The sequence below is a fragment of the Paenibacillus motobuensis genome, assembly GCF_039521865.1.
Classification (GTDB): Bacteria; Bacillota; Bacilli; order Paenibacillales; family Paenibacillaceae; genus Fontibacillus; species Fontibacillus motobuensis.
On sequence record NZ_BAAACX010000015.1, the window covers coordinates 378,015 to 428,858 of the forward strand.

Below are 50,844 nucleotides of genomic sequence, written 5' to 3' on the forward strand. Positions count from 1 at the left end.
CCAGTAGTACAATATTGCCCAGCAGAAGAAGATAACTAATCATTTTGTCCATGGAAATCCTCCCGTTCCTTCAGAATCGCCACTTCTTGGGTCAACCGCAATACCTGCGAGGTGAGTCTCGTAATGACGATAGTAAGATGAAGTATAATGGCGAAGCAGAATAAGAGGCCGAACAAGAACAGAACAGCTGGAGCATATTTCACGCCTAGCCACTCTGCAATCCGTTCGACCAGACTGACATTGAAGGAGATGATCAGCAGAATAATGCTGAATAGAATCCAGAGCAGAGAATACTGCTCCTTTAGCTTTTGCCTTCTGACCAGCTCGAGGATGGAGAGAAGGAAGAGGGCTGCAATGCCGACAGATAATACGTAAATAGGCATCTATTTGCTCACCGCCGTTCGGTTAAAACGCAGTGCGCTCATTAATACGGCCAGCGTAACCTTAATCATATAGTACACCGATTTGAGCGGTGTAATCGAGGATTTACCAGCCTGGCGTTCATGCATTTCCGCTCTTACCTCTGTGATGTTACAGCCTTTTCGCTTAAGGTAGACAATCGATTCAACCTCTGGATAATCCATCGGATAATAATCAGCGTACAGATCAATCACCTTCCGGCCAGCGGCGCGAAATCCACTTGTTGTATCTGTGAAGCGCTGACGGGTAACCAGAGAGACGAGCGCCGAGAAGAACAGGATACCGGTCCGCCGCAGCAAGGGTGAGCGGTAATCTGTAGCCTCTACGTATCTGGAGCCGATCACCAGATCATATGTCTTGGCCTGCTCGATCAGCTTGGGCAGTTCGGCTGCAGGATGCTGTCCATCGGCATCCATCTGGACGGCAATATCGTAGCCCATTCTCTGGGCATATATGTAGCCGGTCTGCATGCCCCCGCCGATGCCGACATTATACGGAAGCGTCAGCACGCGGGCTCCTGCGTCTGTCGCGACGATCTCTGTTCGATCGCTTGAGCCGTCGTTAATAACGATAATGTCAACAGAAGGAGCATGCTGTTGGATATCCTTGATGACTTTGGCGATGCTGCCCTCCTCATTATACGCAGGAATAATTACAAGTGTCTTCATGTTGTAGTCAATCTCCTTTCCTCCAATTCACGCCGGTTACGGTGGATGCAGGAGTAATAGTTCTACCTCTAATAGCCTGATCAATCAGGCAAGCTCCGAATAGAATCAGCAGGGCCATGTTAGGGTAACCGTAGCGATTAAAAGCAATGAACGGAATATAAATGACCGTAAAATAACACAGCGCGAGCAGAAGCGGGAGCAGGCGGCGATGGCGGCGCTTGATCAAGGCAAATACGATGCCGGCCATGTTCAAGAGCATCAGGATGATCTGCAGAACATTCATCACAGGCCGGCTTATAGGCCAGATCGGGCGGGAATAGAAGGGATGGAAATAGAGCTCTATCCATCTTCCCAGCGTGTACCAATAAATATATTTCAGCGGCTCATGCGTGAAGCCATAAGCGATAACATCCAGGCCTTTGCGAATGGCATTGCGGTCTGAACCCTGGAACAAAGTCTCCGGCGAATATTCCGGATGGGCTTCGAAGAAGCCTGATGGCGGCAGCTGCCAATAGAACCTCGTACCGAGCAGGAACGGGCTTCCCGCAGAATTCGTGAATAGAATGAATTCGTGGAAGGTCAGCCAGTTGCGGATCCACCAAGGCGTAAGCAGAACGATGTAGACCCCGATCATGAGGCCTGTGTATTTCAGCATCAGGCGCCAAGGAATTTTATTCTTCCACCAAATAATCAGAAATACGGCCGGATAGAGGGAGGCGTGAGGCTTGAAATAAGCGGCGGCAGCGGTTAGAACCCCGATCAGGACATACCAGCGTGTTCGGTTCTGCTCCATCGCCAGGATGGTAACGCAGATGAGCAGCAGCAGAATAGTACGGAAGGTTGTCTCCGTCAGGATGACCCCGGAAGAGAAATAATCCGGAAGGTAGAAAGCGCTGATTGTAGCAGCGATCAAGCCGGTACGAACGTTAAATGTCCGCCTGCCAATCCAGAAGATTAAATATACGGACAGCACCTGCTGTAAGCACTGAAAGATCCGAAAGGCGATGACGCCGCCCTGGTCTTGACCGAATACCGCCATCAAGCCGGACAGGATGAGCGGCAGCCCGGGCATAATAAATGCAGAGGGCTTGTCTTTGGTATTGTAGGCGAGCACTCCTTCATTTAGTAGCAATCGGGAGGTTTGAATATATTTAACATCATCATTATTGGGATGAACTGGATCGCCTAGGAAGAAATAATCGTTATAGATAAGAACAATGGCACATGAGACGATCCCGACGAAGATCAGTAATCCGATCAACAGCTTTTTGGCCAATGGACTCATTGTTGATGTTGCAGACACTTCACTCACTCCTAAGTACCTTCATATATTTAAAGATTGAAAAAGATCATATTTATTGATTTTATGCCCAAAAAAAGGAATATTCAACCAACCCGACTTTAAGTTCCCTAATACTAACGTATCGCTTTGCGGTAAAGTTACATGCAACAAGTCTTATGATCACGCTGCTTTTGCAAAAAAAGCCCAGGTGCGAATGTTATTCACACCTGAGCTTTTTCATTGAAGCCATCTGCTTCTTATTGGAATGTCGTAATGATTAGCCAAATATTCAGTACAGTCAGGGCTACGGCGATCACCCAGGCTAAAATGACAACCCACATGCGGTTCTTGAACTCGCCCATCAACTTCTCATTACTAGTGAAGATTGTCAGCGGAATGATGGAGAACGGCAGGGCGACGCTTAAGAATACTTGTGTATAGATCAGAAGATGTTCAACGACTGATTCGGTGTCTCCGAATACAATAATACACACAATAACAGGAATAATGGCTATAACACGTGTGATCATTCTTCTTGCCCACAAAGGCATCCTCATTCTTATGAAGCCTTCCATTACAATCTGTCCGGTTAATGTACCTGTGATCGTCGAGTTCTGCCCGGACGCGAGCAGGGCAACTGCGAATAGAACGCTAAGCAGCGGACTGGCGATGGCACCTACAATGGCGTTATCGCTTAAGGCCCGGTAGAGCTGTCCTAAGGTATCCAGTTCACCGCTGTATCCGAAGAACAGGGAAGCACCGAGAATGAGCAGCAGGCAGTTGATGACAAAAGCGATCGAAAGCTGAATATTCGAATCAATTGTTGAGAATCTAACTGCTTCCTTAAGAGCAGCACGGTTGTCGCGATCATATTGTCGCACTTGAACGATTGAAGAATGCAAGTACAGATTATGGGGCATTACCGTAGCTCCTACAATCCCGAGTGCGAGGAACAAGGCGCCTTTGTCAGTTACGATTTCCGGTTTCGGAACGAAGCCGCCGAACATATGGGCTATATTTGGCTGAGCTATAATGACCTCGTACAGGAAGATCACTAAAATCGTAGCGATTAACGTGGCCACGATGGCCTCAATCTTCCTAAACCCGAAGCGTGCCAGAATCAATAACAGGAAGACGTCAAGCACTGTGATAATTACACCGAGAAGCAGCGGAATATTAAATAATAAATTGAGTGCAACTGCACTACCGATGACCTCGGCAATATCTGTAGCCATAATAGCTAGCTCGGTAATAATCCAGAGGACGAAGCCGAGCTTCTTGCCTGATCTCAGGCGTGTAGCCTGAGCCAGGTCCATACCCGTGACAATCCCCAGTTTGGCGGACATACTTTGCAGCAACATCGCGATGAGATTGGAGATCAGAATAACCGTTAAGAGCAGATAACCGTATTGGGCACCGCCAGCAATGGAGGTAACCCAGTTGCCGGGATCCATGTAACCAACGGCCACTAATGCGCCGGGTCCGGTATAGGCTAGAAGCTTTCTCCAGAAACCTGCATTCTGAGGAATAGGAACCGTATTATTTATTTCAGCTAGGCTTAATCCATTTTGTGTTTTACGCAAAAACTTTTCTTTTTCCATGCTGGCCCCTCCTTTTCCTATGTACAAAAAAGTTTCCCTAGGTAAACACAAGGTAATTTTACTCCTTTTGACGAGAAAAGCAAGAGGGAATTTATAATAATTTTTAAAAAGCCATGTCTCAAAAGTTAAGATTCCCATTTGAATAAAAAAAGACTTCAGGAAGAACCTGAAGCCTCTGTTAATTATTATTAGTCTTGGATTCGGATATTGCCCGAAGTTGCTCGAATCTTGATCAAATCTTGGGTCTGACCTGGAGATTCGGGAGCCCTAATGTCGCCTGAGGTTGTACGCAGATCGTATATTCCTTTGAATCCAGGATCAGCGGATAGCCGAATATTACCGGATTGGAGCGAGATATCCAGGGAATCCGAACGTTGATTCTTCAGCGTAATGTTGCCTGAGACGCTCTTGAATATTCCATCCCCTGCGAAGTTATTAAAATCGATATTGCCGCTCTGTAAAGACACATTAGCTGCGCCCTTCACATTCTCTGCTTTGATATCGCCCGAAGTTGCCTGCAACGTAGTAGCACCATCCAGATTGGTGACTTTGATCGTTCCCGAAGTTAGCTTGATTTCTGTATCCGCCTTAATGTCAGTCGTTGTAATATTGCCTGAGGTGGAGTGGATAGTGAGGTGATTTGTGTTGACGGAATTAGCTTTAATATTACCGGATGTACCGTTGATATTGACATTTCCCGCGTTCAACTCCGAGAAACTTCCGTTGTTGGATCCTAATTTGACAGCGAATTGTTCTAATCGCGCGGGATTAGCCAGTGCTACTGTAATATGCTGATTATTGGACTGGAAGTTGATCTGCATGAAGCTCCATCTGAATTTTCTCTTCAGATCAAGAGTGAAGTCTTTAGTTGATGTATCGGCATTTTTGAGCTTATCGATCGTCTCCTTCTCCATATTTCCTCTAACCTCAACGTAATCGGTGCCGTCCGAACTCTTGATAAACTTTACATCCACATCATAGTCACTGTTAATCGACAAGGAATTCAGCTCAGCAAAAGTCAGCTTCTGATTGTAGGAGGGGAGGTCATCCCCAAATTCGAACCCTTGATATGCCATCCCGGCAAAGCCGATAATAATGAGCGCTATCGCTAGAAAGGACCAGCGTTTTCCGTTTCTCATCTCTTTTCTCCTCCTTTGATCGTCTTTATGTTCCAGGCAAGGTACCTACTGCTGATTTCCAATAATCCTTTAATGGTATAGCGGGAAATGATGGTGAATAGAATGCCTACACCGATAAGGACAATGACGGCAAACCCTTTGGCTGGAAAGAATACACCATGTAGATAATAATCAAACAGAAGTGCAATTGGACTAAGGAATCCTGAGACAGCCATCAGAACGAAGCTAACGCCGAAGCCCCACAGAGAGATCAGGGACGGAACGACGATCAGATTCAAAAAGAAGAGTCCAATGTATACCATAACCGTGGCGAAGGATCCACGGGATTTGATGGCTGCCGGAGGAGAAGCAGGATGTGGTTGTTGTTGCCCAGAAGCGAACCAATATACCTGCTCTTGGGGAATTCGGCGTTCGCCGATGGCTTCCTTGGCAAGCTCTTCAGGATCGCCAAGCTCTTGGACGATCTCGGTTTCCGTCTTACCATTTTGTAGTCCGAAGGCAAAGTGTGTCTCATAATCATTCATCAGTTCATTGCGTTCTTCCGGTGGCAGAACTGACAAATGAGCGTGTAGACTCGTTAGAAATTCATTCTTGTTCATGACTTACTCCCTTTCTCAATCAAGGATGATACACTGTTGACGAAATGCTTCCACTCGACGATAAGCTCCCTCATATGGAGTTCCCCTTGAGCGGTTAACTTGTAATACTTACGAGGCGGTCCCTCCGTTGATTCCTGTAAATATGTTGTACAATATCCATCGTTCACGAGCCGCCGCAGCAGCGGATACAGTGCCCCTTCTGCCACCTCAATATGCTCCGATACGGACTGAGCCAGCTCGTATCCATATCGGTCGCGCTCATGAATAAGTACGAGTATACAGAGCTCAAGGGCGCCTTTTTTGAATTGAACATTGATATCCAAAAATTATCGCCTCATTTGCTATTAGTAGATTAAATATCATAGTACTGAATAATGATTAGTACACGGTAAATAGTAACATGCAGTACTGATTAATGCAAGATAGTGGGGGTCCATTTTTATTAAACCAATTAGCCGTATTCCCCATGTTTACACAAGGAATACGGCTAATTCGGCGTACCTATTCGTCATATATTACTTCTCTTCGCCATAATGTGGATTCAACCGGGTCAAATCCTCTGTGGCCGGGCCCTCAATAACGCTACCCTGATAATTGAATCTGGATCCATGGCAGGGGCAATCCCAAGACCGCTCGGCTTCATTCCAGTGCAACTCGCAGCCCATATGACTACAAGTGGTGTCTACTAAATGGACGACACCAGTAGAATCCTTATAGGCGCCGGCCCTCTTGCCAAGGTGCTTGACGACGGCCCCTTGATCTGCCCTCAGATCCTCGACCTTCAGATGGACGGCCTCTATTTTGCCGCTGATCAATTCCTTGGCTACCTCTGCGTTTTGAACAGTTAGGTTCTTAAGACTTGGATCAATTTTGAATCTGGAGGGGGTGAATAACTCTGTATATCGGTTCTCTTTTCCGGTAATCAAATCGGTTATCAGTAACGCCGACACTGCAGAGGTTGTCATTCCCCATTTGGCGAAGCCTGTCGCTACATAGATTCTAGGATGTCTGGAGGTCACGTTGCCGATATAAGGTACCTCATCAATCGTAATCAAGTCCTGCGTTGACCAACGATATGGAATTTGTTCTACTCCGAAGGTATCCCTGGCGAATTGCTCTAGCCTCTCATACCGCTCGATCGTGCAATCATTTTTCCCCGTCCTATGGGATTCACCCCCGACTAGAAGGACTTCGCTTCCGTTCAGCATAGCAGATCTCACAGACCGCTTTGGGTCGCCGCAATTGATATACATGCCGCCCGGATAGGGTTGCTGCGGCTTGATGGCGACAACATAGGAGCGCTCGGCATGGAGCCGGGTGAAGTAGAGGCCGCCCCCGTCAAAGAAAGGGAAGTGGGAGGCTGAGACGGCATTCTGACAAGCAATTTTGTGCCCGTCTGAGGTCTTGAGAATAATGTTGCCATCATCCTGTTCTTCGGCATAGTCTTCAAGGGTTGTATTCTCGTAGAAGCGTCCGCCCTTCTCTACAATGTAGTTGGTGAGGGAAGACAAAAATAGAAGCGGGTGGAACCGGGCTTGATTGCGCAGGACGATGGCGCCCTTCGATTCAATCTGCAACGGCAATTCATCAACCCATTCGCCCGGCAGATCAAGCTGGCGGTAAGCCTCCCACTCTTGTCTCAACTGACTAAGCTGATCCTCGGAGTCAGCATATAAATAGGCGTCATCACGTTGGAATTGGCACTCGATGTTATGCTTCTGGATCGTATCGGAGATGAAGCGGATGGCTTCTTCGTTGGCCTCCCAATAGAGGCGCGCCGCTTCCTTTCCAAAATGACTTAGCAGGCTGTTGTATATCATGCCATGCTGCGAGGTGATTTTGGCTGTCGTGAAGCAGGTCGTACTTTGCAGTATTTGACCGGCATCGATAATGGTGATCTTCAGCCCCGCTTCAAGCAATACATAGGCGGTCATAATCCCGGTGATACCGCCTCCGATAATGGCCACATCGCACTGTATGTCCTCATTCAGCGTAGGGAACGAAGGGCGGGAAGAGGTGTGGCTCCACATCGATTCGGGGAACTTGGGCAGAGATCCGGAATGAGGTGTGTTATTCATTAACTTGCTCCTCCTTAATGGTTCAGATTGGCAATTTGATTCCTTGTACAATTGTCTCCAATAATTTGCAGATGAAACAGTCTCTTCTGAGGTTCAGAAAGATTGTGCAATAGATGTTAGAAATCTAAATCTCATTACAGTGTGATATATGACGATTGACGAACAATAGAATAAGACTTATACTAATTCTAAAATCATAAAATAAGGGATGTCCTATATATGAAATCATTAAATTTAACGACTCAGCGCCAAGCTGTATACGATGTCGTTCGCAGAGCGAATGACCACCCAACGGCCGCTGAGGTGATGAACCGGCTTGTCGAGCAGGGATATAACTTTGCTTATGGAACAGTGTATAATTCACTGCGTTATTTGACCGAGAAGGAAATGATCCGCGAACTGAAGCTGGGTGAGTCCGCGAGCCGCTACGATGCCAAGCTTGATGACCACCAGCATATTCTGTGTGAGGTTTGTGGTCGAGTAGATGAAGTTATGACGAGAGTACCTGATGACTGGAGCAATGCTGTTGCCAAAGAAACCGGATATGATGTTCATCATGCTCACGTTGTATTCGGGGGGGTGTGCCCAGCATGTCAGTCAAAGAAATGAATACTGCAGAAAGAGCTTACGGCTTGACGACGCAGCCATTCAGAACCCCAGCGGAAGAGCAAGACATGAGGCTGGAAGAGATGGCTGGGGTTCCGGTCTTCTGTCCGGTAACGCAGCGGGTGATTATTGTCAGTCCGAACCCAACGGAGATTTATGAATTACTCCGGGATTTATCAGAGGGCTGCTTTGACGTGCTGGTGTTCCACCATTTGGAGCAAGGGATACGCAATGCACAGGCAGCCGACTTGCTCATCTTCGACTTTACCTTTTACCGTGAGATTGGAGATGCAGCAGCGATTCAGACCTTGATGAAGCAGACGGGTGATGTTCCTTGTCTTCTGCTCGTCAATGAATCCGTCCTTGCCGGGCTGGATCAGGGCCTGATGAACCATGAGCTTCTCGTATGGCCGGCAAGAAAGGGAGAGATCCTCTACCACGCGCAGCGCATTATTCGCAACCAAGGGGAACGCAGTACATCCTTAAGTGTGCTGAATGGAAGCTCCCCAACCGTGTATAAGGATCTGTGGATAGATCGTAAGAAGATGGCTGTATACAAAGATGGAGTACAGATTGAGCTGACCAAGACGGAATATGAACTGTTCATTCAACTCTTAGACCATGAAGGAACCGTGCTATCTCGTGAGGAGCTGCTATCAGAAATTTGGGGAACAACCTTCCTGGGCGGCAGCAACATCGTTGATGTTCATATCAAGAGTCTGCGTAAGAAGCTTGGCGACCGGGCAGTGGATTCCCTTTATATTGCCACAGTGAGAGGTGTAGGTTATCGTCTGGCGGATTAATGGCATGCGGGTATGTGTGCCTATTAATAATCAATGTTTGGATTAGGCGAGTATCGTCCAATGGGCGGCGGTACTTGCCTTTTTTATGCTTGCGGTAGCGATTAGGTGGTTCAATGGATTTAATTGTCGGACTTTTGGACTAGGAGAGGAAATCAATGGATCCATGTCGAACAGATAATAGGGTAAGTAATATTCGGGAAAGGACCATGATCTATGAAGAAACGCATACGTATTACTTTGTTGATCTCGATGATCGTTGTTGCTGCTGTGCCAAGTGTATTAAGTATGGTATTGATTCATGACGGCATGGTAAGCAGTCTAGTCATCTTGGGGATTTCATTGGTTGTCGCGTTGGTTGCAGCATGGTTTACAATCCATTTCATTGCCTCGCCATTGAGCCGTCTGGTGGAGATGACACAAACAGTTAGTATGGGGGATTTAACAAAGAGATTAGCAAGTATACAGCGGAAGGATGAGATCGGCGAACTGTCCAATCACTTCCAACACTTGGTGGATAATCTGAGCGATACGATTACAAGCGTTCGCGATACGACGGGGAATGTAGCCCGTTCTGCCGAGCAGCTTGCTTTCGGAGCTGAGCAGACAACGAAAGCCATCGAGGATGTGACCGTAGCGATTCAGGAGATGGCTGGGGCCAGCGAACAACAGAAGGATAGTGTTGAAATTGGTATTCATGAGATGGACAATATGTCAAGGCAGATCCTATCAATTACCGAGCATATCCGAGAGGTTACAGAAACAATGGAGAAGACTAACGCAACAGCTGAGGAAGGAAATGCTTCAGTATTAAGCGTTGTCGAGAAGATTGAGCATATCCAGCATACCGTGGATGACTTGGGCAACGTCATACAGACACTCGGCACGCTGTCAGAGAATATTGGCGGTATCGTTGAAGCGATTACCGGGATCGCCAAGCAGACAAGCCTACTCGCACTGAATGCCTCGATCGAAGCAGCGAGAGCTGGGGAGGAAGGGCGGGGCTTCGCGGTAGTCGCTTCCGAGGTCCGTAAGCTGGCCGAGGAATCCGAGCATTCGGCACATCAGATTGAAGATTTAATTGGAAATATTCAGAGTGAGGTCCATCTTGCTCAGCAATCGATGGAGAATGCCAAGCTTGGGGTAAATGAAGGCATCGTTGCTGTAGACACCTCTGGCCGTTCCTTCTCTAGGATTCGCAAGGCGGTTCGTGTAGCCGCATCCAAGATGGAGGAGGTATCTGGCGCTGCGCAAGAACTGCAGAACGGAGCCCAGAAGGTAACTGAGTCGATTAACGGTATCTCATCGATTTCCGAGGGTAATTTGGATAATGTACGTACCATTTCTGCTGCGGCTGAGGAACAGCTTGCCTCTATTCAGGAGGTCGCTGCGTCCTCTAATGATCTATCGAGAATGGCTCTCCAATTAGAGGAATTGGTCAAGAGGTTCAAGGTTCAGAGATTATAGGATATATGAAATTGATATATATTAAGATGCTCTTATTTTATCGCCGCCAGAATGGTTTCTGGCGGTTTTTTGCGTTGATTCTCAATAGGCAAATACATATTAATCCCCATTTGGAACATCATACATCTATACAGTTTCCTGAGTAGGAGGGAGTTTCCAGATGAAGGAGAAGCTTAGTCGCAAGCTTGCACAGAATGAGGAGGCTCTAAAAAAAATATTTCAGGACAGCTCTGATCTGGTGTACCGGACTGTTCAGTTTACCGAATCACGGAAAGGGCTTGTTGTATATATTGAAGGGATTATCGATACGAAAGGGGTCGAGCAGCATATTATATCGCCCCTGATCGAAGGCTTGGTTAAGGCAGAGGGGCCGGTAGAGCGGCTTAGCGAGCTGCCTTTCACCCGCATATCTCTAACACAGATGGCTGCTGCATCGGATTGGCCGGGTGTGATTGAAGCGATTCTGACTGCACATGTCGTTATTTTTATGGATGATTCGAATGAGGCGCTGACCTTCGATGTGAAGGGCGGATCCAGGCGTAGTGTGCAGGAGCCGTCTACGGAGACAGTAATTCGCGGGCCGCGCGAAGGCTTCACGGAATCGCTGCGGATTAATACCGCGCTGCTGCGGTTCAAGATCAAGACAGAGAAGATGAGGCTGAAGCCACTCGTGGTCGGTAAGATTACAAAGACGGATGTGGCCATTGCATACATCGATGGATTGGCTAAGCAGGATCTCGTCGATAGCGTGGTGGATCGGCTCAATCAAATCGACATGGATGGAATTCTGGAGTCAGGCTATATCGAGGAGTGGATTGAGGATAATCCTTACTCCCCCTTCCCACAAATGCAATATTCTGAGCGCCCGGACACGATTGCTGCGCAACTGCTGGAGGGGAAGGTAGCCATCTTTGTCGATGGTACACCGTTCGTGCTGGTAGCTCCAGTAACATTATGGCAGCTGCTTCAGTCCAGCGAAGACTATTATGAACGTTATTTTATCACCAATTTCATCCGCTGGATCCGCCTCTTCTTCCTGCTTGTCGCGTTAATACTGCCAGGGCTCTATATCGCCGTGACGACATATCATCAGGATATGCTTCCTTCCTCTCTCATTCTAAGCATTGCTACTGCCCGCGAGGCTATTCCGTTCCCGGCCATTATCGAGGCCTTAATTATGGAGATCTCGTTCGAGGCGCTTCAGGAAGCGGGCATCCGGTTGCCGAAGACGATCGGTCAGGCCGTGAGTATCCTTGGTGCTCTCGTTATTGGGCAAGCCGCGGTACAGGCTGGTATCGTCTCGGCCCCCATTGTGATCGTGGTGTCCATGACAGGGATCGCCTCATTCACACTGCCGCGCTTCAATCTCGCCACAACGGTGAGGCTGCTGCGCTTCTTAATCATGATTTTAGCTGCGTTATTCGGCCTATTCGGGATTGTCATAGGTACGGTCTGGATACTCGTCCACTTGACCCAACTGAAGTCCTTTGGAGTTCCTTATTTACTGGGAGTATCTCCTTATCGTCCGAGAGACTTCAAGGACATCTTCGTCCGTGTACCTATGTGGAAGATGTCTGAACGTCCCTATTCGTCCTCGCCGGATAATATAAGAAGGGCCGGAATTCGTAAGTTGAGAGGGGGAGGAGAAGAGAATGAAGGCTGGTAAGTCCAAGCTTGCATTACTCTGCTGCTGCTTGATCACCATGGGAATGCTGTGCGGATGCTGGGACAGGGTCGAGATCAACGATGTCGCCTTCGTGACCGGTTCTTCCTTCGATAAAATCAATGACAAGTTTGTATCGACTGTACAAATTGCTCTCCCCAGCCAGCTTGGAGGCACAGGGAGTGAAGGAGGCGGTGGAGGAACATCCGGCAATCAGAACTATCTTTTGATCTCTAAGAAGGCACAGACGATGTATTTGGCTACTAAAGAGATCCAGGAAAGCTTGTCGCGGATTTTGAATTTTTCTCACCGCAGACTCATGATTTTTGGGGAAGGGTTTGCCCGCGATGGCATTGGAAATAAATTAGACATTCTTGGCCGTTTTCCACAGAATAGGTTGAGCGCGTATATTGTGCTCGCTCGAGGGAGGGCCTATGATATTCTGACTGCAGAGGCCCCTATAGAGCAATTCCCGGCTGAAATGGCGCGGGAAATTGCCAAGAGTTCCATCAGAAATCCTATGAACGTCAAGCGAATGGTCAATAAATTGTTGAGCGACGGAGTGGATCTTTATCTTCCAGTCATGAGCGTTAAGGATAGTAGCAAGGAAGTCCCTAATAAATCCAAGAGTTTGATTTCCATTGATGGACTTGGTGTATTCAAGGATGATCGACTTGTCGGTTTTCTAAATGAAGAAGATGGACTAATGGCTTTATTGGGAATGGGCGAGTCATTAAATCCAAAGATCATCCTTCCTCGCGGAGGCAAGGACAAGCTAATTACCATTAATTTGAGTGAGTCGAAGACACGCTGGACCCCTAGTGTGCAAGATTCACAATTTGCGATCGCTATCCATTTTCAGGGCAAGGGGTCTATTCTTGAGAATACTTCCAACGAGGACATCGAGAATGAGAATCTTAGCGGACTAGAGGAGCAATGCAGCAATTACATCAATACGAATTTGAGTCGTGTCGTGGAGAAACTTCAGCGTGAGTATCAATCGGATATATTTGGATTCGGACAAGTGATTAGGAGCCGCTATCCGCAGGAATGGGATAAGGTCAAGGACAGATGGCATGAAGTTTATCCGACGGTGAAGGTCTCTATATATTCAACAATTCATCTGGAGAGCACCAACCAGCTAATGAATTCACTCTCTATCAAGGGAGGGCGTCAGAACAATGATTGAATCGCTAAGCCTCATGCTTCTGCTTGTTTTATATAGTTTTCGAAGGGATTGGCAGTTAATGCGAGAGGTGTCCAGAGTCAATCGCTGGATTTCCTATTTGATTATGGGCATCTCGCTGTTGATACTGGGCTACACCAATAAAAGCGGTCCTATCTTTTACCCAACAGTATGGCTTCAAAAAGTTCTTCAGCCACTGATTCCATTTCAATGAATGATCGATCTACGAGCAGGGGGGACAAAGTTGAAGACAATCACAACCAGACAGGTAGCCTTGTTAGCGGTTCTCTATCTTTTCTCGGTCAGTTACCTCGATACTGCTGCTAAATTATCGGAGTTTGCCCACCAGCATGGGTACATATCGTATCTGCTGAGTGTATTGGTTACGCTCTTGATGCTGTGGATCGTCTCCAGGTTAATCAGACGGTTCTCTGGCAGAAATGTGGTGGCTGCTATGATCGACAGGTATCCTCTGATGGGGAGAAGCATCGCGATTTTGTATATGTTCTTTCTTCTATTGCTATCAGCCGGAGAAATGCGTATTTGTGTGGACTTTACCAATTCTTCGTTATTGAATAGAACCCCTATCGTTGTTATTGGGCTAATTGTTGCGGCTACCGTTGTATTTATCGCCCAGGGAGGGATTAGAACCTTGGTCGGCATTGCCGAGATTTATGTACCGATCTGGTTCATGCTTCTTCTAATGATTGTAGTCACGACGTGGCGGGACGTGGAAATTCGCAATCTACAGCCGTTCTTCCACTTTCATTGGACAGGCATATTCCATGGTTTTTGGATTATTTTCTCCAGTGTTGGGGAGATAATCATGTTCCCGCTCATCATGTCCGGGAAGCATTATAAGAGCAAAGGCGGCTACACCGGCCTGCTGATCAGCGGCTTGTATTTGATTGTGTTTGTGCTCATGGTTCAATTGGTTGTTGGCATCCCTCTTTCTACTAAACTGATGTATCCGACTTATGAGCTTGTCCGTCAAGTCCAGGTCACCGATTTCATGGACCGGTTTGATCTGCTATTGGTTGCGCTATGGCTGCCGACTGTATTTGGCAAACTGGGATTTAATATTTATCTTATGGCCAATCTATTACATATCATTGTTCCTAAATTGTCGGGGAGATTAATGGTGGCCCCGATGGGAGCGCTTAGCTATGTGTGTGGAATGTGGTTCTTTAAAAATCCGGTGCAACAGGTCAATTTCAATGAACAGTTGATGCTGTTCGCCATCGTATTCGAGATTGGTATCCCGCTGCTGTTGTTCTTTGCTCTATGGCCGCGAAGGAAGCGGAGACTCCATTCAGGATAAAATTAACCCCCTACTCGAACACCTTAAGGATTTACTTCGCCATTTCAGTCGTATAATCTGATGCTATACGATAATTACTTGCTCGCATGGCTCGATTATTAGAACTGGGGGGGAAGAGAAGCATGGCAAGAAGACTGGAGGGTGTAAGAGTTGCGCTTACCGGGCCCCGGCGGGCGCAGGAATTAGGCAAGCTGGTTGAGAATCTGGGGGGGATCCCGCTATACCGACCAGCTCAAGGAACGGTATTGCTTGACGATATTGATCTGCGCAATGGCATTGTCTCATGGATCAAGAATCCGCCGCAATGGTCTATCTTCACGACTGGCATGGGGCTCGACGCTTTGTTCGACATGGCTGAAGATATGGGCGTTGTCGAGGCGTGGTGGGAGATACTGAGGAACACTTCGATTGCTGCCAGAGGTTATAAGACGGTAAATGCGCTGAAGAGAAGGAATTTGGCGCCAATTGTGCGTGATGATGACGGGAGTATCGAAGGGTTGATTCGCGGATTGGCGAAGCATGATTTGAGCCACAGCTCTGTCATCGTCCAGTTGCATGGGGATCCTGCCCCGAGGCTGATGTCGTGGCTTGAAGATCAGGGGGCGAAGTGTTCGCAGATTTTGCCTTACCGCCATATTGCTCCTTCCGAAGGAGCGTTGGAACAATTGATGCAGGATATCCTCAGCAGGCAGGTTGACGCTGTTGCATTTACGAGCGGTCCGCAGGTCCGGTTCCTCCTGGAGCATGCCGGCAGGCAGGGGCAGCGGCAAGCTCTCATGGATGCCCTCCATGGTCCTGTCGTAGCGCTATCCGTAGGAAAAGTGACTGCCCAGGGGCTAATTGAGGCAGGCATCGGGCGAGTGGTCTACCCTGAGGAAGAGCGGATGGGCAGTATGATCATTGAGTTGGTCAAGTTCTATGAGACGGAGGAAGGTTCCCGTGTTCGTCGTGCTGCATTGGATACAGCGAACGCAGAAGAATAGGGATATAATGGATTATAGAAGGGTTATATAGACCAAATTTCTTTTGGAAAGGGTGTAACCGATGAGTGATCTGTTGAAGAAGGCTATTTCATTAGGTTGGGGACTTACGATCGTCAGCAAAGAGAAGATTGAAGGTATCGTGGACGAGTTGGTAAGGCGTGGAGAGCTTGCTCCCTCGGAATCGAAGCAACTGGTGGAGCGCTTGATCGACAAAGGGGCCGAGGAGCAGGATCGCTTCAAGGAACTGATCAATGAGCAGGTTAGATCCGTGATGCAGGGCATGGGACTGGCCACGGTAAAAGAAGTGGAAGAGCTCAAAGGCCGGGTGGCGGAATTGGAGAATAAGCTGGCAGAGAACGGACAGTCATAGGCAATGCGAGTTACTGTACGGCATGCCGGGCGTTACCGGGAGATAGCCATGGCGCTGGGGCGCCATGGCTTTGGTTATATTGCGGAGGAGATTGGACTCACCCGGCTGTTCTCCGTTCCGCTGCGCTGGATTCTGAAGAGCGAGCCGGAGAGCCATACACTGGCGGAGAGAATTCGGCTTGTGCTGGAGGAGCTTGGGCCGACCTTTGTGAAGTTGGGACAGCTCGCCAGTACTAGATCCGACTTGCTTCCGGAATCTATCATCGCTGAGTTGGTCAAGCTCCAGGATCAAGTTACTCCGTTCTCGGCCAGGGAAGCGAGAGCGATTCTGGAGAGAGAGTTCCATATGCCTGTAGAGGAGCTTCTGGTTGAGTTCAATGATGTACCGTTAGCCGCTGCCTCTATTGGCCAAGTTCATCAGGGACGGTTGGCAACTGGAGAAGAAGTAGCGATTAAAATTCAACGCCCGGGGATCTTCCCTATCATTGATCGGGATCTGGATATTCTGAGAAACCTGACGGCGATTGCGAAGAAACGCTGGGGCTGGGTCGGGCATTATCAAATACCGCAAATGGTAGAGGAGTTCTCCAGATCGATTAAGGCAGAGCTGGATTATACGGGCGAGGGCCGAAATATGGAGAGGGTCAGTAAACAGTTTACAGGCAGCAAGAAAATATTCATTCCGAAAGTGTACTGGGAATGCACAACCTCTAAAGTACTAACGATGGATTTTGTAGAGGGTATTCATTTGAATAAAGCTTCGGAGATTAAAGCGATCGGGATCGATGTGAAGGAGCTTGCTGCTACCTTGGTCGATGCCATGCTCCATCAAATCTTCATTAGCGGTTATTTCCATGCAGATCCACATCCCGGTAATGTGCTGGTTCTTCGTGATGGCCGGCTTGTGTTTATTGATTTTGGGATGGTGGGCCGGATTAGCTCCGAGATGAAGGAACATCTGTCGTCGCTAATTATTGCCTTAATGCGTCGTAATACCGAGGGAATGACAAGGGCCATCCTACGAATGGGTCTGCTGGACGAAGTAGAGGATATGAACGGATTACGCCTCGATCTGGAGCGCCTACGGGAGACCTATTATGATATTCCATTCTCCCAGATCAGCATCGGTACTGCGATCAATGATCTGTTCGCTGCAGCGCAGCGGCATGGCGTTGTGCTCCCAGCGGATCTGCTGCTGCTCGGCAAGTCCTTATTGACAGTGGAGGGTGTCTTACAGAGTCTGGATCCTGATATCAGCATTCTTGATCTTGCCGAGCCGTTCGGCAAGAAGCTGCTGCGCGAGAAGTTGGACGCACGCAGGCTAGGGAAGAAGCTGCTGGGTGAAGCTGTTGAATTCGGTGAATCGTTGGCCGATTTGCCGCGGCAAATGCAGCGCTTATCCTCAATCATTGGTAAGGGTAAGATTAAGACGGAGATGGACATCCCGGGGATGGAAGAGCTCATTCGCAAGTTCAATCAGATTGGAAACCGCCTTTCCTTCAGTATTGTACTGCTGTCATTCAGCATTATTATGGTCGGCGTTATTATCGGTACTTCCATGACAAATAGTCCGATTCTGCTCTGGAACATTCCGGTTATCGATATAGGCTTCGTCATTGCCACATTGATGGTGATATGGCTGTTATATTCTATTTTTAAATCAGGCAGATTTTAGATGCTTCTTGAATGTCTATGAGACAGGAAATTTATGATCAACTCTGGTACAATAGTAAAGCCCACGATTTAGAATCGTTCGAATTCAGGTTCGTTGATAATAATCGTAAGGACTTCTCAAATAGTATCAGGGGGACTTAGTGGATGAATACAAAGGTGAAGACGCTGACTACAGTGTCCGCATTATTGCTTGCGATGGCACTTGTGACGGCTTGTGGCGACACGAATAAGACAGCTTCCGGCGGCAACCAGCCGGCAGTGAATAACGCGGGTGCGAATAATCAGGGAAATGCAGCCCCTGGAGATAGCGAAGCTGACAACAGCAAGAACAAAGGAGATCAAGGTAATACGTCGACTGATCATTCAGGGGCGGATAATACAGGCTCCTCGGAAGAGGGAACTGGCCCCGATATGGCGGCAGCTTCTGATGTGAATAGCGTTGCAGTATTGGTTAATAAGGAGTTTGCACTACCTGATGATTATAATCCGTCAGATCTTGTATATCCTAATGTTCGCTTTACGTTCAAAGAGAAAATAGAGAAACGAATGATGCGCAGTGAAGCCGCTAAGGCACTGGAGAATCTGTTCGACGGCGCGGAGAAGGATGGAATTTACTTGGCGGGGGTATCAGCCTATCGTTCCCATAAGACGCAGACTGCGTTATTCAATCGCTATGTTGAGCGGGATGGAGAAGAGAAAGCTAAGACCTACAGCGCTGTGCCTGGGCATAGTGAGCATGAGACAGGACTTGCCATCGATGTGTCGGGTAGCGACGGGAAGTGTGCTGCAGAAGATTGCTTCGGGGACACAAAAGAAGCGGATTGGCTGGCCAATCATGCTTCGGAATATGGCTTCATTATTCGTTATCCTGAAGGCAAAGATAGTATTACCGGTTACAAATATGAACCTTGGCATATCCGCTATGTCGGCGTTGATATCGCATCCGAGATTGCTGATCGGGGAATTACCCTGGAAGAATATTATGGATCGATTCCGGTAACAGCGAATCCTTGATAGGGTCGCCAATAGCTACAAAAGTATAAAAATTTGACTAAAGCATGATGGAGGCGCCGAATTGGCGCCTCTTTTGCGTCCGTATCTACTAATTGTAAAACATACAGTTATTTTACCGGGTCTTCCTCCTAGTAATAGTGAATATAAATATGTGTTGACAAATGATAATGATTATCAGTATCTTTAAGATATTATGGAGCTGTTTTATGGTTGTTCAGAGAAAGGGAGTGCGTCAACGTGTCATTGAAGACCTCTCATTTGGATATCGCCTATGAGGATCGTTTGATCGTTCAGGATTTAAATATTTCAATCCCCGCAGGGGAAATTACGGCATTGGTCGGAGCTAACGGCTCAGGGAAATCGACGATATTGAAGACGATGGCCCGTATTCTGCAGCCTAAGTCTGGGACGGTCCTGCTCGACGGGAAATCGATTCACAAGCAATCGACCCGGGAAGTTGCCAAGCAGTTGGCGATTCTTCCACAGAATCCTACCGCTCCGGAGGGACTTACTGTCCGGGAGCTAGTCTCCTATGGACGCTTCCCGCATCAGAAAGGATTCGGTGGCCTGAAAGCTGAGGATCGCCGTGTCATCGACTGGGCGCTGGAAGCGACAAAGATGAGCGAATTCAGCGATCGTGGGCTGGAGCAATTATCTGGCGGACAACGGCAGCGTGCCTGGATTGCCATGGCGTTGGCACAGGAGACGGATATTCTGTTCCTGGATGAGCCAACGACCTTTCTTGATATGGCTCATCAGCTTGAGGTGATGCAGCTGCTGGAGCAATTGAACCATGATTTGGGGCGGACGATCATTATGGTCGTGCATGATCTGAATCATGCTGCCCGTTATTCGCAATATATGATCGCTATCAAACAAGGGCAAGCCATCTCCTCGGGTACGCCTGAAGAAGTCGTGACGACGGGAGTGCTGCGTGAAGTATTTGGCATAGAAGCAGATATTGTGACAGATCCGCGCAGCGGCGTGCCATTATGTCTTCCATATGAGCTGTATCGCGCTGCTGAAGGCAAGGTGCTTCGTGGTAGAAAAGTTGAAATCGTCAATCAGTTGGCCAAATAAGAATGCGAAACATCCAATATGAGTGGCTCTCACAGTATTTATCGATCGTAAGGGAGCCTAGACCAGATGCGATTTATAACGTAGATGCGCAGCTATTGACCGATCAGGAGCAGATCAAGCTGTTTCTGCTGGAATATCAGCGCCACATCCATGGCAGCAAGATCGATGTCGCCGGGACTTACTTTGCGTCGAGCTGGCGGACAGTCTGTGCAGCAATGATCTATATGACGGCAATGACGGACGCAAGATTGGATCTGTCACCCGCTAATTTGAGGATTCAGATTGATTGCGGGAACGGGTATCCACAACTTTTATTTGTGCTCAAATCAGCGACAGAGTTGGCTTGGCCTACAGGTGAGCGTACCGAGTGGCAGCAGAAATCAATGGAGCAATTCTATCGCTCATTGCAGCCAATTATGTCGGCAATCTCTACGGTTACGGGTCTCCCTCTACCCCAACTCTGGGGGCAAATTCCATTAGGGGCCGAATATTACGTGAATCTATTGAGCGGTTCATTTGATGAAGAACAGCATCGGGAGCAATTGCTAGAAGCCTATGGAACTCTTACGAAGCATATCGATTGCAGTTGCTTTGACTTGAAGCGCAATCCTTTTGATGTGAAGGAAATCTGGTTGGATGATCCGTATCAGCCCGGGGAGCAGACGCGTATGAAGCCGACTTGCTGTCTGGCTTATCTCACCGGGGATGGATATTGTTATACTTGTCCTAAGCTAAGCAAGCAGGATCGACAGAAGAGATATCAGGAGATCCGATCGGCATACAGCCAGTAAAAATAAGGAACAAGATCTCATTTTCCACTTCCAAGCGGAGGATGGGATCTTTTTTTGTAAGGCAAAAAAGTTCTATCACATAGTTTGTGACAAAAATCACATAACCAAAGGATGTCCCACGATACAATGAAAGTCGAAATGAAAATCACGCTGTTAGCTAGTCTTGGCGAGACTTGGTTGGCTTAATGATATTAAGCTAAGTTTCTATAATAAGTGGGTGTTCAAAAAGTTAGGTTTTTGAACAACCTCTATAAAAATATTCAAGGGAGAGAAATTCCATGGCGTATTACAAACCGGATCAGATTGCTCAAGCAACGGTGGAAACCGGGGTGAAGAAGGCGCATAATCCACTCTTGACTGTGTTTATTCTCGGTTTTTTGGGCGGGGCGTTCATTGCTCTTGGATTCCTGCTCGATATCCGCGTAATTGCTGGAGCGCCTAAAGAGTGGGGAAGTATTGCGACTTTCATTGGTGCTGCGGTGTTCCCGGTGGGCCTTATTCTAGTGCTGCTGGCGGGGGGCGAACTGTTGACCGGGAATATGATGGCTGTATCCCTGGCGCGGTTCAGGAAGAGGATCACGACGGGCGAAATGTTCAAGAATTTGATCCTGATTACGATCTCCAACTTTGTCGGGGCTTTGTTTGTTGCTTACTTCTTTGGACATGTTGTTGGTCTAACCTCAAGCGGAGTTTACCTTGACAAGCTGGTTGATATGGCAGGACATAAGCTGGACGATAGCTTTCTGCAGGCGTTCGTGTCCGGCATTGGCTGTAACTGGCTGGTAGCTCTTGCGGTGTGGCTGGCCTATGGCGCAGACAACTTCAGCGGTAAAATACTCGGGATTTGGTTCCCGACCATGGCCTTTGTAGCGATCGGATTCCAGCACGTTGTAGCCAATATGTTTCTGATTCCAGCAGCTATATTTGAAGGTTACTTCTCCTGGGGAGAATACTTCATGAACTTTATTCCGGTTTGGCTCGGTAACTTGATGGGTGGCGCATTGTTCGTTGCCGGAGCATATTGGGCTGTTTACTTGAAAGATGCCAAGGAGGAGACAGCAGTCGATTCGGTGACTACCAAGGCCGACGCGAAGGCTTAACTCCCATTCATTGAATTATATATAGTTCAACGCAAGTGACTCGTGTATGTCAGGTTCCTAATCAGAAAGGACCTCATGCGCGGGTCATTTGTATTTTTCCAGGTTCATATTTTGCAGGAACTATACATCATGTTATCGGTGAATCTGGGCGTTATGCTATCTATAGACATTCATGCCTGTTATCAAATACAATTACCTAATTAGGAGGGATGAGAGATGGTTCATGAGGAGAATGGAGTATTTCCTGCAGTATGTCCGCTAGATTGCCCAGACACCTGCGGTTTGCTGCTGCACAAAGAGAATGGACGAATCGTCAAGGTGGCCGGCAACCCGGACCATCCAATCACCCAGGGGGCGATTTGTAATAAAGTAAGAAATATGACAGAACGGGTCTATCATCCGGAGCGGGTGCTTTATCCTCTCCGCCGTGTTGGTGCTAAGGGAGAAGGCAAGTTTGAACGGATTACCTGGGATGAGGCTATCGCAGAGATTGCAGAGCGGTATCAAGGATTGATTAAGGCATATGGTTCAGAGTCGATCCTGCCTTACAGCTTCTATGGAAATATGGGGATGCTCAGCGTGGACGGAATGGACCGCCGGTTCTTCCATCGGCTCGGCTCCTCTCAGCTTCAGCAGGGAATATGCAATTCCGCCGGTAACACCGGCTGGAAATATACGATGGGCTTTGGCGGCGGGACTAGCCCCGAAGAGACAGTGCAGGCGAAGCTGATCATCGTGTGGGGTGGTAATCTCGTCAGCACGAATATGCATCAGATCGCTCTGATTGAGAAGGCGCGGAAGCAGGGAGCCAAGCTGGTCGTGATCGATGTACATCGTAATCGGACCGGGCAACGTGCAGACTGGTTCATTCCTGTCTATCCGGGAACAGACAGCGCACTGGCCCTAGGATTGATGCATGTACTATTCGAACAGCAGCTTGTGAACGAAGAGTTCCTACAGCAGTATACGATCGGTCATGAACAGCTCCGGGAGCATGTGCGTCAGTATACACCGCAGCGTGTCTCGGTCATTACAGGCGTTCCTGCGGAGGATATTGTCAAGCTTGCCTCTATGTACGGACAGACCTCCCCGGCCTATATTCATATCGGTAACGGACTTCAACATCATGATAACGGCGGCATGACTGTACGGACGATAACATGCCTGCCAGCCCTTACAGGACAATGGCTTGTGCCTGGGGGTGGAGCTTATAAATCGAACGGAGCCTATGGCAAAGTGAATGACGATGCCTTGGAGCGTTCGGATCTGCGCCCTAACCCCGATGCGCGCATCGTGAGCATGAATCAAATCGGAGAAGCGCTGCTAACCTTGACGCCAAAGATTCGGGCTTTGTTCGTCTATTGCTCTAATCCGGCAGTTGTAGCGCCTGATACAGTGAAGGTGGAGCAAGGACTGTCCCGCGAGGATCTGTTCACGGTGGTGCACGACCTGTTCTTGACCGATACGGCGAGGTATGCCGATATCGTGCTGCCGGCGACATCTTCATTTGAAAATACGGATTTATACAATTCATATTGGCATCACTATGTTCAGCTTCAGGAGCCGGTCATTCCTGCCCAGGGAGAGAGCAAGAGCAATGTGGAAACGTTCAAGCTGCTGGCTGAGGCGATGGGATTCAAAGAGGATGCTTTTAAGGATCGTGAGGAGGATATGATCCGTCAGGCTCTCAATTTTACAGCGAACCCTTATCTTGAAGGAATCACGCTGGAAGGTCTTAAGCAGCAGCGGTTCATGAAGCTCAATATGGAGCCGAAGCGGCAATTCCTGCAGCGGCTGACGACGCCATCAGGCAAGATCGAGCTGTACTCAGCGAGGATGGAGGAAGCGGGGCTTCCACCTCTGCCTACCTATACTCCTCTGCAGGAGGGGTATGATGGAGAGCGGAGGCCAGGGGCTGGCGATATGTATCCGCTGATGTTTATTTCTCCCCCTAACCATAATTTCTTGAACTCTTCCTTCGGCAATGTTGGTAAGCATATCGAGCTAGAGAAGCAGCCGCTGCTACAAATCCATCCGCAGGATGCGGAGCAACGTGGCATCGCAGACGGTGATGAGGTCGTTTTATGGAATGATCGCGGACGTTATGAGGTGAAGGCTTCGGTAACGGACAAAATGCTGCCGGGAACCGTAGTTAGCCAGGGTTTGTGGTGGGAACAGGATGGCAAGCCGCGCAGAGCAAATGCCCTGACTTCCGATCGGTTGGCTGATATGGGCGGTGGAGCGGTATTCTTCTCTACAGTCGTGGAGGTACAGCGACAGTCATAGCAGCCAGATTGAATGATAGAACTGTAGAAAATGGTCGAGAACTGCCCTCACACAGGACTGTTCCAGAAGGAGGAATACAGCATGAGAGGTCTAGCTTCATATCCGCGTGAGGTCAAGATTTTTCTGGTAGCAAGCTTGATCAGTTCTGCGGGCGGCGCGTTGATGTGGCCGCTGATTACGATGTTTGTATTCAAAGTGCTGGGAAGAACGGTAACGGATGCCGGTCTTGCCGTGCTGGTTATGTCATTAGGCGGTATATTTGGGCAGCTGCTCGGCGGCTCTCTGTATCACCGCCTTGGAGTAAAGCGCCTGATCGTAGGTGGAGTCGGACTGAACGCACTATTTCTGTTGTTGCTGCCTTATGGGAGCGGACAATGGCATATATTTTTACTATTGATGTGCCTGATCGGTTTTTTTAACTCGATGGCTTTGCCGGCGATTCAGGCTTTTATCGGCTTCCGATTCACAGAGAGGCGCGCGGAATTATTCAATATTATTTATGTAGCTAACAATATCGGCGTAGCTCTGGGAACGGCCATTAGTGGATTTTTGGCGCAAATTTCGTATAATCTGAGCTTCATATTGAATGGTTTGATCTCGGCCCTATTTGCCGGTTTCTTTTGGATTTATTTGAACAAAGTTCAAAAAACACAGGGCAAGTTCCACGTGGAAAAGAAGAAAGAGAATGCAAATAAGAAGAATACCTGGAATTTGATGTCAAATTACAAGATATATTTCTTCATGGGACTGGGCTCTTTCTTCATCTGGCTGGCTAACTGTGTATGGAATAACGGGGTATCGCCTTACACGATCTCACGTGGGATGCCGGAATGGAATTATAGTATTCTCTGGACGCTGAACGGGATACTGATCTTCGTTGCGCAGCCGCTCATTTCGTGGGTCAAACGTGTCTTTGCCGCGACAGAGCTGAGACAGATGACGGCGAGTGCTGTATTTTATATGCTAGGCTATATCATGATTCTTAGCTTCCATACTTACCCGAGCATGGTCTTGGCGATGGTATTGATTACGCTCGGCGAAATGCTGATCTCCCCGGCGATTCCCTCCTTCATATCGGATCATACCGGCAAGTCGGCCCCGTTCTATCTTGGGCTAGTTGGTGGCATGGGGGCAGCGGGAAGGGTAGTAGGTCCTTATGCGATGGGGGTTCTGTTCGATTGGAACGGTCTCGTTCCGGTGGCTGCTCTGGCGGTGCTGATCTCCATCTTGTCGATTGCTTCTTTCATGATACATGGCCTATTCAATCGCGATAAAATGAGAGGGATGGCCTAGGATCAGCAACAGGTTTCTGTCTGAAGATGTCCGAGGTATAATGATAAATATAAATTTCAGGCTTTGGGAAAGGGAACAAAGGTATGTCGAATTCAATTCAAATCAGATTGTCGGAAATGCGCGATGCAGGTGCATTAATGAAGATTGATTCACTAGTGTGGGATACCCGGACAACGCCAGCTCCGATCCAGTGGAACTCGCGTGAGCAATACCTGCAGAAATGTCCTCCAGGCAACCAGCTAGTAGCGGAGATTAACGGAGCGATTGGTGGATATGTTGGCTTCAATTATCCAACCCCGTTGTCTAGCAACCGTCATGTGCTGGATATTAATATTGCGGTGCATCCGGATTACCAACGACAGGGAATCGGACAACGTCTTATAGAAGCGATGAAAGCTTGGGCTGCCGAACAAGGGGTACGTAAATTGTCCCTGCGTGTACTGACGACTAATCCTGGGGCGATGGAATTTTACCGGAACTGTGGATTTGTAGAACAGGGGAGACTCATCCAGGAGTTCTATCTGAATGAGAAGTATGTCGACGATATTCTGATGTACTATATGTTATGATCGAAGCTGGCCACTTTGGCTTCGCCTTGCCATAGAACTTGGATATAGGTATATTTAGAAGAAGAAAAATCGGAAACTATAAGAGGTTGTTTAACTCACGATCAATAACGAATAGAGACTTAAATGAATGAAAGGTGATAACCGTGGAGAATAACACCAACAACACCACTCCTCCCAACTTTATTAAAAATATTATTTCGGAGGATTTGAAGACAGGCAAACATTCATCAATCGTTACACGTTTCCCTCCAGAGCCTAATGGTTACCTGCATATTGGACATGCCAAGGCGATCTGGATTAATTTCACCCTTGCTGATGAATTCGGGGGCCGGACGCATCTGCGCTTCGATGATACGAATCCAATCAAGGAAGATACGGAATATGTGAATTCTATTAAAGAGGATGTCGAATGGCTCGGCTTCAACTGGGAAGAGCTGCACTTTGCTTCCGACTATTTCGACGAGATGTACAACCGCGCTGTTCTGCTGATTAAGAAGGGCAAGGCGTATGTCGATGATCTGAGTGCCGATCAAATTCGCGAAATGCGCGGCACGCTGACAGAACCGGGGCAGAACAGCCCATTCCGTGACCGCTCGGTGGAAGAGAACCTGGATCTGTTCATGCGTATGCGTGATGGCGAGTTTAAGGATGGAGAGAAAGTATTGCGGGCCAAGATCGATATGGCTTCGCCAAACATCAATCTTCGTGACCCGGTCATTTACCGCATCGTGCATGCATCCCATCACAATACTGGGGATAAATGGTGCATCTATCCGATGTATGCATTCGCCCATCCGCTGGAGGATGCGATCGAAGGCGTAACACATTCCCTCTGCTCGCTGGAATTCGAAGATCAACGTCCATTCTATGATTGGGTGATCGAAGAGACCGAGATGCCTTGCACTCCACACCAATATGAATTCGGACGTCTTAATCTGGAGCAAACCGTTACGAGTAAACGGAAGCTGAAGCTACTGGTGGATCAAGGCTTTGTCGATGGCTGGGATGATCCGCGGATGCCGACGATCTCCGGTCTACGTCGCCGTGGTTATACGCCGGAGGCGATTAAGGCTTTTGTATTCGAGACAGGAATATCCAAAGCCTACGGCAAGATTGATCTGAAGATGCTGGAGCACTTCATCCGTGAGGATCTTAAGCTCAAGGCGCCTCGGACTATGGCTGTCATCGACCCGCTCAAGGTCGTGATTACGAACTATCCAGAGGGAGAATCCGAGCTGCTAGATGCCGAGAACAATAGTGAGAATGAGGAATTGGGTCATCGTCAAATTCCGTTCTCGCGGGAGATTTACATCGAGCGTGAAGACTTCATGGAGAATCCGCCAAGCAAATACTTCCGTCTGTTCCCGGGGAACGAGGTTCGCTTGAAGCATGCTTACTTCATTAAGTGTAATGATGTGATCAAGGATGCCGACGGCAATGTGATCGAGATTCATTGTACGTATGATCCAGAGACGAAGAGCGGCAGCGGATTTACCGGCCGCAAGGTGAAGGGGACGATTCACTGGGTTGATGCCAGCCGAGCTGTTCCGGCTGAATTCCGCCTGTATGAACCGTTGATCCTGGATGAGAATGAAGATGCAGAAGAGGAGTCAGCGGAAGAGAAGTCCTTCTTGGACATGATCAACCCGAATTCTCTGACGATCAAGCACGGTTTTGTTGAACCGGGAATGAATGATGCCAAGCCGCAAGATAAGTTCCAATTTTTCCGGCATGGGTATTTCAATGTCGATTCGAAATACTCCAAGCCAGGACATCCGGTATTCAACCTGATCGTATCCTTGAAGAGTTCTTTTCAATTGCCAAATAAATAATGTTGATTTGAGGCAGTGTATCATTTATCATAATAGTAAGTGAATAGCTGTTCGTTACGGAGGAGCCTGGTCAAACCAGGCTCCTCTTTGTCTTTTTTTGGGCATGCTATCTAAAAAAACAGGGAGGGATTTAATGTTCTATTTGACTATTCTAATTATTCTACTAGCTACCAAATTGGCCGGTGATCTAACAGCAAGGCTGGGGCAGCCAGCGGTGGTAGGTAAGCTACTAGTTGGTATCATTATTGGTCCGGCAATGCTCGGCTGGGTGGAGAACTCGCATATGATCGAGGAGTTAAGCGAGATCGGTGTGCTTATGCTCATGTTCATGGCGGGGCTGGAGACAAATATTGAGGATTTGAAGCGCTCCTTCAAGTCATCGACCGCAGTGGCTCTGGGTGGAATCGCTTTGCCCATGCTCGGAGGTTATTTGGTGGGAATCGCCATCGGCATGGATTCATCCAAGGCCATCTTCCTCGGTTTACTTCTGTCGGCAACCTCGGTCAGTATTTCTGTGCAGAGTCTTAAGGATCTGGGCCTGCTTAAGAGTAAAGAGAGCACGACCTTGCTTGGTGCGGCGATCCTTGATGATATTCTCGTCGTTATTCTACTGGCTTTTGTCATGAGCATGGTCGGGGGCGAAGAAGTGAATCTGGCGATGGTGATCGGCTACAAGTTCATTTTCTTTGTAATTGTAGCTCTATTCATATGGAAGATCGCGAAATGGGTGATGAATTGGCTGGCCCCCCTGCGTGTGACCGAGGCGATTATTAGTGCAGGTCTAATCCTTTGCTTCTTCCTCGCCTATATTGCTGAGCAGTTCGGCGTGGCAGGCATTATCGGTGCCTTTGCTGCTGGGCTAGCCATCTCACAGACGGACTACAAGCATGAGGTTGAGCATAAATTGCAGCCGATTGCTTATACGATATTTGTGCCCATTTTCTTCGTTAGCGTGGGCTTCTCCGTTAGCTTTAAAGGACTGGGCTCCCAGATTGGATTACTTATACTGTTCTTTGTAGTTGCCCTTCTGACGAAGCTGATCGGGTCCGGACTTGGTGCTAGACTCACCGGTTATTCCAGACGCTCTGCTCTTGGGATAGGATCGGGGATGGTATCACGTGGAGAAGTGGCGCTGATTATAGCGACAATTGGTCTGGAGAGCGGCCTTTTGGAGCAGAAGTACTTCACCGTTCTCGTGATCGTCGTCATTCTGACAACGATCGTGACTCCGCTGCTGCTGAAGGCTACGCTTGGTAAGCAGCAGCAGAATCAACCTGACATTGAACATTAAAAGCCTCATACAGTCTTGCGTTCGATCAATTTGAATTGGAGGTTCTCGGATGCAGGTTCTACCGTCCGATTCGTAATTTGCTTATAAATGATTGCAAAGGCCCGGGCGCCGATAATACTCAGTTGGATATCGATCGTCGTGATGCCCAGCAATTCAGAGATTGGCTGATTATCAAACCCGATGATGGCGATATCCTCCGGTACCTGGAATCCATACTGCGGAGCGGTGAGCAGTACGCCGGCGGCGACTTCATCCCCAGTAATCAGTAAGGCGGTAGGCCTCTCATCCAAGCTGTGCAACCAAGGAAAGATCGCGGCGCTGTCCTTCATGTCCCGATAACCGTCCAGCATCCATTCCGCACGTCCGTTGCCTCCCAACATTTGCAGAGTGTCATAGTAAGCACGTATCCGTTTGCGGCCGCTGGAATTGTTCAGGCGATTTAAGGTGAATCCGATGTTCCGGTGTCCCTTTTCCCATAGGAAGGTTATAGCGGTCTGGAAGCTTAGGTAATGATCATAATAGACGGAGGATAAGCGCCGATCCTTCACATCCTCACATAATAGGATGGGTCCGTATGCCGAATAAGGTTCGATTTGATCGAGCGAAGCGGAGCGGGAAGTGATAATCACCCCGTCGATCTGTTTGTTCTTCAGCATTTCCAGCACTTTCATCTCTTCATCGTGGTTATATCCAGTCTGACATAGCATCAGTTGATAGTTATGCTTCAGAGCTTCACTCGCGATGCCCTCCATCAACCGCATGAAGTATGGATGGTTAATGTGAGGGAGAATTACGGCAACCGTCTGTGTTATGCCCTTAATAAGGTGAACGGCATTCATATTGCGTGCATATTGCAAACGTTCGATCGCTTCCTCTACCGCTTTTCGCTTCGCTTCACTCACATAAGGATGTTTATTGAGCACGCGCGAGACGGTAGATACAGATACACCGGCGGCTTTGGCAATTTGTTTGATATTCGGCATGATGGGCTACCTCCTCGGCAAATCGATTTCAAAAAAAAGGCTTGCTCTGGTATGCATTTCATAGTGTAAACTGAAATTGCAATAAAGAAAACAAACCTCCGACCGGCGTTACCTTGTTCAAGGGGCGTGACGATCGGAGGGATGTTTTCTTTTTTTGGCCGTAGCTATGATTTAGGCTGTGAGATCGCTGGCGGATAGCCATTCTTATGGAAATGGTACCATAATGCTCCGTAGCCAGCCGCTGCGAAGAGGGTCATCATCACCCCCATCTGATACATGATTACAGGTCCGAAATCCTGGAAGGTGAATCCGCCGAGGAGACCTGCGACGATGCCGGTTACCCCACTGAGCATGAAGCTGTATACTGCCTGTCCTGCAGCACGCAATGAGCTGGGCAGGAACAAGCCGATCAACCGCGTACCGACATAGAAGAACCCGCCGAAGGTAATCGCATGTAGAAGCTGAATGATTATTACCTGAACCGGAAGCGCCGCGTCGGCCATCAGATCCCAGCGTATAGCGAACAGAATGCTGACGATCGTCAAGGTGCCGATAAAATAAGTCATTTTATTCTTGAGATAACGATTTAGCAGAACGAAAGCCGCCATCTCAAGCAGTGTGGATAGAAATACGGCTATTCCAACCGAAAGCCGATCGCCTCCGAGATCACTAATATATAAAGGCATAAACAGCGCATTAATTGAGTTAGGTATAGCTATAAATAGTCCGAGTACGATGAAGAGGACAAAATATTTGTTCTTCAGTACCTGTCGGAATTGTCTGGCGCTGACCCAAGGCATGTCCGCCGTATAACGGGATGACGGAAGAATTAGAGTCGAACTGATAGACAGGATAAGCATAATGCTGAACAGCAAGGAGAAGCCATTCTTCCCTGTTGCATCGATCGTAATTCCTGCCGCGAGCGCCGCGGTTGCCCAGCCGAAGGAGCCCCATAACCGGTAGGTCTCAAATCTCTGATTGCTATCGGTCGCATATCCCAGAGTCAAGCTGTTGCTCTGTGAGAGCAGGGGGCTTTGGAAGAAGAAGACCAGCAACACTACAATATATAGCATTTGAAAAGTATCTACTCTGAACAATAAATGACCGATCGCCAGTAAGCCGATCAGCATGATAAGCAGGATGAGTCGGATGTTGTGGAACCGATCACTCATCAATCTCCAGAAGGGATGAGCCAGCAGAGAAACTAGTGGTCCGGCTGAGATCAGAATACCGATCTCCAGCTTGTTCATTCCAATATCCTGCAAATATAATTGAAAGAAGGCTGCAAAGATAACCGTTGTCCCATAGATGAAAAAATTCAGTAGTCCCAATGATAGCAAAGAGGACGAATGATGTGGATTGTCCCGCAAAAGCGCCATTCCTTTCTATGATGGTAGTTCGAAGAGGTGTCTTGATCGACCCTGTTTCAAAAGTCTTATAGCATCAATTTAACACACAGATGAAAAGGGATACAAACCAAGTTTTCTTTAATCTTACAATTATTTATAAATCGGAGGTAGATAATCTGTGGAGATCACATCAATTATTATAGCTGGCGGGCGCTCAAGCCGGATGGGGACCAATAAAGCATTACTCCCGGTGAATGGCATGGCGGTGATCGAGAGGATAATCGGGGAGCTAGAGCCGGTATCGCAGCGGATATTGATCGCAGGCGGCCAGCACCATGATTATAACCATCTTGGCCCAGAGGTTGTTACCGATCAATATCCGGACATGGGTCCACTTGCAGGGCTGTATGCCGGATTATCCGCTGCAACTACGGAGTGGAGTCTGGTAGTTGCCTGTGATATGCCTTTTGTTCATAAGGGTGTCTTTGCAGAGATAAGAGAGCGAGTAATACAAATAGAGGAGGAGAATGCTTCTATCGAGAAAGAGGAACGTGTTCAGGCCATTATTGTGAAGGCCGACGGAAGAATCCAGCCTTTACTGGCTGCATACAGACATGGAGTGCTGCCCGGACTGCAGCTTGCTCTCGAGGGTGGCAGACTCAGAATGAGCGAATGGGTGGCAAATCTCCATGTTGAATATATTGATGGAGCTGATCTGGCGGATAAGCTTGGTGACACGGAGAGAATGTTGCAATTTAATATGAATGATATTGAGGATTATGAATGGGCGAGAGCCATGCTCTCTGGGGAGAAGCCGAGGAGGGACTTCCCACAATGGAGGATGTCCAATTCTGAGCTGTAACAATGTTGTGACAAACATCATGATTAAAGCGTTTTCATTAGGATATAATGGAATTGGATACATGATACCCCTTAATCATGTGTCGGTATATGGAAGAGAGATGATTTCCGACAACGATTAAGGAAGTCATCTTTTTTTAAACTGGCATAAATGAAGTTAGACTTGTATATATATTTCGCAGAATAGAACAGGGAGATGACCGAAATGGCTATGTTGTTCAATGAACAGGCTGTCATATCGCAGGAGCAGGCTAAGTGGCTGAAGCTTAGAGGATGGGGATACCGGTTGCTGGTGGATTTCTTGGGCAGACCTCCTCGCATGTCTTTGATTGCGCAGTGGCATAGACAAGTGGAGTTGAACAACACCGTACCTATGAGCAAGGGCGGTCGTAGATTGATTAATTATTTAGAGACCATACCGGAGAATGAGATTCGCCGGGTTTGCTATAATGAAGCCGAAGAATTTGAACGCTTGTTCATAGGGCCAACCGCGAAGGTGCCGACCTGCGAGAGCTTGTATCGGGCTAGAGAGGAAGGCATTGAGGCCTCTGAATGTGCTTTGGATATCAGAACATTCTACATGGAGAGTAGTATCGCCTTTAATAAGCTGAACGGGGAACGGGATGATCATATCGCCCTGGAGTTGGAGTATATGGCTGTCATGTCTGAGGAAATGCTGGATAAGCTGAATCTGCGTGAAAGTCTGCTTGAAGGACTGGATCTGCAAATCAAGTTCCTGGAGGCCCATTTGTTGAAATGGACGGAAGGATTTACGTCCAGATTGATTGCAGCCACCACCAGTCCATTGTATATCGGGCTGGCTGAGATGATGAATGAATTTCTGAATGAAGATTTGCATAGACTGCAAGCTTGGCGTGCCCAGCTTCAATAAATTATAGAAGAAGACCACAGCAGCGTTCGCCGCAGTGGTCTTCTTTGTTTAAGCTGAATAATTCGAATTAATCCAAGTCGTGGGTTACTGGGCCACGACGACGGAATTTCATCAGGAATTCGTAGACGACTGGCACGATCACGAGCGTCAGTAGTGTGGAACTGATGAGACCGCCGATAACGGTAATGCCGAGGCCGCGTGATATAATGCCCGCGCTGTTCTCCAGACCTGTTACGAGAGGCAACAGGGCACCGATCGTAGCGAGAGCTGTCATGAGAATCGGACGTAGACGGGTAGCGCCGGCTTCCAGCAACGCTTCGCGGGTCGTAAGACCTTCGCGTTCTTTATGAATAACACGGTCGATCAATACGATCGCATTCGTGACGACAATACCGATGAGCATCAATACGCCCATCAAGGCGGATACGTTCAACGTCTCGCCACCAATCAGCAGACCGACAATGGCACCGATAACGATAAATGGCAGGGAGAACAGGATGGTGAACGGTGCTAGGCCGCCGCCGAATGTTACGACCAGGACGAAGTATACAATAGCAATCGCTGCAAGCATGGCGATACCAAGCTGACCGAAGGTGTCGTTAATTTGCTCGGTGACACCACCGAAATTAACACTTACGCCTTCTGGCAAATCCAACTTATCGATTTTGTCCTGTAAGGATGTAGATGCCTTCTGTACGTCAGAGGTCAGAACCTTAGCGCTGACTTCTACGACCATCTTGCCATCCGTACGCGTGATCGAGTTCGGGGAAGTTCCCTTCTCGACTTTTGCTACTTCCTTGATCGGTACTTGCATACCCAGCGGTGATGTAATTGTCTCGTTCTCGATGTCCGCTACGCTGGAGTAGGTGTTGCTGTCCGCTTCGATGTAGACATTATAATTCTTGCCATCAATAGCTACTTCCGTTAATACCGGACGTTCGTGAACCGGGCTGAGCTTCATAGCGATCTGACCTGCAGTAAGCCCGAGCGAGCTCAGCTTCTGTTGATCCGCTACCAACGTGTACTGATCATAGGTCTCGGAGAGGCTGGTCTTTCCTTTCTCGAACTGCTTCGTGTCTTCCCCAATCCACTTCAGGATCTGATCAGAGATCGGCTTAATCTGCTCCAGACTGTCACCGAATACGTTAACGCTGAGCGAGCTTCCGCCCATGCCACCCATCATCGCTTCGGACATATCCGACCAGCTGCCCTCAGGCACTTCTTTCTTCAAACCTTCGATCAATTCATTCTTCGCTTTATCAAATTTCTTCGTATCTTTTTCATATCCGATGTAGAAGAGAGCCGAGTTAGATGATCCCATGCCTAGCGGATTGCTTCCGCCGATGGAGTACTGCATTTTCTCTACTCCTTGTTGATCAAGGACATATTTCTCGGCCTTCAGCATTTTAGCCTCTACATCTTCAAGCAGCTCGCCAGGAGCTGGAGAATAAGTTACCATCACATATTTATCACTTTGCTCAGGCAGGAAGCTTACACCGACTAGCGGGGTCAGGAACAAGCTCCCGACGAGCAGCAGGATGGCTGCGCCGAAGGTGATCAATTTGTGGGACAGGCACCAATTAAGAGCTTTCTTATAATATAGCGCCAGGCCTTTGGGATTGCTGTCATGGTCATGAGTGCTCTTCAAGCCCTTGCGGAACAAGGTATGGGCTAATGCCGGAACAAGGGTGATAGCTACCAGCAAGGACGCCATTAGTGAGAATACCATCGTCAGGGCGAATGGCTTGAACAGTTCGCCAACCATACCGCTCACGAATGCCATCGGCAGGAAGACGGCGATCGTTACGATTGTAGAAGACATAATCGGAACGAACATTTCGCGCGTTGCTGCTACGATCAACTTGCCGCCCTTGAGCGTCTCGCCGGTAAGCGACATTCTGCGGTATATATTCTCGATGACGACGATTGAGTCGTCAACAACCCGACCGATGGCCACGGTCATCGCACCAAGCGTCATCATATTCAGCGTAATATCCATCTGCTTCAGCAGCAGTACCGCAATCAACAACGAGAGCGGGATGGAGATAATGGAGATGATCGTTGAACGGAAGTTCCGCAAGAAGATGAGGATGATCAGTACAGCGAACAGAGCGCCGAATACTGCCTTCATCAGCATCGTATTTACGGAATCCGTAATCGGCTGTCCTTGGTCGAGCATCACGGAGAAGCTGATATGACCGTATTCCTTCTGCAGTTCATCCGCTTTGTCCTTAACGCGGTTCACGACATCTACCGTATTGGCATCGTTATCTTTGACAATCTGGATGCCTATCGATTCCTTGCCGTTCGTGCGAGAGATCGATTCGGCCTTGCCGATCGTCTTGATCTCTGCGATATCGCCAAGCTTCACTGTTGGTATCCCCATCGGGATAGCTCCCATGGCACCCTGTGGAGTTGCGCCAGCCCCATTGCCAGCAGCGGCATTACCATTACCTGCGGCGTCTGGTGAACGAGTAGCATCGGCTGCCCCTGGAGCGCCCGCAGGCATATTGCCCTGTCCACCAGCGGCTCCACTTCCAGCTGGAGCACCAGATGCGCTTGGAATGACTGGAATGGCCAGATTCTTCAGGTCATCCACGGTGGTGATGTTGCCATCGACAACGACAGCCTTCTGTGACTGTTCCATATTGAACAAACCGAGCGGAACACGCAGTGCCGAGCCTTGTACGATTCCCTTAACGGTATCCTCGCTAAGGCCCAGTTCTTTCATTTTTGCCTCATTGAACTTGAGGCTGACTTCTTTGATATATTGTCCGGCAATTTGCACGGAGGCAACGCCGTCAAGATCCTCCAGAGCGGGACCAATCTCATTGTTGATCAGTCGGGTCAGCGACTCCAGACTGCCTGATTCTGTATCGGACACGCTGAGTGACACGACTGGCATGGAGCTCAGGCTGAATCTTGTAATTTGCGGCTTGCGAACACCATCCGGCAGTTGGACATCGTTCAGTGCTTCACGAATAGCTGCTGTAGCATTATCTAGATTCTTGCCGTATTCAAATTCAACGAAGAGGGAGGATGCATTCTCCATCGAGGTTGAAGTGATCGTCTTAACACCGTCGACATTACGCAAGCGCTGTTCCAACGGTTTGCTTACATCCTGAACAACACCTTCTGGGGCTGCCCCTGGGTAGACGGTTGTAATACTAAGGAAAGGAACGTCAATATTAGGAATGCTCTCTTGCTTCATAGTCAAGCCGCTATATAAACCGGTAACCGTAACGATAATCGTTAACAGCCAAATCGCAAATTTATTGCGAATTGAGAAATTAATGATACTCTTCATAAGCAGGGTTCTGCTCCTCTCTGTTTCTCCTATTTAAATAGTCATTATTATTACGCTTGGGCATAATAAGGCCTCAGCAATCTTTGCAGCTCGTCTAGGCTGCTCTCTATCTGAGGAAGATCAAGATCTTCCAGTGTGGCGACCATACCCTTGAGAATGACTCGACGGGGCCGAGGGCGGAGCAATTCTTCTTCAAGAATTTGCAGCGCTTCAATCCCTTGCTCACGCTCGCCGTCGTTTCCGCTTTCTTTCTCCAGAAGCTCCTTCATCTCTTTAATGGTGAGTCGGGGATGCTTATCCAGCTCGCGACTGTTCTCCCCGCATTTTCCGAAATTGTGTAGCATGGCTTCCGGTATTATCGGTTCGAGCTTGTTCTTTAGCAGAAGCTCTACGGCAGCATCCAGCAGCTTGATCAGGTATACAGCTATCCGATGCGTATCTCTGGTCATGTTCTGATCGAATACCAGCTTGGCGTAAGAACCGATCATCCCTTGCGAGAATATGATCAAATCTGCCATATAGGGGTTAATTGCTTCTCCATAAGCGGATATTAGTATTTTTTTGGTATAATGAATTAACTTCGCGTTATTTTTATTCATGATGTCGGGGTTCTTATATATATTCCCTTTAACGATCCATTCCTTAAATTGCATGAGCAAGAATTCCCTTAGTTCAAGAACGAGCTCAAGCAGAACTTCGACCGCACGGACTAATTTGTCCCGGGGAGACAATTCCGAGTCTTGCTCAACCTGAACCAACTCGGATTGAAGCAACTGGAAGCAATAATCAAAGAGGCTGAGCTCCAGCTCATCTTTGGATTTGAAATGCAAATATAGACTCCCCTTGGACATTCCACATAATTCTGCAATTTCTTGCATCGATGTTGCAGATGAGCCTTTTGCCGCGAACAATTGCATGGTGGTTCTCAAGATTAACTGTTTTTTATCGTCGGATTTGCTAGACAATGAGTGACCTCCTTCCCAGTGTGACTTGTAAGTACTCATTATGACCCACGGGTCGGTCTAATTATAGTATAAAAAAATGGCGTATACAAATTCGTTGCACCTATGAGCCGGGACTGGCGGTGTGCAAGGGATTACCATAAATTCTGTGGGAAGAAAGACAAGCTTCATGTACAATAGAATCATGCATTTTTAAAGAGAGGTACCGCTATGAGACGTGGACTACAGATCATATTAATCGCAATCATATTATTTGCGTTCTATTTTTTTGGATTTGGCGTTTTTGGTAAATTTGGAGGAATGTTAGTCAGTATTTTTCAGACGCTGACGGTAATTACGATCAGTCTGGCTATATTCATGGAGAATCGCAATCCTTCCAGTACCTTAGCCTGGATCCTGGTATTGGCACTGCTGCCGGTAGTTGGCCTGGTGCTCTATTTCCTGCTTGGCCAAAATTATTTCAAGAGAAGGAAATTCGACCGCAAGGCGGAGCAGGATCAATTGAGCTACGAGCGGATTGATAACAGCGGCAGTATGCTGCCTCGTGATCTATCCCAGTTCACGCCTGCCCAGCAGAGAATGCTGCAATTGTCGCAGCGGTTGGCCCGTACACCATTCTCCATGGCTTCCCGAACGAGAGTACTGACGAATGGGGACGAGACGTTCTCGACACTGCTCAGGGAACTGAAGCAGGCAAAGCATCATATCCATATGGAATACTATATCTATCGCGCTGATGCGATTGGTCGGGAGATTCAGAAGACATTAATCGATAAGGCTCGCGAAGGTGTTGAGGTACGCTTCATGTATGATGCTGTCGGCAGCATTGGACTGTCCAAGTCATTTATTAATGAACTGCGGGCAGCTGGAGTCAAGGTCGGTGTATTCGGTCCGATGCGCTTTCTGGCGCTATCGAGCCGGGTGAACTATCGCAATCATCGTAAAATCGTAGTCATTGATGGGACGACGGGGTTTATCGGCGGGCTTAACGTGGGAGACGAATATTTAAGCCGCAATAAGAACTACGGCTTCTGGCGCGATACGCATATGCTGGTCAAGGGGGAGGCCGTAAGGTCTCTACAAATTATATTTCTGCAGGATTGGCATTACGTGTATGGTGAACGAATTATGGATCAGCAGTATTTATCGCCCGATTTGGTCCCCGGCTGTGGCGGGGCGATTCAGATTATTCCGAGTGGCCCGGATAACGAAAGTCAGACTTTGAAAAATCTGTTCTTCGCCATGATTACTTCAGCTAAGAAATCGGTATGGCTGGCCACCCCATATTTCATACCGGATGATGATATTCTCTCAGCTCTGCGAGTCGCAGCGATGTCAGGGATCGATGTGCGCATCCTGTTCCCGGCACGGCCGGATAAATGGCTGCCATTTCTCGCTTCCCACTCCTATTTCCCGGCTCTGCTTGAGGTTGGGGTGAAGATCTACGAGTATGAGAAGGGCTTCCTTCATTCCAAGCTGCTCATTATCGATGGAGAAGTGGCAACGGTGGGCACTGCCAATATGGATATGCGCAGCTTCCACTTGAACTTTGAAGTAAATGCGCTGCTCGTTCAGAGCGATAGTGTAGCCAAGATGGTGAAGGATTTCGAGCGGGATTTGTTCTCTACCAAGCTGATTGAGAAGAAGTCCTTCATGAACAAAAAAATTTATGTGCGATTTATGGAATCGGCAGCTAGACTAATGTCACCATTGCTGTAAGTGCCTGTTCGAAGGCGGACTTTTTGAATAACTTCTATAGCTTGCGACTTGTTAGTAGAGATACAAGAGGAGGCAGGTATCATGTCGGCGAAGGGGAAGGTCTTGATTGTTGGATCAGGCTTCGGGGGACTGGCTTGCGCAATAGGTCTGGCGGGTCGGGGTTATCAGGTGACTATATTGGAACGTAAGGATTATGTAGGTGGCAAATTACAGCGAATTGTCATCGACGGATATCGCTTCGATTGCGGGCCGAACACGATAGAGCTCCCTTACGTGTTCCGAAATGTGTTTCGCAGTGTGGGGCGCAGAATGGAGGATTACGTAACTCTGATTCCGTTGGAACCAAGGTCACGGAGCATATTTACAGATGGAAGTGTTGTTGATATGACCGGTGATGTTGAGGCGATGCAGCATCAGATTGACACCTACAGTCCGGTAGATGCGCTTCATTATCCAGCATTTCTACAGGAATCGCGGATGATGTTCCAGAGCATCAAGGGAAGATTGATGAATCAACTGCCGATTGGGTACAGGGAGAAGTGGAACTTCAGCATGGTGATGGAGCTGTTAAGCGTCGTCCCTCTATTCAGGAGATCACTGAACCGGGAGCTGCGCCACTTCTTCACGCATCCCAATTCTCTGGCCTTGTTCGGAAGGTATGCGGCTCGGGTCGGATCTTCTCCTTTCCTCGCTCCTTCGCTATATGGGATGATGCACAGCTGCGAGGTAGATCATGGCACTTATAGCATTCGCGGCGGTACGTATGCCTTGGTTGAAGCGCTGCGGACACTTGCGGAGGAATTGGGGGTTGAGATTAAGACGGGGGTCGAAGCAAGGCAGATTCGCGTTCAGGGAGGACGAGCCCGAGGGATAGAGACGAGTGAAGGATATTATGAAGCACCGCTAATCGTCATTAACGGGGATTTATTGTCTACTACACAGCAGTTGCTGAGTGAAGAGCTCAGACCTTCTCTTAATGATCGCAGGATCGCCTCCATGGAGCCGTCATTATCCGCATTCGTACAATTAGCCGGGGTTCCCTCATTATATGATCGTCTGCTTCACCATACCATCTTCTTCTCAGACCGATATGAGCAAGAATTCACCGAAATATTCAATCATCGGAGGCCGCCTTCCAAGCCGTCCGTATACATATGCAATTCCTCTTATTCAGAGAAAGGGGCCGCCCCGGAGGGACATAGCAATCTGTTCATAATGACATATGCTCCGTATTTATCCGATGCCTGGGATTGGGAGGAGCAGCGAGACAAATATGCAGAGAATGTGCTATCTACTTTGCAGGGATATGGTTTACAGGGGATTCACAAAAGCCATGTACTCCACACCTATGCGCCTGACCAGCTAGCCCGCAATACCGGAGCCTACCGCGGTGGGATGTATGGGCTAGCTACGCACAGTCTGCGGCAAATCCTTCGCAGGCCAAGCAATCGTAGTAGTGATGTAGGAGGACTGTGGTACGTAGGAGGTTCCACCTATCCCGGAGGGGGAGTACCTTATGTGACTCTGTCAGGCCATTTGGTCGCAGGGTATATTGCGCATGAGATGGGCTGATGAGTGGATTAGCAAGGATTATTAGGTAAATATAGTAGATATATAAGAAGGGGGAATAATTATGGGCGCTACATCCGAACGCAAGACGGAGCATATCCGGCTCTGCCTGGAAGAACAGGTGAACGGAACGGGAATTACTACAGGCTTAGAGAAGTATGCGTTCCGGCATAAAGCTCTCCCGGAACTGAATTTTCATGACATTCGCCTTGATACGGAATTTCTAAATATCGCAGTTCGAACTCCGCTTCTCATCAGCTCGATGACTGGAGGTAGTGAACTGGCGGGAACGATCAATGAACGTCTTGCCGAGGCCGCGGAGCGAAGAGGCTGGGCGATGGGGGTTGGTTCGGGACGAGCTGCAGTGGAGAAGCAGGAACTGGCGACAACGTTCGCCGTTCGTCGCTATGCTCCGACCATTCCAATCATCGCTAATGTGGGAGCGGTGCAATTGAATTACGGATTCGGTGTAGAGGAATGCATGCGGGTAGCTGAGATTGCCGGTGCGAACATGCTTGTTCTACATCTGAACAGTTTGCAAGAGGTGTTCCAACCGGAAGGAGATACCGCCTTCGCTGGTTTATTGTCGCGAATCGAAGCAGTATGTCGAGCTCTGCCGATTCCAGTGGGGGTCAAGGAAGTAGGCTGGGGAATCGACAGCGAGACTGCCCGCCAGCTTCACGAAGCCGGTGCGGCCTTTATCGACGTCGCTGGTGCAGGGGGAACGTCCTGGAGCCAGGTTGAGAAGTTCCGCAATAAAGATCATATACGCCGCGCAGTTGCCGAGGCTTTCGCTGATTGGGGCAACCCGACGGCCGAATGTATCGTTGATGTGCGGGATAATGTCCCTGGCGCAGTGATCATCGGCAGTGGTGGGTTGAATACAGGGGTTGATGCGGCTAAGGCGCTGGCACTCGGAGCCAATCTGGCTGGATTTGGGCGGGCAGTTCTGGAGCCAGCCGTCAATTCAGAGCGGCGACTCGATGAGCTGCTGGAACGAGTCGAGCTGGAGCTCCGCACTGTCATGTTCGGGATTGGAGCAGCCAGTATCGATGAGCTGAGAAGCACGTCCCGACTGGTCCGCAGAAGTTAATTTTCGGATTATACAATAAACCCGAACGGAATGATCATCAGACAGTAGCCGCAGGCTCTGCCAATCTGGCTGTCTTCATTGTGCGGGGTCTCTTGCGGCTGGACTTTTGCCAAGCGTAATCGTAGTAACACGAATTTGAGCGTAGATAGGAGATTTAATCATACAGGTGATCCGGCATTTCTGGTATCCATACTGAGGACGAATGTTCATTGGTAAATGATATTCTTGAAATATATGCTGTGGATATGTACTATGGTTGAAGGTGAACAAAGTTATTAAATACTGAGGAGTTGTCATAGATATGGCTTTAAAAGCAGGTATCGTGGGCCTTCCGAACGTTGGAAAATCCACATTGTTTAATGCAATTACCCAAGCAGGTGCGGAATCCGCGAACTATCCTTTCTGTACGATCGACCCGAACGTCGGCGTCGTAGAGGTACCGGATGAGCGCTTGGACAAGCTAACCGAGCTGGTTACCCCGAACAAGACGGTTCCAACTGCCTTTGAATTTGTTGACATCGCAGGCTTAGTGCGCGGGGCAAGTAAAGGCGAAGGCCTTGGTAATAAATTTTTGGCTCACATCCGTGAAGTGGATGCGATCGTTCATGTCGTTCGCTGCTTTGAAGATGAGAATATCACTCATGTAGACGGGAAGATCAATCCAATTAGCGATATTCAGACGATCAATCTGGAATTGATCCTTGCTGACTTGGAGAGCGTGGATAAGCGAATTGAACGTGCCCGCAAGAATATGAAGGGCGGCAATAAGCAGTATGAACAAGAAGTAGCCCTGCTTGAACGTATCAAGGAGGCGCTCTATAATGATATGCCGGCGAGAAGCGTGGAGTTGACTGATGATGAGAAGCTGATCATCCGCGACCTGCATTTGTTGACCTTGAAGCCAGTACTCTACGCTGCTAACGTTAGCGAAGAGGGAGTTACTGACACGGATAATAATCCGTTCGTACAGCAGGTGATTGAATTCGCAGCTGCCGAGAATGCAGAGGTTGTGCCGATCAGCGCGAAGGTGGAGTCAGAGATTGCTGAGCTGGAAGGCGAGGACAAGGCCATGTTCCTTGAAGAGCTGGGTCTGGCGGAATCGGGACTTAATCGATTGATCAAAGCGGCGTATCGTCTGCTTGGCTTGTATACGTACTTCACTGCTGGGGTACAAGAGGTTCGTGCTTGGACCATTCGTAAAGGCATGAAGGCTCCGCAAGCAGCAGGGGTAATTCACTCTGACTTCGAACGCGGCTTCATTCGTGCAGAGGTTGTATCCTATGAAGATCTCGTCGCTGCCGGTTCGATGAACGTAGCGAAAGAACGCGGTCAGCTTCGTCTGGAAGGCAAGGAGTATGTGGTACAAGATGGAGATGTTATGCACTTCCGCTTTAATGTGTAATGACATGTGTTAATAATTGAAAAAATATACTGTAACTGGATTAAGAAGCCTGCCATTTATTGGTGGGCTTCATATTTTTTTAATAATTAATTTAAATTTTCGCGATTATTAGGGCGAATATCCAAAATTTGTGTTGAGCGGAAATGTAACACTTTAGTATACTAAAAAAGATGTTTTTACGTGTGTTCAAAAAAGGTCGGTTTTTAGCATGAAGAAGGTTGGGGCGGACTTTTTGAACTACCTATTATTTTTTTACTTTCAGGAGGGATTTTTTTATGGGGATGGATTACTCAGTAGCAAGAAAGAGTCAACTTGATTCCAAAGAATTACTGCTACTTGAATCCGAAGTGAAGAATCAGGGGAAAAATATGGTTATCGCCTATGTACTCTGGTATTTCCTCGGTCTGTTTGGCGGACACCGTTTTTATTTTGGCAAGACCGGTTCTGCGGTAGCGCAATTAATTCTCTCGATTACTGTATTTGGTATGATTGCTACCTTTATCTGGTGGATTGTGGATGCTTTCCTCGTTCATACTTGGGTGAAGGAACACAATGCCATTGTTGAGAATCGCATTATTGACAACATTTTGGCCAACAGAGGCATCTCTGAAAGGTACCCGATCTAATGCAGTTTGGTAAACAGAATCTGACAACGAATGAGTTGATCGTTCTCAGTTCAGAAATGCGCAAGCGCGAGAAATCGCTCGTATTAGCCTATCTCATGCTTCTCATGGGGCATCTGGGCATACATCGCTTGTATTTGAAAAGAACGGTCTCCGGCATTATCCAACTAGCTTTATTTCTAGTTATGTTTATTTCTTACATCCTATTTATTGTGCTGGTTGGTATTGACGATACTCTTGTGGATTCGAGTTTATATATACCGGGCTTTATCGCCGCGGGTATTGCACTGGTCGGCTTCATTGCGCTGACGATCTGGGTTATTGTTGATGCCTGCCTTCTGCCGGGAATCGTCAGGAGTTGGAACAATAACCTGGAGCAGACGCTGATCGCCCAGATTGTTGCGCTTAGACCGGTAGGAAATCCCGAGAATCATCCGGGTCCAGGTCAGTTCAACTAAGAGATATTCCACATAGCCGTGTAACTTGACTTAACCGTTGAGTTCACGGTTATTTTTTTATATATTTGATATAAATCTTATATAGATGAGCTGCAATTTGGGCTAAATGCCTCAACGGCGTCCATCTATGCAAGAGTGTGCCCATTATGGTATAATGAAATGTCAGCTGAATAGCTGAATTTTGTTTGTATATGAGGTTGTTTAAAAAGTCCCCCTTTGATAAGAAAACCGGATCGAGGCCAATTCAAGGTTGAGCGACCGCGATTCAAAGGTAGGTTTTCTTGCGATATAGAATTTCATCAGCTTGGCTGATAACTTATAAATTCTATATCTAACACGAAGTGAATCAGGAAGCTAAATCGGCATCGAATCTTGAATTCAGCTGGGCCTAAGCAAATGCTTACGGAGTCATGTTTCCTACGGAAACATCTCAGGTACTCACGTACAAACTACGTACGCTGCGCTCCTCAGTCCCTAGCTTCATCCAACCTTCTCGGTGCTGAAAGTCTGACTTTTTAAACTCGCATTATATACGAATTTTAAGGACATTGTCATTTGAAAGAGGTGAATTTCCTTGTTGGACCGACTTCAATCCCTGGCTGATCGTTACGAGAAGCTTAGCGAGTTGCTCTGTGATCCGGATGTAGCCAATGATACGAAGAAACTTCGTGATTACTCCAAGGAACAATCGGATTTACAGCCGGCTTATGAGGCTTACACCGAATATAAGCGCGTAATCGAGGAGCTTGATGCCGCTAAAGCGATGCAAGCGGAGAAGCTGGATGATGAAATGCGTGAAATGGTCAAAATGGAAATCGAGGAGCTTTCTGCACGTATGCATGAGCTGGAAGAAGAAATCCGCATCTTGCTTCTGCCGAAGGACCCTAATGATGATAAAAACGTAATCGTAGAAATTCGCGGTGCCGCCGGTGGTGATGAGGCTGCGCTGTTCGCGGCTGATTTATATCGGATGTATACCCGGTATGCCGATTCTCAGGGCTGGCGCGTTGAGGTTATGGATGTGAACGAAAGCGACCTTGGCGGCTTCAAAGAGGTTATTTTCATGATTAACGGTCGCGGTGCGTACAGCAGAATGAAGTATGAGAGCGGAGCTCACCGTGTACAACGGATTCCAGCGACAGAGTCTGGCGGGCGTATCCATACTTCAACCTCGACGGTAGCTGTAATGCCGGAAGCTGAGGAGGTAGATGTGGAGATTCTCGATAAGGATATCCGCGTGGATACTTTCTGCTCCAGCGGTGCTGGCGGACAGTCCGTTAATACGACGAAATCTGCGGTGCGTGTAACTCATATCCCAACGGGGATCGTAGCGACCTGCCAAGATGGCAAATCGCAGAACTCTAACAAAGATAAGGCATTGCAAGTGCTCCGGACGCGGATCATGGACATGATGCGTCAAGAAGAGGAAGCGAAGTACGCCGGCGAGCGTAAGAGCAAGGTAGGAACCGGAGACCGGAGCGAACGGATTCGAACCTATAATTTCCCTCAGAGCCGGGTGACCGACCATCGTATCGGTTTGACTCTGCACAAGCTTGATCAAGTAATGAACGGGGAGATCGAAGAGATTGTGTCTGCCCTGACCATTGCTGAGCAAGCGGAGCTCATGGACAAAGGAGAATAATGCCTTGAAACGTAACGGATATCAACTATCTGGAGCGCTCACTATTCTGGAAGCCCGTAAAGAGGCTTCTTCTTTTTTAGCGGATGTTGGCGTGAACGAGCCGGACTCCAATGCGGAACTGTTACTTCGCCACGTACTCGGGCTTGAGGGGGCGAAGTATTTGCTCACCCTTCGCGATCCGTTCCCGATAGAGAGCAAGGAGGCTTGGGAGGCGGCCATTAACCGTAAGGCCGCAGGTGAACCAGCGCAGTATATTATCGGGGAACAGGAATTCTACGGCTTGACCTTCAAGGTCACGCCAGCGGTGCTGATCCCCCGCCCGGAAACGGAGCTGCTGGTAGAGCAAATCGCCGAGCTTGGCGATTTGCTGTGGCCCGGCGGCGCTCCGCAGGCCGCCGATATCGGTACCGGCAGCGGCGCGATCGCTGCCGCCTTGGTCCATCTGCGCCCAGCCTGGAGCGTCACGGCGAGTGACATCTCGCCGGAAGCGCTGGCGGTGGCGCAGGACAATGTCCGGCGGCTCGGCCTGGCTGTCAAGTTCAAGCAGGGGAACCTGCTTGAACCTTTCGCTGGCGAGCCGCTGGACATCGTGGTCTCTAATCCGCCGTATATACCGGCGGATACGATCGCTGAGCTGCAGCCGGAGGTGCGCGATTATGAACCGCGCGGCGCGCTAGACGGCGGGCCGGACGGACTGTACCCTTATCGCGTTATGATGCAGCAGCTCGCTCTGCTGCCCGAGCCGCCGAAGCTGATCGGCTTCGAGCTGGGCATGGGCCAAGCGGCGGATGTGGCCGACATGCTTCGCGCCGCAGGGCATTGGCGTGAGATATTGACGATCCCGGATTTGGCCGGTATCGACCGCCATGTGATCGGCATGGCTTAATGAATTGACCCGTTATTCAGGAGTCTAGGGGACCTCCCGCTATCCAGAGTAAACATTAAGGCTGGAAATGTAACTTATTAAGTTATTTATACGTTTTTGGATTGAGATGTGAAGTCTGGCGAAATATGGTGTGCTTTGGCGAATGGACTTTGAACGGAGTTTTTTTTACAATATGAAGGATAGGCCTATTTTTGGCGTGCAATAGTGTGCCATATTGTTGTTACCTGCGGTAACAGCCATCAAGATTGATCCAGCGGACGGGGGACAGGATCCATGCTTAATAAATTCAAAAAAATAGATTATACGATCGTGTTCATCCTATTGCTCCTGATGGGCATCAGCATTGCTGTGCTGTATAGCGCTACCTCGAATACGCAGTATCATGGGTACCATCTGCGGATGGCTATGTATTATGGTATAGGATTTGTAGCTTTCTTTGCGTTGTCCTTGGTGGACTTTCGCTTCCTAGTAAAGTACGGCCTCTACATTTATTTGCTTGGGGTTGCACTATTGATCGTCGTGATGTTCATCGGGAATACCTATTACAATGCGACAGGCTGGATGACGCTCCCGGGAGGGCTAAGCTTCCAGCCAGCGGAGTTTTTCAAGCTGCTGCTTGTTGTATTCCTTGCTCATGTTCTGTACCGGAAGCGTAAGACCCAGCTAGCTTTCTGGAGAGATGTCATACCGATTTGTCTTCTTACCTTCGTTCCATTCATGATAGTAATGGCGCAAAATGACCTTGGTAATGCGCTCAGCTATCTGGTCATCCTGGCCGGAATGCTGTGGATCGGTGGCATGAAGTATTCCCACGCTCTGATTGCGCTGGCGATCTTCGCCGGCTCGGTTATCGGGGGCATCAGCGCTTATAAAATTTATTATGATGAAGTTCATAAATTTTTTGCGGATATTGGCCGTGAGCACTGGATTGAGCGGATTGATCCTTGGCTCGTGCCGGATAAAGCAACGGAGAAGGCGATCTATCATACGAGAAATGCCAAGCTCGCGATTGCTTCTGGCGGGATGACAGGAGAAGGCTACATGCAAGGGGCAACCGTGCAATCGGAACGGGTTCCACTGACGTATTCGGACTCGATCTTTGTCGTTATCGCCGAAGAGTTCGGTTTCTTGGGGAGCTCGGTGCTGCTGCTGCTCTATTTTGTACTGATTCATCGCTTGATTCTGATCTCACTGGAATGCAGGGACCGAAGTGGGCCGCTGATTATCGTCGGAATTGTCGCCTTGTTCCTCTACCAGATCTTCGAGAATATCGGCATGTTCATCGGCCTGATGCCGCTGACCGGGATTACGCTGCCGTTCATAAGCTATGGCGGGACCTCGCTGGTCATCAATATGGCAAGTATCGGCGTAGCGATGAGCATCCGGATCCATGGACATGAAGTGGAAGAAGAGCAGCAGACGACTTCTGCTGCAACGCGGAAATCGGCTTCGAAGTCGCAGTGATTCCCGGGGTCTATCTCTAATGAAGCTTAAGCTACGGCTGCGGGGCAACCTTCTCTTTGAAGGTGAGCTCTGCAGCCGGAGAGGCAGGAAGGCCACCAAGCTTTGACGGGCGGAGTCTGTTGGTGCGGGCGACCGTAGTGCCGAGCGCAATGTTTACGCAGTAGGAAATCGCTAACGAAACTACAGAACGTTATTATCACGAAAACAAGAGGACTGAGAATCTAACGAAACTGTGGAGTCTTATTTAGGTTAATTATCCGTGTTAAGCTGCTTTTTTATTGCAATAGCGATACCCTGTTTCGTTAGAATTTTTTGAAGCCTGTATTGGTGAAAATAGCGATACCACGTTTCGTTAGAAAATAGGCTGTCCCTTCGGCAATACAAGTACGCTTGGAGAACCAAGATAAGTAAGCTTGCGGATTATAAATAGAAATATCTCACAGGATCGCTTCTCTCTTGAAGTGGTCCTATTATTTTTTAATACATTTGCTATTTTAGTAGTTTGCTAGGTTTATGTACCTCCCGACCTGCCCATACTGATAAACATCAGGGATACGAGAAGGGGAGAGACGGTATGGGGATGAACCGGAAATCTATTGCACTCATATTTTTTAGTGTTGTTATTCTATTTATGTCTTGGGAAGGGCAGAAGGTGGATACGGCTGCTGCGGAGGGACTGATTCCTCAAGAGTCGATCCGGTTAAGGATATTAGCCAATTCGGATGGAGTTGGTGATCAAGCGGTTAAGCGGAAGGTCCGCGACGCTGTGGTTGAACAGATGAATGCTTGGGTTGATGAACTGGAGGACCCGCAGAGTCTGGAGGCGGCCAGAGGCATTATCCGGGACCATTTGCCGGAAATCGGAGATAAGATCCAGCAGACCCTCGCTAATAATGGCAAAGAGTATAGTTATCAAGTCGAGCTGGGGGTTGTTCCGTTCCCGACTAAAATGTACGGAGGCGCTGTATATCCGGCAGGTGACTATGAGGCACTTCGCATTACGCTGGGAGAAGGCAAAGGGAAGAATTGGTGGTGCGTGCTTTTTCCACCGCTATGCTTCGTGGATGCAGGCAGTGGAGATGCGTTAGCCAAAGATAAGGGCAAAGCGACGGAAAAGACGAAGGAAGAAGAAAGCGGGAAGGATGCTTCCGACCCGTCGGATACCGTCAAGAAGCCGAAGTCGAAGGTAGGGGCAAAAGCAAAGACAGTTTCTGATACCGTCGACGTTTCTGACGAGCCGAGGCAGGTACAGCCTGAAGAGACAGAGGTACGTTTTTTCTTATGGGACGCGCTGGTAAGCTTATGGAAGGGAATCGTGAATTTATTTTAAGGTGGCAGAACTCTTAGCTCTTATATAGTTCCATAATACGTATCCCAAGTGGTTGTAGAAATTTTCAAAATTGCTCAGAGCGGATTGCACAGTGAATAGGTGCTTGTTTACAACGAACTGCACTCTTTCGGAGCCATATATAAAATATAATTGCTTATATACATCTATTGGATGGATTTTCTCTATAATTGCCGCCAAATTAGAAAATAGTTGCCTACACGCAGCTATTTTTTTCGTTTGGGAGAATCTCGATTTAATAAGTGTATTTTTGCATTCATTTATGGCTCAAGACGTTTCTTATGAGAGGAACGTACAGTCATTAGGTCGAGGTAACGGTGGTTGATTAGCATTACGGGGTGAGATCGTATTTCGGATTGGTTATAATAGAGGGTAGGCAAAAAAATGAGTGCGATGTATTGCATGGTCATTATTCATAGGTGGCCTATTCTATATTAAAAGTTTGGGATGATAATAAGATGAATCAGTCAGATCATAATCAAGAAGTGAACAAGGGTATCTCCTATTCCGAGTCTAGCGAAGAGAAGCAGCCGACAGGAAAAGTGAGCTCAGAGGAAGCGACTGCTACGGGTATGAGTAATCCGGATCATAAAGTATCAGAAAATAGGGCTGCCGGGGAAGATTCAGCTGAAGTAAAGATCACACGTTGGTGGGATGTAGAATCGCTGGTGGTCGGTCTTGATGACGAGAGCGAAGGTCAAAGCGAGGGAATCGACAATGGACAAGACCAGGGAGAAAGTCATGGTCGGGCCAACGTTCTAAGCGGATCGGTATCGGGTGAGCATGAACGGAAGCGTGCCGAGGAGCAGATCGAGGAAGCAGGCAGGCTGCTGGCTGAGGGGGGTGTCGTTGCCTTCCCAACCGAGACGGTCTATGGTCTTGGCGCTGACGCGCGGAATACAGCGGCGGTTGAGGCGGTATTTGCCGCCAAGGGCCGACCGTCTGACAATCCGCTGATCGTCCATATCGCCGATATGGGACAGTTGGACGGATTAGTGACAGAGGTCAACGAGACAGCACGGCGGCTGATGGAGGCATACTGGCCGGGGCCGCTAACCTTGGTGCTGCCCGTGGCCCGGGGCGCCGTCTCGCCGCGCGTGACGGCGGGGTTGTCCACCGTAGGCGTGCGCATGCCCGCCCACGATGTTGCGCTGCGGCTCATCGCCGCAGCGGG

44 protein-coding genes (1 of these 44 cut by a window edge) are annotated in these 50,844 nt (G+C 48.4%); 31 read left to right on the forward strand and 13 right to left on the reverse strand.

From position 1 onward, the window contains the following. The 9 genes from ABD014_RS17600 to ABD014_RS17640 form a co-directional block, all read right to left on the reverse strand. A protein-coding gene (locus tag ABD014_RS17600) for an EamA family transporter (RefSeq protein WP_343863145.1) crosses the window boundary here: on the reverse strand, positions 1-52 show its start. The gene continues 296 nt to the left of window position 1, outside the view; 52 of the gene's 348 nt are visible here — the first part of the coding sequence; it begins with the start codon at positions 50-52; its stop codon lies off the left edge, out of view. Then, positions 36-383: a DUF2304 domain-containing protein gene (locus ABD014_RS17605; protein WP_343863146.1), complete on the reverse strand. Its 348-nt coding sequence runs from the start codon at positions 381-383 to the stop codon at positions 36-38. Before ABD014_RS17605 ends, ABD014_RS17600 begins: the two co-directional genes overlap by 17 nt. Next, entirely contained in the window at positions 384-1,088 is a 705-nt protein-coding gene (locus ABD014_RS17610; RefSeq protein WP_343863147.1) for a glycosyltransferase family 2 protein, read from the reverse strand. 7 nt (positions 1,089-1,095) lie between these two features. Next, positions 1,096-2,391, reverse strand: coding sequence for an ArnT family glycosyltransferase (locus ABD014_RS17615; protein WP_343863148.1), 1,296 nt, complete (start codon positions 2,389-2,391; stop codon positions 1,096-1,098). Between the two features lie 236 nt (positions 2,392-2,627). Beyond that, positions 2,628-3,971 (reverse strand): Nramp family divalent metal transporter, encoded by a 1,344-nt coding sequence (locus tag ABD014_RS17620; protein ID WP_343863149.1) that lies wholly within the window; start codon positions 3,969-3,971, stop codon positions 2,628-2,630. 188 nt (positions 3,972-4,159) lie between these two features. Next, entirely contained in the window at positions 4,160-5,110 is a 951-nt protein-coding gene (locus tag ABD014_RS17625) for a DUF4097 family beta strand repeat-containing protein (RefSeq protein ID WP_343863150.1), read from the reverse strand. Further along, a complete protein-coding gene (locus tag ABD014_RS17630; protein ID WP_343863151.1) occupies positions 5,107-5,709 on the reverse strand; it encodes an HAAS signaling domain-containing protein in 603 nt (200 codons plus the stop codon). Before ABD014_RS17630 ends, ABD014_RS17625 begins: the two co-directional genes overlap by 4 nt. After that, positions 5,706-6,032, reverse strand: coding sequence for a PadR family transcriptional regulator (locus ABD014_RS17635; RefSeq protein WP_251413672.1), 327 nt, complete (start codon positions 6,030-6,032; stop codon positions 5,706-5,708). Before ABD014_RS17635 ends, ABD014_RS17630 begins: the two co-directional genes overlap by 4 nt. A 192-nt stretch (positions 6,033-6,224) precedes the next feature. After that, positions 6,225-7,787 (reverse strand): FAD-dependent oxidoreductase, encoded by a 1,563-nt coding sequence (locus ABD014_RS17640; RefSeq protein WP_343863152.1) that lies wholly within the window; start codon positions 7,785-7,787, stop codon positions 6,225-6,227. 219 nt (positions 7,788-8,006) lie between these two features. Here ABD014_RS17640 and ABD014_RS17645 point away from each other — a divergent pair, with 219 nt between their 5' ends. The 18 genes from ABD014_RS17645 (at position 8,007) to ABD014_RS17730 (ending at position 29,112) form a co-directional block, all read left to right on the forward strand. Next, positions 8,007-8,396: a Fur family transcriptional regulator gene (locus ABD014_RS17645; protein WP_343863153.1), complete on the forward strand. Its 390-nt coding sequence runs from the start codon at positions 8,007-8,009 to the stop codon at positions 8,394-8,396. Beyond that, positions 8,378-9,196: a winged helix-turn-helix transcriptional regulator gene (locus tag ABD014_RS17650; protein WP_343863155.1), complete on the forward strand. Its 819-nt coding sequence runs from the start codon at positions 8,378-8,380 to the stop codon at positions 9,194-9,196. Before ABD014_RS17645 ends, ABD014_RS17650 begins: the two co-directional genes overlap by 19 nt. A gap of 213 nt (positions 9,197-9,409) precedes the next feature. After that, positions 9,410-10,660 carry a methyl-accepting chemotaxis protein gene (locus tag ABD014_RS17655; RefSeq protein ID WP_343863156.1) on the forward strand — a complete coding sequence of 417 codons (1,251 nt, stop codon included), beginning with the start codon at positions 9,410-9,412 and terminating at the stop codon, positions 10,658-10,660. Between the two features lie 160 nt (positions 10,661-10,820). Further along, on the forward strand, positions 10,821-12,326 hold the full coding sequence (locus tag ABD014_RS17660) for a spore germination protein (RefSeq protein WP_343863157.1): 1,506 nt from the start codon (positions 10,821-10,823) through the stop codon (positions 12,324-12,326). Next, positions 12,313-13,512, forward strand: coding sequence for a Ger(x)C family spore germination protein (locus ABD014_RS17665; RefSeq protein ID WP_343863158.1), 1,200 nt, complete (start codon positions 12,313-12,315; stop codon positions 13,510-13,512). The genes ABD014_RS17660 and ABD014_RS17665 overlap by 14 nt, the downstream gene beginning before the upstream one ends. 241 nt (positions 13,513-13,753) lie before the next feature. Next, on the forward strand, positions 13,754-14,830 hold the full coding sequence (locus tag ABD014_RS17670) for a GerAB/ArcD/ProY family transporter (RefSeq protein ID WP_343863159.1): 1,077 nt from the start codon (positions 13,754-13,756) through the stop codon (positions 14,828-14,830). Between the two features lie 122 nt (positions 14,831-14,952). After that, positions 14,953-15,813, forward strand: a complete 861-nt coding sequence (locus ABD014_RS17675) for a uroporphyrinogen-III synthase (RefSeq protein WP_343863160.1) — start codon at positions 14,953-14,955, stop codon at positions 15,811-15,813. Between the two features lie 61 nt (positions 15,814-15,874). Next, a complete protein-coding gene (locus ABD014_RS17680) occupies positions 15,875-16,183 on the forward strand; it encodes a phasin family protein (RefSeq protein ID WP_343863161.1) in 309 nt (102 codons plus the stop codon). A gap of 3 nt (positions 16,184-16,186) precedes the next feature. Continuing rightward, positions 16,187-17,857, forward strand: coding sequence for an ABC1 kinase family protein (locus ABD014_RS17685; protein ID WP_343863162.1), 1,671 nt, complete (start codon positions 16,187-16,189; stop codon positions 17,855-17,857). 143 nt (positions 17,858-18,000) lie between these two features. Then, the gene (locus tag ABD014_RS17690) at positions 18,001-18,870 is read left to right on the forward strand and encodes a M15 family metallopeptidase (protein ID WP_343863163.1); all 870 of its coding nucleotides are present in this window, start codon (positions 18,001-18,003) and stop codon (positions 18,868-18,870) included. 237 nt (positions 18,871-19,107) lie between these two features. Further along, positions 19,108-19,950: an ABC transporter ATP-binding protein gene (locus ABD014_RS17695; RefSeq protein ID WP_343863164.1), complete on the forward strand. Its 843-nt coding sequence runs from the start codon at positions 19,108-19,110 to the stop codon at positions 19,948-19,950. 2 nt (positions 19,951-19,952) lie between these two features. Further along, complete coding sequence (locus ABD014_RS17700; protein ID WP_343863165.1) at positions 19,953-20,741, forward strand: hypothetical protein; 789 nt, start codon at positions 19,953-19,955, stop codon at positions 20,739-20,741. 278 nt (positions 20,742-21,019) lie between these two features. Beyond that, entirely contained in the window at positions 21,020-21,841 is an 822-nt protein-coding gene (locus ABD014_RS17705) for a formate/nitrite transporter family protein (RefSeq protein ID WP_343863166.1), read from the forward strand. Positions 21,842-22,057: 216 nt separating this feature from the next. Further along, entirely contained in the window at positions 22,058-24,127 is a 2,070-nt protein-coding gene (locus ABD014_RS17710) for a molybdopterin-containing oxidoreductase family protein (RefSeq protein WP_343863167.1), read from the forward strand. An 81-nt stretch (positions 24,128-24,208) separates the two neighbouring features. Further along, on the forward strand, positions 24,209-25,420 hold the full coding sequence (locus ABD014_RS17715) for an MFS transporter (protein WP_343863168.1): 1,212 nt from the start codon (positions 24,209-24,211) through the stop codon (positions 25,418-25,420). 83 nt (positions 25,421-25,503) lie between these two features. Next, positions 25,504-25,989 carry a GNAT family N-acetyltransferase gene (locus tag ABD014_RS17720; RefSeq protein WP_343863169.1) on the forward strand — a complete coding sequence of 162 codons (486 nt, stop codon included), beginning with the start codon at positions 25,504-25,506 and terminating at the stop codon, positions 25,987-25,989. A gap of 134 nt (positions 25,990-26,123) precedes the next feature. Continuing rightward, on the forward strand, positions 26,124-27,821 hold the full coding sequence (locus tag ABD014_RS17725) for a glutamine--tRNA ligase/YqeY domain fusion protein (protein ID WP_343863170.1): 1,698 nt from the start codon (positions 26,124-26,126) through the stop codon (positions 27,819-27,821). A gap of 133 nt (positions 27,822-27,954) precedes the next feature. Next, positions 27,955-29,112, forward strand: coding sequence for a cation:proton antiporter (locus ABD014_RS17730; protein ID WP_343863171.1), 1,158 nt, complete (start codon positions 27,955-27,957; stop codon positions 29,110-29,112). 5 nt (positions 29,113-29,117) lie between these two features. Here ABD014_RS17730 and ABD014_RS17735 read toward each other — a convergent pair whose 3' ends face one another. Together ABD014_RS17735 and ABD014_RS17740 are read right to left on the reverse strand one after the other, a co-directional pair. Beyond that, positions 29,118-30,095 carry a LacI family DNA-binding transcriptional regulator gene (locus ABD014_RS17735; RefSeq protein ID WP_343863172.1) on the reverse strand — a complete coding sequence of 326 codons (978 nt, stop codon included), beginning with the start codon at positions 30,093-30,095 and terminating at the stop codon, positions 29,118-29,120. Between the two features lie 164 nt (positions 30,096-30,259). Then, positions 30,260-31,474 (reverse strand): MFS transporter, encoded by a 1,215-nt coding sequence (locus tag ABD014_RS17740; protein WP_343863173.1) that lies wholly within the window; start codon positions 31,472-31,474, stop codon positions 30,260-30,262. Positions 31,475-31,622: 148 nt separating this feature from the next. Here ABD014_RS17740 and mobA point away from each other — a divergent pair, with 148 nt between their 5' ends. Together mobA and ABD014_RS17750 are read left to right on the forward strand one after the other, a co-directional pair. Continuing rightward, positions 31,623-32,306, forward strand: a complete 684-nt coding sequence (mobA, locus tag ABD014_RS17745; protein WP_343863174.1) for a molybdenum cofactor guanylyltransferase — start codon at positions 31,623-31,625, stop codon at positions 32,304-32,306. Between the two features lie 204 nt (positions 32,307-32,510). Continuing rightward, positions 32,511-33,197, forward strand: coding sequence for a TorD/DmsD family molecular chaperone (locus ABD014_RS17750; RefSeq protein WP_343863175.1), 687 nt, complete (start codon positions 32,511-32,513; stop codon positions 33,195-33,197). 67 nt (positions 33,198-33,264) lie between these two features. On the opposite strand, the gene ABD014_RS17755 is transcribed toward ABD014_RS17750, so the two are convergent. Then, a complete protein-coding gene (locus tag ABD014_RS17755) occupies positions 33,265-36,504 on the reverse strand; it encodes an efflux RND transporter permease subunit (protein WP_343863176.1) in 3,240 nt (1,079 codons plus the stop codon). Positions 36,505-36,554: 50 nt separating this feature from the next. Continuing rightward, on the reverse strand, positions 36,555-37,469 hold the full coding sequence (locus ABD014_RS17760) for a TetR/AcrR family transcriptional regulator (protein WP_343863177.1): 915 nt from the start codon (positions 37,467-37,469) through the stop codon (positions 36,555-36,557). Between the two features lie 207 nt (positions 37,470-37,676). Here ABD014_RS17760 and cls point away from each other — a divergent pair, with 207 nt between their 5' ends. From cls to ABD014_RS17815, 11 genes are all read left to right on the forward strand, one after another. Continuing rightward, positions 37,677-39,185: a cardiolipin synthase gene (gene cls / locus ABD014_RS17765; protein WP_343863178.1), complete on the forward strand. Its 1,509-nt coding sequence runs from the start codon at positions 37,677-37,679 to the stop codon at positions 39,183-39,185. 81 nt (positions 39,186-39,266) lie between these two features. Next, complete coding sequence (locus tag ABD014_RS17770; RefSeq protein ID WP_343863179.1) at positions 39,267-40,757, forward strand: phytoene desaturase family protein; 1,491 nt, start codon at positions 39,267-39,269, stop codon at positions 40,755-40,757. Between the two features lie 61 nt (positions 40,758-40,818). After that, positions 40,819-41,847: a type 2 isopentenyl-diphosphate Delta-isomerase gene (gene fni / locus ABD014_RS17775; RefSeq protein WP_343863181.1), complete on the forward strand. Its 1,029-nt coding sequence runs from the start codon at positions 40,819-40,821 to the stop codon at positions 41,845-41,847. Positions 41,848-42,148: 301 nt separating this feature from the next. Beyond that, the gene (gene ychF, locus ABD014_RS17780; protein WP_343863183.1) at positions 42,149-43,249 is read left to right on the forward strand and encodes a redox-regulated ATPase YchF; all 1,101 of its coding nucleotides are present in this window, start codon (positions 42,149-42,151) and stop codon (positions 43,247-43,249) included. A 275-nt stretch (positions 43,250-43,524) separates the two neighbouring features. Continuing rightward, positions 43,525-43,875 (forward strand): TM2 domain-containing protein, encoded by a 351-nt coding sequence (locus ABD014_RS17785; protein WP_379339727.1) that lies wholly within the window; start codon positions 43,525-43,527, stop codon positions 43,873-43,875. Further along, positions 43,875-44,330 (forward strand): NINE protein, encoded by a 456-nt coding sequence (locus tag ABD014_RS17790; RefSeq protein ID WP_343863185.1) that lies wholly within the window; start codon positions 43,875-43,877, stop codon positions 44,328-44,330. The genes ABD014_RS17785 and ABD014_RS17790 overlap by 1 nt, the downstream gene beginning before the upstream one ends. Before the next feature lie 574 nt (positions 44,331-44,904). Next, positions 44,905-45,972 (forward strand): peptide chain release factor 1, encoded by a 1,068-nt coding sequence (gene prfA, locus ABD014_RS17795; protein ID WP_068778892.1) that lies wholly within the window; start codon positions 44,905-44,907, stop codon positions 45,970-45,972. A gap of 4 nt (positions 45,973-45,976) precedes the next feature. Then, a complete protein-coding gene (prmC, locus tag ABD014_RS17800) occupies positions 45,977-46,858 on the forward strand; it encodes a peptide chain release factor N(5)-glutamine methyltransferase (protein ID WP_343863189.1) in 882 nt (293 codons plus the stop codon). 273 nt (positions 46,859-47,131) lie between these two features. Beyond that, a complete protein-coding gene (locus ABD014_RS17805) occupies positions 47,132-48,322 on the forward strand; it encodes an FtsW/RodA/SpoVE family cell cycle protein (RefSeq protein ID WP_343863191.1) in 1,191 nt (396 codons plus the stop codon). Positions 48,323-48,896: 574 nt separating this feature from the next. Further along, complete coding sequence (gene spoIIR, locus ABD014_RS17810) at positions 48,897-49,652, forward strand: stage II sporulation protein R (protein ID WP_379339732.1); 756 nt, start codon at positions 48,897-48,899, stop codon at positions 49,650-49,652. A gap of 476 nt (positions 49,653-50,128) precedes the next feature. Beyond that, the coding region (locus ABD014_RS17815) for an L-threonylcarbamoyladenylate synthase (RefSeq protein WP_343863196.1) at positions 50,129-50,844 on the forward strand (716 nt) is incomplete at its 3' end.

Bases quoted from the DNA above. Each gene is read 5' to 3' on its own strand.
- ABD014_RS17750 (WP_343863175.1), top strand. From the start codon at position 32,511: ATGGCTATGTTGTTCAATGAACAGGCTGTCATATCGCAGGAGCAGGCT.
- ABD014_RS17680 (WP_343863161.1), top strand. From the start codon at position 15,875: ATGAGTGATCTGTTGAAGAAGGCTATTTCATTAGGTTGGGGACTTACG.
- ABD014_RS17785 (WP_379339727.1), top strand. From the start codon at position 43,525: ATGGGGATGGATTACTCAGTAGCAAGAAAGAGTCAACTTGATTCCAAA.
- ABD014_RS17605 (WP_343863146.1), bottom strand. From the start codon at position 383: ATGCCTATTTACGTATTATCTGTCGGCATTGCAGCCCTCTTCCTTCTC.
- ABD014_RS17710 (WP_343863167.1), top strand. From the start codon at position 22,058: ATGGTTCATGAGGAGAATGGAGTATTTCCTGCAGTATGTCCGCTAGAT.
- ABD014_RS17735 (WP_343863172.1), bottom strand. From the start codon at position 30,095: ATGCCGAATATCAAACAAATTGCCAAAGCCGCCGGTGTATCTGTATCT.
- ABD014_RS17685 (WP_343863162.1), top strand. From the start codon at position 16,187: ATGCGAGTTACTGTACGGCATGCCGGGCGTTACCGGGAGATAGCCATG.
- ABD014_RS17705 (WP_343863166.1), top strand. From the start codon at position 21,020: ATGGCGTATTACAAACCGGATCAGATTGCTCAAGCAACGGTGGAAACC.
- ABD014_RS17660 (WP_343863157.1), top strand. From the start codon at position 10,821: ATGAAGGAGAAGCTTAGTCGCAAGCTTGCACAGAATGAGGAGGCTCTA.
- ABD014_RS17655 (WP_343863156.1), top strand. From the start codon at position 9,410: ATGAAGAAACGCATACGTATTACTTTGTTGATCTCGATGATCGTTGTT.
- ABD014_RS17620 (WP_343863149.1), bottom strand. From the start codon at position 3,971: ATGGAAAAAGAAAAGTTTTTGCGTAAAACACAAAATGGATTAAGCCTA.
- ABD014_RS17755 (WP_343863176.1), bottom strand. From the start codon at position 36,504: ATGAAGAGTATCATTAATTTCTCAATTCGCAATAAATTTGCGATTTGG.
- ABD014_RS17770 (WP_343863179.1), top strand. From the start codon at position 39,267: ATGTCGGCGAAGGGGAAGGTCTTGATTGTTGGATCAGGCTTCGGGGGA.
- ABD014_RS17740 (WP_343863173.1), bottom strand. From the start codon at position 31,474: ATGGCGCTTTTGCGGGACAATCCACATCATTCGTCCTCTTTGCTATCA.
- ABD014_RS17645 (WP_343863153.1), top strand. From the start codon at position 8,007: ATGAAATCATTAAATTTAACGACTCAGCGCCAAGCTGTATACGATGTC.
- ABD014_RS17665 (WP_343863158.1), top strand. From the start codon at position 12,313: ATGAAGGCTGGTAAGTCCAAGCTTGCATTACTCTGCTGCTGCTTGATC.
- ABD014_RS17790 (WP_343863185.1), top strand. From the start codon at position 43,875: ATGCAGTTTGGTAAACAGAATCTGACAACGAATGAGTTGATCGTTCTC.
- ABD014_RS17730 (WP_343863171.1), top strand. From the start codon at position 27,955: ATGTTCTATTTGACTATTCTAATTATTCTACTAGCTACCAAATTGGCC.
- ABD014_RS17675 (WP_343863160.1), top strand. From the start codon at position 14,953: ATGGCAAGAAGACTGGAGGGTGTAAGAGTTGCGCTTACCGGGCCCCGG.
- ABD014_RS17805 (WP_343863191.1), top strand. From the start codon at position 47,132: ATGCTTAATAAATTCAAAAAAATAGATTATACGATCGTGTTCATCCTA.
- ABD014_RS17650 (WP_343863155.1), top strand. From the start codon at position 8,378: ATGTCAGTCAAAGAAATGAATACTGCAGAAAGAGCTTACGGCTTGACG.
- ABD014_RS17720 (WP_343863169.1), top strand. From the start codon at position 25,504: ATGTCGAATTCAATTCAAATCAGATTGTCGGAAATGCGCGATGCAGGT.
- fni (WP_343863181.1), top strand. From the start codon at position 40,819: ATGGGCGCTACATCCGAACGCAAGACGGAGCATATCCGGCTCTGCCTG.
- ABD014_RS17610 (WP_343863147.1), bottom strand. From the start codon at position 1,088: ATGAAGACACTTGTAATTATTCCTGCGTATAATGAGGAGGGCAGCATC.
- ABD014_RS17690 (WP_343863163.1), top strand. From the start codon at position 18,001: ATGAATACAAAGGTGAAGACGCTGACTACAGTGTCCGCATTATTGCTT.
- ABD014_RS17715 (WP_343863168.1), top strand. From the start codon at position 24,209: ATGAGAGGTCTAGCTTCATATCCGCGTGAGGTCAAGATTTTTCTGGTA.
- cls (WP_343863178.1), top strand. From the start codon at position 37,677: ATGAGACGTGGACTACAGATCATATTAATCGCAATCATATTATTTGCG.
- ABD014_RS17640 (WP_343863152.1), bottom strand. From the start codon at position 7,787: ATGAATAACACACCTCATTCCGGATCTCTGCCCAAGTTCCCCGAATCG.
- ABD014_RS17625 (WP_343863150.1), bottom strand. From the start codon at position 5,110: ATGAGAAACGGAAAACGCTGGTCCTTTCTAGCGATAGCGCTCATTATT.
- ABD014_RS17630 (WP_343863151.1), bottom strand. From the start codon at position 5,709: ATGAACAAGAATGAATTTCTAACGAGTCTACACGCTCATTTGTCAGTT.
- ABD014_RS17700 (WP_343863165.1), top strand. From the start codon at position 19,953: ATGCGAAACATCCAATATGAGTGGCTCTCACAGTATTTATCGATCGTA.
- ychF (WP_343863183.1), top strand. From the start codon at position 42,149: ATGGCTTTAAAAGCAGGTATCGTGGGCCTTCCGAACGTTGGAAAATCC.
- spoIIR (WP_379339732.1), top strand. From the start codon at position 48,897: ATGGGGATGAACCGGAAATCTATTGCACTCATATTTTTTAGTGTTGTT.